This is a genomic window from Paenibacillus sp. Marseille-Q9583, assembly GCF_976954365.1.
Genome location: NZ_CDRJTB010000060.1, coordinates 1 through 45,257, shown reverse-complemented (window position 1 = coordinate 45,257; position 45,257 = coordinate 1). Strand labels below are relative to the sequence as shown.

Sequence of the window (45,257 nt, the reverse complement as noted above, 5' to 3'; positions counted from 1 at the left end):
GGAGTGACAGGAGCAACGGGAGCCGATGGAGTGACTGGAGCAACGGGAGCCGATGGAGTGACAGGTGCAACGGGAGCCGATGGAGTGACAGGAGCAACGGGAGCCGATGGAGTGACAGGTGCAACGGGAGCCGATGGAGTGACTGGTGCAACGGGAGCCGACGGGGTGACTGGAGCAACTGGAGCGACTGGAGCAACTGGAGCAGCTGGAGCGACTGGAGCAACAGGAGCGGCAGGTGTAACTGGAGCCGACGGAGTGACAGGGGCAACGGGAGCCGAAGGTGTGACTGGAGCGACTGGAGCGGCAGGTGTAACTGGAGCAACAGGAGCGGCAGGTGTGACTGGAGCAACCGGAGCCGATGGAGTGACTGGAGCAACCGGAGCCGATGGAGTGACAGGAGCGACTGGAGCGGCAGGTGTAACTGGAGCAACAGGAGCGGCAGGTGTGACTGGAGCAACCGGAGCCGAAGGAGTGACTGGGGCAACAGGAGCGGCAGGTGTAACTGGAGCAACAGGAGCGGCAGGTGTAACTGGAGCAACAGGAGCGGCAGGTGTGACTGGAGCAACCGGAGCCGACGGAGTGACTGGAGCAACAGGGGCAGCTGGAGTGACTGGAGCAACTGGAGCGGCAGGTGTGACTGGAGCAACAGGAGCCGATGGAGTGACAGGGGCAACAGGGGCAGTTGGAGTGACTGGAGTGACTGGAGTGACTGGAGCCGTCGGAGTGACAGGAGCAACAGGGGCAACAGGGGCAACTGGAGTAACTGGAGCAACCGGAGCGACTGGTGTAACGGGAGTAACAGGAATAACTGGTGTGACTGGAGCAACAGGGCCGAATATTCAAGCTGAGGGATTCTCTGCGTTCCTATCAGCTTTGTCAGTTTCTACTTCTTCGCAACTGACTGGATGGTCTGTGGCTTCTCCTTTCTATTCTGATCCTTCCTTTAACCCCGTTACAGGAAATTACACAGTTCCGACAACGGGTAGATATTCTATTGAAGCGACCATTAACTATTCCACAACTGCCTCAATCTCAATTAGTCTTGGTAGTGGGGTTAATCCAGCTTTCGTAGTTCAGAGAACTTCTCCTACTTCAACAAATCTGGTAAGTGGATTATTCCCTGTATTGGATGTGAATGTTGCGCTTATTCTAGATTTGAGATCTATTTTGGGAAGTGGGACTGTAACGCTGGTTGGAGAATTTGCACTAACAGCAGGTGATGTTATTGGCTTGTTCTATGTTTCTAATGGCTTGACGGTTCCTTTGAATCTGGGCGGTGCCAATACTTCGGGTATAGTTTGGTCTGTTCATGAATTGACGTAAATTTATATCTGAGTTGATGGCACAAAGAGGGGATACTCTGTAGCTGTAAGTAAGGCTTACTGAGTTCTCCTCTGTTTTGTTAACGGGACAAGTTTTGGGCAGAACGGAATAATACTCCTAAGAGTTACAATCTATTGAATATTGATAGATTTATAGATTTTTCCAATAGCATTCAATATGTATAGTAGTAGCTTTTGATAGATGTCCACACATTAAGAAGTCATAAGAATATTACTATTAAGAGCCGAAAATTTCACACTGAAAAATATTATAGGCTCATTGTTAGCCAATTTTGAGTAGATCGGAGGAATGAATATAGTAACGCTACTATTTAGAATTTTTTGCAGGTCAATCTTGTTGTAAGCAATCTATTTAAAAATAAAAGGAGTTGAGAACTTGAGTTATTTATCTACTGGACCTATAGAAAACAATCTGGTAGGCGGTGAAAGACCTACTCAGCTTGTTACTATTAAACTTGTCAATCAGAGTGATGTCAATGCGTCGTTGATTCAAGTCGAAGGATACTATATGAACGGTACAAGAACAATATATGTTAGTGAACTTCAAACTTTGGGACCTAATGAAGTACTAACGAAAGATTACTATGCAAATTTTGATTCATTCGAATTTATATTTACTTCCCCTATTCTAATAGACGATCCAATTCAAGTCTCAGTTTGGGGAAAAAGCAGCACAGGTCAATTAGTGACTGCTCATCGGCTTGTCTACTCTGAATTGTATGGTGAAAATATAGCTTATACAGGAGCAACAGGAGCGACAGGAAGCGCAGGAGCAACAGGAGCAACAGGAGCAACAGGAGCAACAGGAGCAACAGGAGCAACAGGAGCGACAGGAAGCGCAGGAACAACAGGAGCGACAGGAAGCGCAGGAGCAACAGGAGCGACAGGAAGCGCAGGAGCAACAGGAGCGACAGGAAGCGCAGGAGCAACAGGAGCGACAGGAAGCGCAGGAGCAACAGGAGCAACAGGAGCAGCAGGAGCGACAGGAAGCGCAGGAGCAACAGGAGCGACAGGAAGCGCAGGAGCAACAGGAGCGACAGGAAGCGCAGGAGCAACAGGTGCTACTGGTTCAGGTGCGATTATTCCATATTCTTCTGGTCTTCCAGTTGCAATGACTACTGTATTAGGGGGTCTTTTGAATACTTCAAGTGCAGTTGGTTTTGGTAGCAGTGCAAGCAATATCAGTATTACAGGCGGTACTATAGATCTCACCGGAGCAGCTGGAACCTTGCTGAACTTTGCGTTCTCAGTTCCTCGAACTGGAACGCTTACTTCTATGGCAGCCTATTTCAGTACGACAGCTTCCGTTAGTTTGGTGGGTTCTACGGTAACAATCACGGCTCAATTATACAGATCTACTACACCTAACAATACCTTCACAGCAGTACCTGGGGCTTTAGTTACATTAAGTCCTGCACTTACTGGATTAATTTCTCTTGGATCTATTAGCAGTGGTAATACCACAGGTTTGAGCATTCCAGTAACTGTGGGAGAGCGCTTGTTGTTGGTCTTTACTTCAACAGTAACGGCTGGCCTTGATGTTGCAGCAACCGTTGCAGGCTACGCTAGTGCAGGGGTTACAATCGCATAATTTGATGATGATTATGATGTATTTACCACAGAAAAAGGGATATCCCGATGGCCATATGGGCTGCAGGATATCCCTGATTTTGTCTAGAACACGATGTATTTATATCATCAGAATCTCTCGGATGTCTTGTTCTGTAAGGGTAGATAACCCTTCCTGACCTGGCTGGATCACTTCATCGATCAAGTTCCTTTTCTTCTGTTGAAGCTCATACATTTTGTCTTCCACAGTACCTTGGGTGACGAGCCGAATAACTTGAACTACTTTTCTCTGTCCGATTCGGTGAGCCCGATCTGCAGCTTGCTGTTCGACGGCAGGGTTCCACCATAAATCGTATAGAATGACAGTGTCTGCCCCTGTTAAGTTGAGTCCGGTTCCGCCAGCTTTTAAGGAGATCAGGAAAATATCCCGCTCTCCTTCATTAAATTGATTACATAAATCTACCCGCTGAGACACAGGCGTTTGACCATCTAGATAAAAATATGGAGTACCTTGATAGCCGAGTTCTCGTCCAATCAAACCGAGCATTTCTGTGAACTGGGAGAATATTAGCATTCGTTTACCCGAGCTGCGGCATTCCTCTATGATTTCAAACAGCTGCTCGAACTTGGCAGAGCTTCCTTCATACCCATCCACAAATAGAGCCGGGTGACAACATAGCTGGCGCAGACGGGTGAGACCAGCAAGGATTTTGATCCGATTATTATTACCGAAACTATCCTGGGTCAAATGCTTAAGCGCCTCTTTTTTCAAACGGGCGAGATAAGCGACATATAACTTCTTCTGCTCAGGGAATAGCTCACAGGCTTGGAGTGATTCGATTTTCTCAGGCAATTCTTTTAATACATCACTCTTTAAGCGCCGCAGCAAGAAGGGACGTGCCCGTTTAGCAACAGTTTCCCTCGGCAAATCGTGAAAAGCCTTCTTACCTGGAAACAGCCGAGGAAACACAGTGCCGAAGATGGACCATAGATCTTCTAGCGCGTTCTCAACAGGAGTTCCAGTAAGTGCAAAACGATGCCTTGCCTGAAGAGCCATTACAGCTTGGGCGGTCTGAGTAGTATGGTTCTTTATGGTTTGCGCTTCATCGAGAATCAGGGTATGAAAAGACTTCTTAGCATACAACTGAATATCTCTGCGAAGCAGTGGGTAAGAGGTGATGATTACATCCGCCTTCGCTGCATTTCTTAAAATTCGACCGCGTTCCGTTAAGCTTCCATCTGCAATAACAGCCTTAATCTCAGGCGTGAACTTTTTAAGCTCATTATGCCAGTTGTAGGTGAGAGAGGCAGGAGCGACAATAAGAGCGGGCAGACCACTCTGACGAATATCCGGAAGCTCAGAGAGCAGAAAAGCGATACTCTGCAGCGTTTTTCCAAGACCCATATCATCCGCTAAAATCCCCCCGAAACGATAGTGGGCCAACGTCTTCAGCCACTGAAATCCATACTGCTGATAATCCCGGAGCACAGGAGCTAGACTCTCTGGTATTGGGAAATCAAGGTTCTCAGGATTGTGCATATTCGCAAGTAACCTTTTAAAGGATCTGCTCAGCTTGACTGAGTCACCTTGAGAATCAGCAGAGGTTAAGTGTAACCCACGAACGACTGGTAAAGAGAATTGCACACCTTTAATCTCGCCTTCTCGGATGCCCATCTCGTTCATAAAGGTGATGATTTCTTGGAGCTCCTCGCTCTCCAGCGGTAGCAGTGCCCCTTCTGGCAATCGGTAGTATTTACGTTTATCCTGAAGTGATTTTAAGACCATCACAATCTCAGATTCGGGAATACCACCCATGTCGAATTTAAAATCAAGCCAGTCGGTTTTCTCATTCCAACTAATACTCACTTTTGGTGGCGTGGTTCCCGTGAATAGTCTTTCTTTGACAGCGGTGGTCGCATAGACCGTTAATAGTGGTTCAAGCAACGGAATCGTGTGGTATAAAAAATCGTACTCACCGTCCTCATCCGTCATAATATACCCGCCTTCGGTTTTGGTGAAGGATTCATGCTCCATCAGCTCCAGAATTCGGGCCTCTCCTTCACCGTCGCGTATAAGAATCAAGTCCGTACCGCGAACATGGGCTTTTTCATCCAAAGGATTGATGATAATGTCACCATACTGAAACTCTAGCCCGGCGAGCAGTCGATCTCGCACACGGTCCAGATAGAGCCTCGCTATAAGCTTGTGTTGCACAATTCGATCAGCGATAGAGTTGGCGATATGCACGTTTCCCAGTTTTTTCAGGCCAGGAATAACCTTGTCCATAAAAGGCTCCATTTGTTCGGGGGCAATATCGATGCCATCTCGACGAGAGGATTCCAGCATTTTTTTCATCTCAGATAGGCGCATGCATTCCTGAGCAGTTAGCTTCAACAGCTTACCTTCAGACAGCACGAGTCCGTAGTCTTCCAGAACTACGATTTGCTCCATTCCTTGAATATCCAGATGGTATCCTTCACCTTCGGCTTGCTCGAACGCAAAGCTAAGGGGTGGAGCTTCATTAGACATATGAATGCCTTCGTACCATACCTCTTCTTGTTGCAGATATACCGACTGAACCTCTGAAAGTGCGGGCTGAAGCGTCTCCCAGAAAAAAGGAGGGATAGCCAGCAAGCGATCTCCCCCCAGGTTCCCACCATATGGAGAGTAGTTAGTGATGTTATCGCGATACATTTTTTCATTTAAGACAATTTCAATTAGCTTCTGAAGAACGATGTTATCTTCCTTCCGAAAGCTGTGAATGGCAGGGTCATAGACGAAATGCTTCGAGAATTCGAAGGTTTCTCCACGGTGTACACGTTCCAGAAAACCTCTTATTTTATGAACGATATATATACGTTTTAAGCCGACTTTTATTTCTATACCCAGCATGGTAGAGCTATAGCTGTAATTGAATGGCCTGCAGATGAATTCTACATTTAGCAGAGTTCTATTATCCACAAAAGCTCCAGTACCGCTCGGACGCGATTTATGGTTACTGAACATGCCTAGCAGGTTGCTCACCAGATGCTGGTCTCTGGACCTTCCTCCCATGTCTTGCGCAGAATCCGTAACATTACGTGGGGTTAAGACTCCAGTATCTTCAATAGCAGATGAGTGAGAAGTTCCAGTATGATCTGGCCGTTCACCAGCAGTTTCAAGGGCATCAATGCTGATCAGTACGGCTGCGATATGTTTGCAGAAAGGCCCTCCATGCGAGTAAGCAGGACAAGCACACTCTGCCGTGACATCACCGTCGATATCGATGACAACAGTGACTTCGTAGCCAATGCCCCCTTGAACAAGCGCTTCATAACGAGATCGGGGCAGATTTGGGATGGATTCATTACGTTCTTCAATATCAATGATATCGACGCTTCCAGACTGGTAATAAGCCAATCCTTTTTCAAAAATAGACTTGCCGCATAGCAGCTTAATTACCCGTTCTATCACACTAAAGCCCATAACATAATTCCTTCCTCGTAACTTTTTCCTCGAAAAGTCCGATTATTATATAGTCCTTATGATAACAGAACGGGCGTGCGCATCAAATAGGGGCTGCTACTCCACTAATCCCGTGCATAATAAAACGGATCGTCAGGTTAATCTCTTCCTCATCGTTCCAGTCCTTCTCCGGCTGTAGCAGCAGGCGATTAAGCAAATACCCACCAATGGATGAAATAGTGAAACGTAGAATAGCGGGTGTAGGTAATTCAATGACTTCACCTTTTGCCTTAAAGTGTTCAACAATTTCGATGACGCGCTCCAGCACCTTGCTTAGAATATTTTCTGCGAACTGTTCTCTGAGCACCGGCTGGAAAGGAATCTCCTGTATCAGAATCTTTAGGATTTTAAAATTTCTACGGGCGAACTCTAGACGATTGATGATAAACGACCGTAGGAATTCTTCGAAACTGTCATAGGGTACATCGAGTACCCCGTTGAAATTCCGCAGTACATAAGGAGCGAGCATACGACTCATGGTGGGGCCAATGATGGAGAGCAGTAAATCTTTTTTGGTTTTGTAATATCGGAAAATCGTACCCTCTGCTACGCCTGCCTTTTGAGCAATTTCACTAGTCGCAGCAGCAGCGTAGCCTTTTTCGGAGAACACCTCAATCGCCGCATGCAAAATGGAAATCTGCTTCGGTGTCAGTTTATCCTCTTCACTTATGTTTAGCAGCTCTTCAATCCACTGCTCTTCTATATTTTGTTCCGCAGAATCATGTTCTTTCATTACAATTATCCTCCAAACTTGGTTCATTCCGTTCAACCGATGAAAGTTCTTAGTGAGTCTACATCTTCCGGTGTTTGCGCAGTGCCAATACATTCAGCACCATGAATAATAGTGAGAATCCGATCAGTACATAGACATCCAGAGCGATGGAATTCCATCCTTTGCCACGGATCATGATGTTCATAAGCGCTTCTGATCCATAATAAATTGGGGTTGCGTAGCCAATGCGCTGTAGCCATAACGGTAGGGTGTCGAGTGGGAACAGTCCGCTGAGGAAAACTTGTGGCACGATAATAAGCGGGATGAACTGAATCATCTGTAGCTCGTTGGCTGCAAAAGCAGATAGTAGCGTACCCAGCGTCAAAGCTGTCATTGACAGGAGTAAGGTGATCAGCATTACGTAACCAAAGCTTCCCGTCATCATAATGCCAAGAATCTGAATAGAGAACCATGAGATCAACAGCGCTTGGAATACGGTGAAAATGCCGAAACCACATACATACCCGAGTACAATCTCCCATCTTTTTAAAGGAGTAGAAAGTAGACGTTCAAGGGTGCCTGTAGTCCGCTCTCGCAGGAAAGATACACCGGCAATCAGGAATACGAAAAAGAAAATAAATACGCCAATCATAATCGGACCGAAGCGGTCAATCGTCTTCATATTCTCAGAACCGTATAAGTAGCTGATCTGGGGCTGTAATTGGAGCTGTTCCTCTGTACTTGGAAGGAGCTTCTGAGAAAGCTTTTGAAGCGTCATAATTACCGCCTTGTTGGCTGTAGGATTGCTACCCTCTAACAACACTTGAGGGATGACTCCTGAATTCCCAACGTTTCCGTCCAAAGTGATCAAAGCGTCAATCTTTCCTTCTACTAGAGCACTTTTCCCTAGCTCTTCGCTGGCATACTCTTTAATTGTAGCGTTTTCTTCTTTTAACGCAGCTGAGATATTTAGTGGTACACCGGATACTCCGATTTTTGGCTCATAGGCGTCCCCGTTGAATACCAAGCTCATTAAACTTAGAACGATAAGCGGTGCAACGAACATTAAGGCCATCGTTCTTTTATCATGAATAAATTGTCGCAAAATCCGTAAGGTGATCGCTCGGATTCTCATGAACGGACACCTCCATAATATAGAAAGGCTTCTTCAATAGAAGCTGAGCCAGTGGCTTCAAGCAGTCCGGCAGGTGTGTCGGCGGCAAGCAGTTTGCCATCACGGATCATTCCAAGGCGATCACATTTCTCAGCTTCATCCATGACATGCGTAGTGAGTACAATCGTGGTACCTTTTTCGTTCAGCGCTTTTAGTTCTTTCCAGATGGATAGTCGGAGTACAGGATCGATACCAACTGTTGGTTCATCAAGAAGAAGTAGCGGAGGCTCATGGAGCAGCGCAATCGCCAGGGATAGGCGGCGTTTCATTCCACCAGAGTATTGATCTACTCTTTTGCGCAGATGCTCCTGAAGATCTACTAGTTCCATAACAGCTTTGATGCGTTTGCCGCGCTCCGTACCTTTTAGTCCATACAGCGCAGCGAAGAATTCCAGATTTTCTTTTGCGCTGAGTTCTGTATATAGGGCATCAGATTGAGCCATGTATCCAATTTGCTGCAGCATGGATAACTTAGGCATAGTGACACCAAGCACTTTTACCTCACCTGAGGTCACCACATCGATACCTGTAAGCAGCTTTACTAGCGTTGTTTTTCCGGAGCCAGAAGGTCCTAGTATTCCGAAGGTTTCCGCACGCTCCACTTGAAGTGAAATATCTTCGAGCACCTGTTTGTCTCCAAAGGCTTTACTAACATGGCTCACTGAAATGACTGGAACTTCCGAACCCATATTCATCTCCTCGATTCTGAATAGTCTGGGATACAAAGTGGTGTTGCTGAGTGCTCTGCACAACAATAATGAGTGAGCGCTCACTCATTATTGTGCTCCGTAATCCAGTAAATGTAAAGTGCTAGATTCCTCTACTTGAAACTAACTTACAATTAGGTGTAAATCGCAAAGTAGCGGCATTTTTGCACAAGATGCGAATACCTGCTCACGAACCAACTTGATATGATGTTAATAAGGAATACAGCTGGGATGTTCGACAACTCAATGATGCAAATGCCATTGCTTCCGAAATTGATTAGGCGTTGTGCCGAAATGGGTTTTGAACAATTTGCAAAAATGAGAGCAATTTGTGATCCCCACTTCCTCGGCGATGTGCGAAATCGTGTATTTGCTTGAAGTCAGAAGATGAACGGCTTCCTGCATTCTTTTGACCGTTAAATAATCAGAAATACTACTGCCTGTACAATCCTTAAACAAGTGGGATAAATGATGGGGTGAAAGATGTAGATCCTTGCTCATTTGATCGAGCCGCAAAGGTTCCTTGTAATGCAACTGCAGCCATTCCATAATACGTTCTGCCTGATGTGGTTTACGAAGCAATTGTTCCATGGAGGTCGGCTTCTGCTGTGTATCCCAAAGTGGCTTTAAAGTACGTAGGAACGTGATGAGAAACAATGAGACCTCTTCCATGAAATCATTTTTGTGCAATGTTGGAAGCGCTTTATACAGATCCTTCAGAAGAGCTATCAGGGATTGAAGATCCTGCTGTTCATACCATCGAGGTGAGGCTAAATTGCCGCTGTGAATATGATTGAAAAAGCTTTGTAGAATGGGCCACTTCTCAAAAAAAGCTTTAAATATGCTTGGCTCATAATGCACAATCGAACGCACGAACGGAACCGCCTCATTGATTTCAATTTGAATATGATGCAGTTGATACGGCTGGAAAATACAAATCATCCCTGGCTTTATTTCATAGCTATTTTGATCAATAATCAGCGTCCCTTTACCTTCATGAATAATAAGAATTTCAACACCCTGATGAGCATGGAATGTACCTTGATAGTCGTCTGTATTTGTACTTGTTCTTTTATATACAAAATAGAGATGGAACGGTTGTAAGTCCTGCTGTTCATGGTACGTCACATTCGTGTTCCTCCTATTAGTAGGGATAAGGATAACCTATCGTTTACAAAAGTATAAGAGAACCCTTGCACAGCTAGCAACATCTAGATTAAAAAGTCTTACTCACAAATGGAGGACACCGAATTATGGCAGAACAAAAGACAGAATTACATAACGCAGGGTATAAAGCTTGGCTTGAATATCCATATATTCAATCGAGTGCAGTAAGAGAGTGCTATTCTCCTTGGTGCTATAACATCTTGACAGTCAAACAAGATCATCCAGTGATCAAAAGTGCTGTGCAAGAACTAACACGTGGCATACAAGGAATGCTCGATATGGAAGCTACCATTGCTGAATCTCAGGATAAAGATAAACAAGCTTGTATTGCAATCGGTACGTTTGATAGTAATCATCTGTTGATTACGCATACCTTTAGCGAGGCTACAAGGACAGCAATTGGATCAGAAGGATATGCCATTCGAACAAACACGGAGAAGGACTGTATTGCAATTGGTGCTTCCACACCCGTGGGATTACTATACGGCGTATTTGCATTCCTACGCTTACTTGGAACGGGTCAATCTATCGAAACGTTGGATGTGGTGGACAATCCTGTAAATCTTCTCCGCATGATGAATCAATGGGATAACATCGATGGAAGCATCGAACGTGGTTACGCGGGGAAGTCCATATTCTACTCGGATAACGAAATCACAAAGGACTTTGATCGATTGCAAGATTATGCGAGAATGCTCGCTTCGATAGGGATCAACGCAATTGCTATAAACAATGTCAATGTACATCGGTTTGAAACGATGTTTATTACGGAGCGCTATCTTCCTGACATCGCGAGGATTGCCGATATCTTTCGTAACTATGGGGTGAAGCTGTTCCTAAGTATTAACTATGCTAGCCCGATCGAAATCGGCGGATTGAATACAGCCGATCCGTTAGAATCTGATGTACGCCAATGGTGGAAGGCAAAGGTGATAGAAATCTATAAAGTGATTCCAGATTTCGGTGGGTTCCTCGTAAAAGCTGATTCTGAGAATCGCCCAGGCCCGTTCACTTATGATCGTGATCATGCTGATGGTTCGAATATGCTGGCTGAAGCATTATTGCCTTTCGGGGGAATCGTCATCTGGCGCTGCTTTGTTTACAATTGCAAACAGGATTGGCGGGATCGCTCCACCGATCGCGCGCGTGCGGCATATGATCACTTTAAACCGCTAGATGGTCGATTCATGGAGAATGTTATTTTACAGGTGAAGAATGGTCCTATGGATTTCCAAGTACGGGAAGGCGTATCTCCGCTGTTCGGTGCCATGGAGCATACGAATATGATGATTGAGTTCCAAATTACGCAGGAATATACAGGCCAACAGCGTCATGTCTGCTACCTCGTCCCTCAATGGAAGGAAGTTCTTGATTTTAATACGTACGCAACGGATTCGGAGTCATCGGTGAAACAGGTAGTTGATGGATCCATGTATGGTTATAAATATAGCGGCTTCGCTGCTGTTTCAAATATTGGTAATGATCATAACTGGACGGGGCATTTGTTAGCGCAGGCCAATCTATATGGTTACGGTCGTCTCGCTTGGAATCCGGAATTAAGTGCAGAGCAAATCGCGAAGGAATGGACAATGCTCACGTTCAGTGCAGAGGATGAGCAGTTAATAGATACGATTCGTGAGATCTTGCTAACCTCCTGGAATATCTATGAATCTTATACTTCGCCGCTTGGGGTAGGTTGGATGGTCAATCCTGATCATCATTACGGTCCAAATGTGGATGGATATGAATATTCGAAATGGGGAACGTATCATTTTGCAGACCTACAAGGTATTGGCGTAGACCGGACAATGAAGACGGGTACGGGATATATTGCTCAGTATCAAGGTGCGAATGTAGATTTGTATGAATCGGTAGCTACTTGTCCAGATGAGCTATTACTGTTCTTTCATCATGTACCGTATACGCATACTCTTAAATCTGGTAAAACGGTCATCCAGCATATTTATGATACGCATTTTGATGGCGTGGATCGCGCAGCGGGGCTGAGAGAGAAGTGGCAATCCCTTGAGGGGAAAATGGATGGCAGCAGGTTTGGACAGGTGGCAGACCGTCTGCACGAACAGGTACTACATGCCCGCGAGTGGAGAGATATCATCAATACTTATTTCTATCGAAAAAGCGGTATCCCAGACCAGCATCAACGCACAATATACTAAATATTAGCATTAGGAGGAGTGTGTCCAGCAGGGCCACTCCTTCTGTTGCTCCATCCCTTTGTTTCATAATCCTATGAGAAGAAAGGAAGATACACCTTGAATCAGAAAAGATTATTTAATGAGGGCTGGGAATTCGCCAAGAGTACTTTAGAAGTGACGAATGCTGAGTCCTTGGATTTCCATCCCGTCGATCTCCCACATGATTGGTTAATTTATAACACGTTAGACTTATATGAGAATAGTGTTGGCTGGTATCGATGCAGATGGATTTTACGACGGAAGGTACTTTCAAGCTTAACGATAAATGAAAAGAGACCGTCCCAAAAGCCATGAAAATGGCTGCTTGAGGCGGTCTTTTTATTTTTAAATAGACTATGTAAAATACGCGTTATTACGCTTTAATATAATCCGCAAAATTCTCCAGCAAGTATAGGGAATTAATATCTTCACGCAAATGATGCTGGACTAATTCATCTATTTTGTCTGTTTCATGGTTTGTCATACAATCCAGGATCATATGATGTTCGTTCAGAATTTTCTCCAGCTTTTCTTGCTTTAGCATATGCAAGCGACGATACCTTTCATAATGTACATTGGAGAACTTAATTAGCTTCCACAAAAATTCATGGCCTGCAAGTATAAACAATGTTCTATGAAAAGTGTCATCTAACATAAGAAAGTGCTCAAGTGCATGTTCCTGATATATGGCGTTTTTTTGCTCTTCTAAATTCTTCTTAAGCTCCATAATACCTTTAAGCGTAAGACTACCCGATAAACCTTTGATTATATCTTTTTCTAGAACACTTCTTAAATAGATGATTTGCTCGACAGATTCCAAATCGATGTATGAAACCAGGTTCCCTTTCTTCGGATACACATCAATATAGGACTCGAGGGATAGCTGCTTTAGTACATCGCGCAAAGGTGTCCTGGATATCTGAAACCGTTCGGACAACACCGTCTCACTCAAAATGGTTCCGGGATTTAGCGTTAGGTTAAGAATTTCGTGCTTTAATAGGTTCAAAATATCATTTTTGGTGGACATGAGGTTGCGTCTCCATTGCCGTTGAATTTGTAATTAGTATACATGAAGCGGAATGTGGATAGAAGAAAGTTTATTTCAATTATATCTTCACGACATCTTGTATACAAGTTTTCAATAAATATATTAATGTCATTGACAGTTGCTATAATTAATCTTAATATTTGAGTATATTATCTTGTATACAAGATCTCGACATATGAAATTATAGGAGGTTTTATCTAGATGAACATGACATGGAGATGGTATGGAGAAGGCAATGACAACATTACGCTTGATCATATCCGGCAAATTCCGGGGGTAATGGGTATTGTCTGGTCACTACATCATAAGGTAGCGGGCGAAGTGTGGGAAATGGATGACATTCAAAAGGTTGCGGATCAAATTACGAGCAAAGGGTTTAGCACTGCCGTAGTAGAAAGTGTGAACGTCCATGATGATATTAAGATTGGACTCCCGACGCGTGATAAATATATCGATATTTACATAGACACCATACGGAAGCTAGCCAAGGTCGGTACTAAAGTAATCTGTTACAATTTCATGCCGGTCTTTGACTGGACTCGGACGGAGCTGTACAAGGAATTGCCAGATGGCTCGAATGCGCTTTTTTATGAAAATGCGGCCATTAATGAGAAGCCGCGCGACATGGTGAATCGTATTCTCGAGGGGGCCGGCGAATTTACGATGCCTGGCTGGGAGCCGGAGCGTCTTGCGAAGCTCGATGAGCTATTCGCCGCTTATGCAGATGTAACGGAAGAGAAGCTGTTCGAGAACTTGGTCTATTTTCTGAAGCGCATTATTCCTGTCTGTGAAGAAGTCGATATCAAAATGGCTATTCATCCCGATGATCCTGCCTGGCCGATCTTTGGCTTGCCCCGCATTGTCCGCAGCCGCGATACGATTCGTCGTTTACTTGACGCAGTGGATAGTCCTTATAATGGATTAACCTTCTGCACTGGGTCGCTCGGTACGAATCCGAAGAATGATCTGCCGGCTATGATTCGGGAATTCTGTAATCGTATTCATTTTGCTCATATTCGAAATGTTAAGGTTTTTGAGAACGGAGATTTTATTGAGGTCTCTCATCGTGGACGGGATGGCAGTGTGGATGTGGCAGAGGTTGTTAAAGCGTATCATGAGAATGGATATACGGGGTATGTGCGTCCAGATCATGGTCGTCATTTGTGGGGGGAAGAGAAGACTTGCCGCCCGGGGTACGGGCTGTACGATAGAGCAATGGGGATCATGTATTTACTTGGTGTGTGGGATAGTCTCGACAATACGATGGGGGTGAAGTGAATGCTGCTTCTGACAAGAGAGAGTATTCAATCATGTGCAGAGGCGTGGAAGGACGCTGACGTGGAGCTTCCTCAGTTTGATTATGAGCAGGTGGCGGAGAATACGCGCGTTAGGCCGGAATGGGTTCATTTTGGAGCGGGGAACATTTTTCGGGGATTTGTTGCGAATGCTCACCAGAAGCTGTTGGAGCTTGGAAAAGCAGATACAGGCATTATTGCCGCTACCTCCTCTGACTACGAGCTGATTGACAAAATTTATAAACCACATGATCATTTAACACTTCTCGTACTAATGAATGCGGATGGCAAGTTTACGAAAAAGGTCATTAGCAGCATTACCGAAGCTATTATGGCAAACAAGAATCGAACGCAGGATTATTGCCGTTTAGTTGAAATATTTGAAAACCCGAGTCTGCAGATGGCCAGCTTCACCATTACAGAGAAAGGTTATACCTTAACGGATTCTAATGGAATGTACCTTGATATCGTGAAGAATGATATGGAGCAAGGGCCAGAGCAGCCTTCCCACAGCATGAGTGTTATCGCTTCTCTTGCTTGCCGTCGATATCTAAAAGGTCAGTATCCGATGACTTTTGTTAGTATGGATAACTGTTCGCACAATGGGGATATGCTGAAAAATAGCGTGACTACAATCGCTAAAGCATGGGCTGCAAAAGGGTTTGTGGAGGAAGGTTTTGTTGCGTACCTCGAAGATGAGAGTCGCATAACATTCCCCTTGTCGATGATCGATAAAATCACACCTCGTCCGTCCGAGGTTGTAGGTAATGCCTTACAGGAGCGCGGGATTGGCGGTATGGATATCATTATAACCTCGAGAAACGCTCATACTGCACCTTTCGTTAACGCAGAGGTTAGCGAATATCTGGTCATTGAGGATAAGTTTACGAATGGGCGACCATTATTAGAAGAAGCCGGTATTATATTCACAGATCGAGAGACCGTGAATAGGGTGGAAACGATGAAGGTTACAACCTGTCTGAACCCCTTGCACACGGCATTAGCGGTCACTGGCTGTCTACTAGGCTATACGCAGATTTCGGATGAGATGCAGGATCAGACCCTACGTACATTAGTCGAGCGGATTGGGTATAAGGAAGGATTGCCTGTAGTTGTAGATCCAATCATTCTACGTCCACAGCAGTTTTTGGATGAAGTGCTGCAAGAGCGCTTGGCGAATCCATTTATACCGGACACCCCGCAGCGAATTGCGACAGATACGTCGCAGAAGGTAGGCATTCGTTATGGGGGAACGATCAAATCCTATGTAGAACGCGAAGATCTTCTTCCAGCTGAATTGACGGCGATTCCACTAGCAATTGCTGCTTGGTGCCGCTATTTGATCGGAGTGGATGATGAAGGAAATTCATTTGAGCTAAGTCCCGATCCGTTAATGGAGTCACTTCAAGCGCATCTGCAGGGAGTAACTTTGGGAGATTCGACCTCAAATGTGCATAGAATTCTAGATAATGAGAAGATTTTTGGTGTACCGTTATATGAAATTGGTCTGGGTAGCAAGATTGAAAGTTACTTTTATGAGATGCTGAAAGGCCCAGGAGCTGTACGAAGAACGTTGGAAAAGCATTTAAATGAAGAGTTAGTGTAGATCACATTTACAAAAAGCCTCATGGAGTAAAAGCTACTGCACCCCGCAGAGCTATCCCCCATGAGGCTTTTTCGTGTCTAGTCCATTTGGTTTATCTGAATTTAGCAGTCTAGTACGCTAATATACCTACTTTTTCAAAAAAATAATTATAGTTAATATTTCCATAACATTCCTCTGCAACAGAGTTGACAATTGTAGACGAAAATGACATTAGCAGTTACCTATACGAAAAGGGTGAATCTAATTGAAAAACAGTAAATGGATTAGCGCAACGTTGGCTTCAGCACTTCTTGCAACAGTAGGCGTTGGGAGTGTATCTGCAGCCAGCATCGGCAGTAATGTAAAATCTGTAGCTGCCAATCAAACCACTGCTAAAACAGCAGTTAAAGAAGGTACAGCTACTTGGAATGTAAACGGTACGCCGATTGTGTTTAACACCATTAATAGCAGTGGTTACAAGCTGTACTCACTGAATCAGGTAGCTGGTGAAATTGGAGCTAAGTTAGTACTTGGAGTTGGCGGGTTTGAACTTAATGACAGCAAAGGATTACATAATGTGAAGCTCAAAACAGGCTCAAAGAGCTATGAAGTAGATGGTAATTCCGAGACATTCACAGTTGCTCCAGTATTTTATAACGGTAAAACCTATGTAGAGCTTTCTAAGTTAGTTTATGCATTAGGTGGAGAACTGGATGCTGATGCTAGCACGATTCTAAGCTTTGCTCGTCCTGAAGGACTGTTTGATACTTTGCACTGGACAGCAGCTGGAAGTCTGATTGCGAACAAAAGTGATGCTGAATCTGCTCAACTTATCAAGTTCAGCACAGAGCCAGGTAACTACGAAGTATTTTCATCTAATGACAGTGCAGTGGATTTTGCAGTATCACCGGATGGGCAGTGGGGAGCTTTCAATGATGAGACTGGTTTGTTGAATCTGATTAACCTGTCCAGCGGAGCTACTAAGCTACTTGGTACGGACAACAGTGTAAAAACGGATCTGGTTTGGTCGAATGATGGTAAAAGTATTTACTTCGTCCAAGGTGACAAGCAAGAGAAAATCGCAAAAATCGCTGTAGACACTGGTGAAGTTAAATCCGTATTGGCAGACAAAGTAGAAAATAAATCCGAACTGCGCATTTCCGCTGACCAAAAGAGCGCTGTTTATATCGTTAACTTGACGGGTGTTGCTAAAAACGATGCGGACAGCACAGAAGATTCTCTTACTGTAGACTTCAGCTCTGCTGGAGAGCAACTTTACAAGCTTGACCTGGCTACAAAAGATGCTAAGCCAGCTGCACTGACAACTACACCGGATAACAAGCTGTACCCTGAAATTTCTGCTGATGGTAGCGTCGTTTACCTGAGTGCAGATGCTGAGGGTAATGCAGCTAACACATTGAAGGTTGTAAAAGCAGACGGAACAAGCACTAACATTGCACTGGATGTTGAAGTAACTTGGTCTACAGGCGTTAACAATGGATTGGTTGTAGCCGGTTCAGCGGCAGACGGAAGCACAGTGGTCTATTCCATTGATAATAATGGAGCAAAGAGTGAGCTGTTCCGCTCCACTGAAGACGTATCTGAAGTAGCGGTTTCCAAAGATGGCAGCAAGCTGGCTATCGTAAGTGACGGCGGTGTATGGGTGGTTCAAGGCGGTAAAGCATTGCAACTGTCGAAATAATAAATATCCCTAATCAAATTTTAACGGCGTAGAGCCGAGAGGAGAAATAATACAATGAAGATTTTCAAAAAGCTAACAGTAACGGCTCTAACGGCTGTAATTGCGGTAACCGCATCTTTCGCAGGGGTTGCAGCAGCAGCCGATTCACTTAAAGGTAAAATCACAGTTAACGGTTCAACTGCACTTCTTCCATTGACGCTTCAAGCGGCAAAAGAATTCCAAAAGCTACACCCTAAAGTGAAAATCGCAGCATCCGGTAAAGGTTCAGTAACTGGACCTCAAGCTGTTAAAAAAGGCATCGCTGATATCGGCGCTTGCGACTGGGATGCTAGCATCGACGTACCAGGCTTCAAAGCTTTTGACGGTCAAGTAGCGAATAAAGTAGCGGTTATTCCTTTTGCTACAATCGTGAACAAGAATGTTGGCGTAGACAACCTTACAACAGAACAGCTTAAAGGTATTTACGCAGGTAAAATCACGAACTGGAAAGAAGTAGGCGGTGCAGATGCTGACATCGTGGTTATCACTCGCTCTTTCGGTTCCGGTACACGTGTTAACTATCAAGCTAAAGCTTTGGATGGCGGAGATATCGTTAAAAAAGCTAAGAACTACAAAGAAACTGGTTCTTCCGGTGACATGAAAACAGCTGTAGGAACAACGCCTAACTCTATCGGTTATATCGACCTTGTATATGTAAGTGGCGATGTTAAAGCTGTTAAACACAATGGTGTAGCAGCTACTACGGACAACGTAATCAATGGATCTTATAAGATCTGGGCTTATGGTTATTACATGACTAAAGGTCAACCTACTGGCGCTACCAAAGAATTCATCGAATACGTACAAAGCAAGAAGTTCCAACAAGGTTCCCTGAAAAAGCTTAAATTTATTCCGATCGCAGCAATGAAGGGCTAATAACATCTAAAGAACATATTGAACGGTAACAGCGGCCAGCTCCGATCTTGATACGGGGGTGGCCGCTTACAGGAGGGAAAGTATGGGGGCACCAGTCCAAGGCTTGGCAACTAGGGGAAAAGAGAGCGTAACGCAGGTTAGCGCTAATCCCAAACGTCATGGTAGACATTTGTTTAGCAACAAATTGTTTAAGTTTTATTTTTTATTCAGCATTCTTGCGCTTTGCTTCGTGCTTGGACTTGTAATTCTATTTATCGGCAAAACGGCTATGCTTCTGTTCGGCCATCTCTCGCCTGCGGACTTTTTCTTTTCCTTTAACTGGACGCCGGAAGAGGATTCCTTTGGAGCGGCTGCCTTCATTGTAAATACACTTTCACTAACTGCATTAACGCTGCTGATCGCAGTTCCTATTTCGGTAGGGATGGCAGTACTTTGTGCAGAGATTGCTCCAAAATGGATGAAGACTTTTATCCGTCCAGTGCTAGATTTATTGGTAGGTATTCCTTCAATAGTTTACGGATATATAGGCTTAACGGTATTGCTTCCTTTCTTGCGCAGAATTAGTGGGGAGAGCTTAGGCGATGGCTTGTTAGCTGCTGCACTTGTACTCGCATTAATGGTGCTGCCAACGATTTGCCGAATCAGTGATGATGCCATTGTCTCTGTGCCGCGCAAATATCGTGATGCTGCATATGCTCTTGGATCTACCCGTTTACAGGTCATCATGCGTGTAGTACTGCCTGCGGCTAGCCGGGGAATTATCTCTGCGGTTATTCTAGGTATGACTCGTGCTGTGGGTGAGACGATGGCTGTAGTTATGGTTATCGGGAATACACCGCAATTGGCGAAAACGTTATTCACGCCAGCATCGGTGCTGACTAGTAACATCGTTATGCAAATCTCCAATGTAGAGTTTGATTCTACATGGAACTATGCGCTACATATGATGGCATTTCTCCTGCTAGTAATATCATTTGTATTAATTCTGATCATCCGCGTGCTGGGTAGAAAAAGGAGGGATGCAGCGTGAACGGATTCGCAAGTACAAAGCATACAGCGCGGGCTCAAAGAAACAATAAAATTGCAACCATAGGGTTTTATACGCTTGGGGCTTTAGTCATGCTGCTGATCTTCTGGCTGCTCTTCACGATTCTTAGTAAAGGTTTACCGGCACTTCGGCCCGATTTCTTAATTAAACAGCCTGAAGAGATTGACGCAGGTGGTGGGATTGGCCCGGTGCTGTTTAACTCCTTTTACATTTTGTTCATCTCGCTGTTTATTTCCGTTCCAATTGGTTTGGGTGCGGGAATCTATATGGCTGAGTATGCACCAGACAATAAATTTACAGGCGCACTACGTATTTGCGTAGAATCTCTGTCATCGGTACCATCGATTGTGTTCGGTATGCTCGGACTGGCGATTTTTGCGGAATATTTCGATATCGGTCTGACGATTCTTGGCGGAGGCGTCAGCTTAGCACTGCTGAATCTACCTATGCTTGCGCGAGTAACAGAGGAAGCAGTACGTGCTGTCCCCGGGGAGATCCGCGAGGCTGGTTATGCACTTGGGATGACTAAATTCCACGTGATCCGCACGGTAGTCCTACCTGTTGCAATGTCTGCCATTGTTACTGGGATTTGTCTCGTTGCTGGACGCGCCTTCGGGGAGTCTGCGGTTATTATCCTTACCGCTGGTCTCAGTACCTCGGGCGAAATGTGGGATTTCAATCTGTTCTCACCGGGTGAAACACTGGCCGTACACCTTTGGTATGTACAATCCGAGGCGATCGTAGAAGATGCGCGTCAAATTGCTGATAAGTCGGCAGCCGTACTTGTATTTGTAGTTTTGTTTATCAATTTTGTATTTCGATTTCCGTTGTGGCTGGGAAATCGCCGGAAATAATGAACTGGGGTCTACAGGCGATACCTGTAGGCTTTTATTTACGAAAAGCTGTTCTAAGGGAATGTTACCGTTCGCTTAGAACAGCTTTTTGAGATTTAATCAGGAAGCTTTAAATGGAGAGACAACTAGCTAGGTTACTTTTAGATAGGCTGATCTTCTGTGATTGAATTTCTGTGATTGAATGATTACGCTCATCCTGGTGAAATTGGGGAGTTGCTCGTGCATCGGTGAGTTATCAATGCATATATGTGAGTGCTCACGATTCGTGAACTAGATTGCTTAAGGGTTGTTTGTTGAGTATTTGCATAGATAGAGGGAATACCTCCCTATAATTCGACGCGCTATGGTCTCTAAATGCTTTATAAGGAAATCCCCCCTATAATACCTATGATTTAATCATAATTAGAGATTTTGAGTAATATTAACGGTACAAATTCCCTATAAAGCCTGATTTTTAGCGATTCTAGGTAATTTTATAGGGAGAATTTCCCTATAGTTACAGTCTAGCAGGATATAACCCTTTTCGATCTGGTCCAAGGAGAGTTCCACACTAGAAAGTACCTGAACGTACCCGGCAACACAGCATCGCAAGTAACTCCAAGAAACGTCAACCGTATCCGCGCCAGAACAACTGCCAAAGTTACTCTACAAACCTAGTGCCCTAAAGGTACCAGCAACACAGCATCGCAAGTAACCCCGAGAAACGTCAACCGTATCAGCAACAGCCTAGCCGCCTAGTACAGACTGTTCAACCAACCTAACTGTCTGGTGTTTATTAAGTCTTGTCTGAAGAATCGAGGATTTCAGCTCCTGTTTTTTCTAGCGCTGTGTCGAATGTCTTTCTCCCTGAACGCAAAAACAGCCTCCCCGAAGGAAGGCTGTTACTCTGACGTCCCGGAAGGGATTCGAACCCCTGACCGTGCGCTTAGAAGGCGCATGCTCTATCCAGCTGAGCTACCGGGACATGATTGCTGGCTGAAAAGCAAGCAGGATTTATCATATCATGTACGCCGATGTTTTTCAAGCTGTTTTTTAAAAAGAGTACGGGGTATGCTATAATCTACAATTATTAAGTTTCGGAAGAAGCTTAAGGTCTTAATAACATTTATGACGTTTTAGAATTCAATTCACATAATTAGCTATAAGGAGGTGCCCTCATTAAAGATTCAGATTCCCCCGCCACAAAAGAGAATATCGTCCTGTTTCCCAAGACACTGGACTATTATCAAATCCAGCTTACGGTGATGCTGGAGAGTGAACGATACGGGGAAGCGATGGAGCTGCTGCGTTTTTTGTTGCAGTGTCAAGGACAGGAAGAGCGAAATTACGAGGAATGGCGGTCTCTGCTGGAATGGCTCGAAACAGCTTTCCCTTACGCCTCTCAGAATGGAGATGCGGAAGGAGCCGTTCACCCCGAAGACGAAGATTTAAGGGAAGAAGATATGGCCCGTCTCTTGGCCAAATCAAAAATGACTGAGGATGCGGGGTATCCTCAAAAGCTGCTGCAGCGGATAATGAATGAGCCGCTGTCAGAGGCGACAATCTTAGCACTAGAGCAGCTTTCATATCTGGAAGGCGGCGGAGTCGATGAGGCGCTGACGGCATGGCTGCAGGGGGATAATGTTCACCCGCTGCTGCAATTTCGGACCCTGCAGACCCTTCGGCGGCGTGGGATGCAGGGAACAGTGAATCTGATTCGTGGTCACGAAACAGCAATTGTAGAGATTGAAAGTGTACCGCTGCAGACAGAGGATTTTCCACCACAGGTGAGTCAGGTGCTCGAGCGGGTAGCCGAGCAGGCGGAGGTACATGAGCCTACGCTGTATTATTTTGCACAGGAGCTCTGGGGCCAGTTCGTCATGTCGATTTATGGATCGGAAGAGTATCGGAAAATACTGGATGGAGAAGACGCGCTACTAGATATTTGGGCGGGGGCGTTACACCAGTTTGTATCTGAGAGCTTAAACGGTACACGGCAGGAGGAGGAGACTCGCGGAATGTACGGCATTACAGACGGCATGCGCTTTCAATTTGAGGGGGCTTATCGTGCGCTCAAGGGTTTTGTAAAGACTTCTCTACTTGATAAATAAAGTAATGTTGTATATAATATAATGGTTATTCTGTGCGTGGATTGTAATCATTTTTTGAAGTAAACTTGTGAACCTATATTTTGGAGGGAAAAGTATAATATGAAAGCAACATGGGAAAAAATAGAGAAGAACCTTGGAGTTCTTGAAGTAGAAGTTGACGCAGAACGCGTTGCAGCAGCACTTGATAAAGCTTTTAACAAAGTCGTTAAGAAAGCTAACGTACCAGGCTTCCGTAAAGGTAAAGTGCCACGTCCGATCTTTGAATCCCGTTTTGGTGTAGAAAGCTTGTACCAAGATGCAATCGACATTCTTCTTCCTGAGGCTTACGGTGAAGCAGTTGAACAAACTGACATCTTCCCTGTAGACCGTCCTGAAGTTGATATTGAGCAATTTGCTAAAGGTCAATCCTTTATCTTCAAAGCGAAGATCACGGTTAAACCTGAAGTGAAACTCGGCGATTATAAAGGTCTGGAAGTTCCAGTACAAAAAGCTGAAGTGACTGAAGAAGAGCTGAGCGCTGAGCTTGCTCGTCTGCAAGAGCGTCATGCTGAACTCGTAGTAGTTGAAGAAGAAGCAGCAGCTAACGGCGACATCGCTGTGATCGATTTTGACGGATATGTTGATGACGTACCGTTCGAAGGCGGAAAAGCTGAGCGTCATTCTCTTGAACTTGGTAGCAACTCCTTCATTCCTGGATTTGAAGAGCAAGTAGTGGGAATGTCCACTGGAGATTTCAAAGATGTTGAAGTTACTTTCCCTGAAGAATACCATGCAGAGAACCTTGCGGGTAAGAAAGCAGTATTCAAAGTGAAACTGCACGAAATCAAACGCAAACAACTTCCTGCACTTGATGATGAGTTCGCTAAAGATGTAAGTGAATTCGAAACTTTGGAAGAGTACAAAGCAGATCTGAAAACTCAGCTCGAATCCCGTAAACAGGATGAACTGAAAGGCCTTCGTGAGAACGCAGTTGTTGATAAAGCAGCAGCAAACGCTGAAGTTGAGATTCCTGAAGCAATGATCAACAGCGAAGTTGAGAACATGGTTCGTGACTTCGACACTCGTCTTCGTCAACAAGGCATGAACATGGATATGTTCCTGAGCTTCTCGGGTCAAACTCGTGAAGACTTGCAGAACCAAATGAAAGGCGATGCTGAAAAACGCGTTCGCAACAACCTGGTACTGGAAGTTATCGCTAAACAAGAGAACATTGAAGTTTCCGAAGAAGAAGTTAACGAAGAGTTGGCTACTATGGCTGAAGCTTACAAACGTACTCCTGAAGAAATTCGCAGCATCTTGGCAGCTAACGGTTCACTGGGCAGCTTGAGCGAAGAACTTTCTTTGCGCAAAACCATTGATTTCCTTGTTAGCAATAGTGTAGAAGTTGAAGCAGTAGAAGAAGCACCAGCTGCTGAAGACGCTAAAGCTGAGTAAGATTTTTTAAACTACCTAGAACGGCCGAGCAATCGGCCTCCATACAGATATGATAAGGCACGTAAGTTTCGTTACGTGCCTTATTTTTATCCTCGGGCACAGATATATGTGATTACATAGGTATCCGTATGAGCGTATGGTATTAAGGAAATTGGCGTGATGACGTCACTATCACAAGCAGTGGACAGGTCTGCTGTAGTGAAAAAATGACATCGGGCCGTGAACGTGTTAAAATATTTTTGAAACGATAAGACTAATCTGTATAGAGAAAAGAGGTTGGTGGCATGAGTCTGGTACCAATGGTTGTGGAATCAACAAGTCGTGGGGAACGTTCATACGATATCTATTCCAGATTGCTCAAGGATCGCATTATTTTCTTAAGCAGTGCGATTGACGATGATGTCGCCAATCTGGTTATTGCTCAACTGCTGTTCCTTGCAGCAGATGATCCCGAGAAGGACATTCACTTGTACCTCAACTCACCCGGTGGTTCAGTAACAGCCGGCATGGGTATATACGATACGATGCAATATATCAAACCGGATGTTTCAACCATTTGTGTAGGGATGGCGGCAAGCATGGGATCGCTCCTTTTAACAGCTGGGGCTCCGGGCAAAAGATACGCGCTGACTAACAGCGAAGTTATGATTCATCAACCGCTCGGTGGTGTTCAAGGTCAAGCGTCCGACATTTGGATTCATACCGATTGGATCCTCAAGACGAAACAGAAGTTGAATCAAATTTATGTAGATCGCACAGGTCAGCCCCTTGAAAAAATCGAACGGGACACAGACCGCGATAACTTCATGAGCGCGGAAGAAGCCAAGGAATATGGGCTTATTGACCAGGTTCTTTCTTCACCGATGAAATCTTAAAGGGGTGGTTAGATGTTTAAATTTAATGATGAAAAAGGGCAATTGAAATGTTCTTTTTGCGGCAAATCACAAGAGCAGGTTCGTAAGCTTGTAGCAGGACCGGGCGTTTATATATGTGACGAATGTATCGAGCTTTGCACGGAAATCGTGGAAGAAGAGCTCGGTCATGAGGAAGAGCTTGATCTGAAGGATATTCCGAAACCAAAGGAAATCCGCGATATTTTGGATCAATATGTAATCGGTCAAGAGCAAGCGAAGAAATCGCTGTCTGTTGCAGTTTACAATCACTATAAGCGTGTGAACAGCCAAAGCAAAATCGAAGATGTTGAACTGACGAAGAGTAATATTCTTTTGCTTGGTCCAACCGGTTCGGGTAAAACTTTGCTCGCACAGACGATGGCGAAGATTATCAACGTTCCATTTGCGATTGCTGATGCTACTTCCCTAACGGAAGCTGGTTATGTCGGCGAGGATGTTGAGAACATTCTGCTTAAGCTGATTCAAGCGGCAGATTATGATGTGGAGAAAGCCGAACGCGGCATTATCTATATTGATGAGATTGATAAAGTGGCACGTAAATCCGAGAACCCGTCCATTACTCGTGACGTATCTGGTGAAGGTGTACAGCAGGCACTTTTGAAGATTCTGGAAGGAACAGTTGCTTCTGTACCTCCACAAGGTGGACGTAAGCATCCTCATCAGGAGTTTATTCAAATTGATACGACGAACATCTTGTTCATCGTAGGTGGTGCTTTTGACGGTCTGGAGCAAATGATTAAACGCCGTATCGGTAAAAAAGTCATTGGCTTCAACGCAGCGGTTGAAGGACAAAAGGATCTGGGGCCTGGCGAATATTTGTCGATGGTATTGCCTGAAGACTTGCTCAAATTCGGACTAATCCCTGAATTTGTAGGCCGTCTGCCAGTTATCTCGACTTTGGAGCCGCTTGATGAGAATACGCTGGTGCGTATCCTTTCCGAGCCTAAGAATGCACTCACAAAACAATATATCAAGCTGCTGGAAATGGATAACGTAGCGCTGAAGTTCGAACCGTTGGCACTCGAAGCAATTGCCAAGGAAGCGATCAAACGCAATACGGGAGCCCGTGGACTGCGCGCGATTATTGAGAGCATCATGCTTGATGTGATGTATGAAGTTCCTTCACGCGATGATATTAAGGATTGTGTGATCACGGAGCAGGTCGTTCAAGAGAAGGCTTTGCCTGAATTGAACCTTAAGAAAGACAAAAAGAAAGAGGAAAGCGCGTAAGTCGCTTACCTTAACAATACATGTCACTGTCTCCACCTTTCTTCCGCTTATCCCGCTTCACTAGCGGTTGCGAAGGGGTGGAGCTTTGGCGTTATGGGGGAGAAAAATCATGTTCTTGAGACACCAAACCCGTCCTGTCAATGTTGGCGGGCTCATTATTGGGGGAAACAACGAGGTTGCGATTCAAAGCATGTGTACAACCAAAACAGCTGATGTGGAGGCTACTGTAGCCGAAATTTTACGGCTTGAGGAAGCAGGCTGCCAACTGGTACGCGTTACTGTCAACAATGAAGAGGCAGCCGCCGCGATTAAGGAGATCAAGAAGCAGATTCATATCCCACTCGTAGCGGATATTCATTTTAACTATAAGCTGGCGCTGATGGCTATTGAGAACGGCATCGATAAAGTACGGATTAATCCGGGTAACATCGGTCGTCGGGAGAAGGTAGAAGCAGTAGTTAAAGCGTGTAAAGAAAAAGGAATTCCGATTCGGATTGGTGTAAACGCCGGATCTTTAGAGAATCATCTCTTGGAGAAATACGGATATCCGACTCCAGAAGCTATGGTAGAAAGTGCACTGTACCATATTGGGATTCTGGAAGAGCTGGATTTCCACGACATTATCGTTTCCTTAAAAGCATCCGATGTGCCAATGGCCATCGAAGCTTACCGTCAGGCTGCGGAAGTTATTCCTTATCCGCTGCACCTTGGGATTACAGAATCCGGCACCTTGTTTGCCGGTACTGTAAAAAGCTCCGCGGGTATCGGTGCACTGCTCTCTATGGGCATCGGCAGCACCCTGCGTATCTCGCTTAGCGCTGATCCAGTGGAAGAAATTAAGGTGGCACGCGAGCTGCTGAAGACCTTCGGTCTGATCTCTAATGCAGCTACACTCATTTCTTGTCCGACTTGCGGACGACTTGATATAGATCTCTTCTCCATCGCTAATGAGGTGGAAGAGTACATTTCGAAGCTTAAGGTGCCTATTAAAGTATCCGTGCTCGGCTGCGCCGTTAATGGTCCTGGTGAGGCGCGTGAAGCGGATATTGGTATTGCTGGTGCCCGTGGGGAAGGTTTGTTGTTCCGTTACGGTCAGATGATTCGTAAGGTGCCTGAAGCGGAACTCGTGAACGAGCTGAAGAAGGAAATCGATGCGATTGTTGTAGCGTATGAGGAAACTGGTGAAATTCCAGGGCGTGCTCACGCTAATCTTGCACCTCCGGTGCAATCAAAGTAATTTGGTCTTTTACGAATTAATGATTCAATTCATAATAAGTGGCGAAGAACGCCCTGTTACACCTCGGGATATCCGGTGGTGGGAACGGGGCGTTTTTTTGCGTGGAATAAATTAATCAGGGGGAACATCGAATGAACTATGAACAAGCACATGAAGCGTTTATTGAGCAGCATTTAACAAGCAGGACAGGTGAGAGGCGGGGTAGATTGGAGAGAGGGCATCGTCATGCCGAAGAATTGTTCTTGCAGAATATATGGTGGCCGCTTCGTGGGGACTTCAATGCTCTACATCCGGAGTATGAGGTGCTGGATTGGCGCGGACGATCTTATTTCGCGGATTATGCTTTTTTGTCGGGGCCTATCAAGCTCTTGTTCGAGATCAAAGGGTATGCAGCGCATGTGAGGGACATGGACAGGCTGAAGTATTGTAATGAGCTAAATCGTGAGACGTTTCTGTACGGAATAGGTTACCAAGTAATTTCATTTGCCTATGACGATGTGGAACAGCGTCCTGAGCTATGCATTACACTGCTGCGTGTGGTGCTAAGCCGTTACCAAATTGTAAGTGCACCGAGTGGTGGAGCAACTCTCATGGAGAAAGAAATTATCCGATATATAGTTGGAAAAGCGGGTGTAGTTCGACTTAAAGATATAGCAGATTATTTCGCGCTAGATCCTATAACGGTACGATTGATGCTTATGAGATTATGCGAGAAAGGCTGGCTGAAAGCCGTAAAAAGGGTAAATGGCGTTAGAAATGTAGGTTATGAGTTAGCTCGGGATGTCTTATTTTACTGGGATTGATTGATTAGCATAAGTTAAGGGGAGTGGTTAGGGATGAGTGTATTGTGAGAAAGAGCTGCACTTTAAAAGTAACTATGATTGTATGCCTGTTATAGGGGAAATCTCCCTATAAATAGACCGATTTTGCTCGAAAAGTGAGATTATACGGAAAACCTCCCTATAAATTCGCTAAAAGTAGCTGTTTGTACGTAAAACCAACGAATTATAGGGAGGAATTCCCTATGAGCCCCTCATTGGGATCGCCCTTCTCAAACTATAGGGAGGTTTTCCCTATAGTTCTTACTAATTGGGTCATAACTGAGCAAATGAATAGATATTTACCGAAATATTTCAACAAGGTTACTTTGCGTACCTAGTGAGTTCATTGTATTAAGATAATTTCCGTTACCGAGGAACCCAGACTAATCAAGTTACTTCCCCCATTCAAACAAGTTTGTTACTAAATCTCAGGACTCCACCGACTGTCCTACACCAACAATTCAACAAATCCTCAATTGTGCGTTTACTAATTACCGAAACGGCTATACTACCTAATAGTAGCCAAAGGTGGAAAGGTAGACTGAACGAAACAGGAGGATGACCTATGGAATTAAGTATAGTTGTGATGATCGTGCAGCTCTTTTTCGCGCTGGTTATCGGCGTATACTTTTGGAATCTGCTGCGGGGTCAGAAGACAAACAAGACGGCGGTAGACCGAGAGTCGCGTAAGGAACTGGATAAACTACGGAAAATGCGTATGATTTCACTAACCAAACCATTGTCGGAGAAAACTAGGCCGGCTTCTATTGGAGATATTGTTGGGCAAAAAGATGGGCTCCGCGCCCTGAAGGCCGCACTATGTAGCGCTAATCCGCAGCATGTGATTATTTATGGTCCGCCAGGAGTCGGTAAGACTGCAGCGGCGCGCGTGGTCATGGAAGAGGCGAAAAAAAATGCCCTTTCCCCTTTTAAAAGTGACGCCAAATTCACTGAAATTGATGCGACGACCGCTCGTTTTGATGAGCGTGGTATTGCCGACCCGTTAATCGGATCGGTGCATGATCCTATTTATCAGGGCGCCGGAGCCATGGGCGTGGCAGGTGTGCCGCAGCCAAAGCCAGGAGCGGTGACGAAGGCGCATGGCGGGATTCTTTTTTTGGATGAGATCGGTGAGCTTCACCCCATTCAGATGAATAAGCTGCTAAAGGTGCTGGAGGACCGGAAGGTTCTGCTAGAGAGCGCGTATTATAATTCGGAGGACAATAATACTCCGGCTTATATTCATGATATTTTTCAAAATGGCTTACCCGCTGATTTCCGGTTAGTAGGCGCGACTACGCGATCCCCGGATGAGATTTCTCCCGCGCTGCGTTCACGCTGTATGGAGATTTATTTCCGTCCGCTATTGCCGGATGAGATTGCGGTCATCGCGTGTGACGCGATACAGAAGATCGGACTGAAGCCAAGCCCTGAAGCAGTCACTGTTGTGCAGCAATATGCAACAAATGGCCGGGAGGCAGTCAATATGATTCAGCTCGCAGCTGGATTAGCGCTGACGGAGCAGAGAGATACGCTAAATGCTGCTGATGTTGAATGGGTGGCAGGCAGTAGCCAGCTTCCACTTCGAACAGAGCGCAAGATTCCTTCGGCGCCGCAGATTGGATTGGTTAACGGACTTGCAGTGTATGGACCGGGAATGGGCACCTTGCTCGAGATCGAAGTATCCGCAGCACCTGCGCAGAACGGTCAAGGTAGACTGAACGTAACCGGAGTAGTAGATGAGGAAGAGATCGGTGGAGGTTCTCGCACGATTCGGAGAAAGAGTATGGCTAAAGGCTCCGTTGAGAACGTATTGACCGTACTGCGTACCATGAATCTGGAGCCAGACCGTTATGATCTGCATGTGAACTTTCCAGGTGGAACACCCATTGACGGACCCTCAGCAGGGGTTGCGATGGCAGTTGCTATCGTCTCCGCCATTCGTGGTCTTCCCGTGGATAATACCGTAGCGATCACTGGTGAGATAGGCATACATGGGCGTGTGAAGCCTGTGGGTGGTGTAATTGCGAAGGTGGAGGCTGCTTTTCAGGCAGGAGCTACTACGGTGCTTATTCCAAAAGAAAACTGGCAGTCCCTATTCGCTGACCTCGCCCCACTACGCGTCATTCCAATGGAAACGGTGGAAGAAGTATTCCGTCATCTGTTTGGCGCCGATACAGCAGATGTAAGGCTTCCGGCAGTAGCTGGAGAGCTATTCTCAGCAGCACCTTCACTTCTGAAGGCTGATGCCGCTGGAGAGTCTGCAAAGGGTTGAACTTAAATTATCACCTAAAATGTAAGCTAGGGTGTTATGGTTTCGATAAGTAAATCGTGACTTGCCACTGTAAAATAAAGGGAGCCGCAGGCGTGTCTGCTGCTTCCTTTTTTAAAATATAGATTCACACTTTCTATAATCCTTACATTTCTTTGAGAAACGTTGCCGATTTTTAAGGATAATAAGGTTGTTTATTCTTAAATTGCAAGTACTTTGTTGGTGTTTTGGGGCTGCTTTTGTTAGAATGAATTCATATGAGATTAATTGAGAGCCATGGGAGGTGCGAAAGCGATGATGACAAATAAAACAAAAGGTCGTCGTTTTCCTTTATTACCGCTAAGAGGTCTTCTTGTGTACCCAAGCATGGTTCTTCACTTGGATGTGGGCCGTGAGAAGTCAGTTCGGGCACTAGAAAAAGCTATGGTTGAAGATAATTTAATTCTTCTGTGTTCACAGTCGGAAGTGAATATTGAAGAGCCTGGTCAGGACGATATTTTTCGGGTCGGTACTGTCGCGAATGTGCGGCAAATGCTGAAGCTGCCAAACGGTACGATTCGTGTACTGGTTGAGGGTGTAGAACGAGCCGAAATTATTAATTATATCGATAATGATGAGTATTATGAGGTTATGGCGCGCGAGCTACCAGAAGAGGAAGATGGCAATCAAGAGTGTGACGCGCTGATGCGTACAGTACTTAATCAGTTCGAACACTATATAACGTTATCCAAAAAAGTGACACCAGAGACACTGGCTGCTGTATCCGATATTGAGGAGCCTGGTCGTCTTGCGGATGTCATTACGAGCCATTTATCGCTGAAGATTAAGGATAAGCAAGAAATTCTAGAGACGATTGATGTCAGTAAACGGCTAGAGAAGCTTCTTGATATTCTTAATAATGAGCGTGAAGTGCTGGAGCTTGAACGCAAGATCAATCAACGTGTGAAGAAGCAGATGGAGAAGACGCAGAAGGAATATTATTTGCGTGAGCAAATGAAAGCGATCCAGAAAGAACTCGGCGAGAAGGAAGGTCGGGTGGGAGAAGCGGAAGAGCTGCGGAATCTAATGGAAGAGAAGAATTTGCCTGAACGCGTGAAAGAGAAGATGGAGAAGGAAATCGATCGTCTGGAAAAAATGCCGGTGAGCTCAGCGGAAGGTGGCGTAATTCGCAATTATGTGGATTGGCTGTTGGGTCTTCCTTGGAATGAACAGACAGAAGATGACCTTGACATCAAGAAGGCAGAACAGGTACTTGATGAGGACCACTACGGTTTGGAAAAACCAAAGGAACGGGTATTGGAATATTTAGCTGTTCAGCAGTTGGTGAAGAAGCTAAAAGGTCCGATCCTATGTCTTGTAGGGCCTCCAGGTGTGGGCAAAACCTCACTCGCTCGTTCCATCGCCCGTTCACTTAATCGTAAGTTCGTTCGCATTTCGCTTGGCGGTGTGCGTGATGAAGCGGAGATCCGTGGTCATCGCCGGACTTATGTAGGTGCGATGCCGGGCCGAATCATTCAAGGGATGAAGACGGCGGGAACGATTAATCCGGTTATCCTGCTAGATGAGATTGATAAAATGGCTGCAGATTTCCGTGGCGACCCGTCTTCAGCATTGCTTGAGGTATTGGACCCAGAACAGAACAATACGTTCAGTGACCATTTCGTAGAGTTACCATTTGATTTATCAAACGTTATGTTTGTTACAACAGCGAATGTAGTGCATAACATTCCGCGTCCGCTGCTTGATCGGATGGAAATGTTATTTATTCCGGGTTATACGGAACTGGAGAAATTGCAGATCGGTAGCCGTTATCTATTGCCGAAGCAGAAGAAGAACCATGGTCTTGCAGAAGATCAACTGATCATCGAAGACGACAGTTTATTGCGTATCGTGCGCGAATATACTCGTGAATCCGGTGTGCGTAATTTGGAGCAGCAGATTGCAGCGTTATGCCGCAAAGCTGCGAAACAGATTGTGTCCAAGGAAAAAGAGAGTGTAGTCATTCTGCCGGATGACATCAAGGATTACTTAGGTGCATCGAAATACCGTTACGGTATGGCGGAGCTTGAAGATCAGATTGGCACAGTAACTGGACTGGCCTGGACTGAGGTTGGTGGCGATACGCTGCTGATCGAAGTGACTGTTGTGCAGGGAACGGGCAAGCTGACACTTACTGGACAACTGGGCGATGTAATGAAGGAGTCGGCGCAGGCCGCTTTCAGTTATACACGTTCGAAGGCGGAGGAGCTGGGGCTCCAGCCCGATTTTTATGAGAAGATTGATATTCATATCCACATTCCTGAAGGTGCGATTCCGAAGGATGGCCCGTCTGCAGGGATTACGATTGCTACCGCATTGATCTCCGCACTTACGAAGCGTTATGTTTCGAAGGACGTGGCCATGACCGGTGAGATCACCCTGCGTGGACGTGTATTGCCGATCGGTGGACTGAAAGAAAAGTCTTTAGCTGCACACCGTGCTGGATATAAAAAGATCCTTCTTCCCAAAGACAATGAACGTGACCTGAAAGAAATTCCAGAGAGCGTACGCAATGATGTGGAGTTCATACCAGTATCTAACATGGATCAGGTCTTGCATCATGCGTTAGTTGAGCATCATAATGAAATTAGCAGTGAGCCACCGAGTAGTGTGCATTAGAAAGGAAGTCCTATGAAAGTTAATATTGCCGAATTTATAATCAGTGCCGTTGGACCTGATCAATACCCTGATGATGCTTTGCCAGAGGTTGCTCTGGCAGGGCGCTCCAATGTAGGGAAGTCATCCCTCATTAACCGAATGATTAACCGCAAGAATCTGGCTCGGACAAGCTCCACTCCAGGTAAGACCCAGCATATGAACTATTACCGTATCAATGAAGACACCATGTATTTTGTTGACTTTCCAGGTTACGGATATGCTAAAGTGTCGAAGACGCAACGTGCAACATGGGGCAAGATGGTGGAAAAATATCTATCTGAGCGCGATACGTTGAAGCTTGTTCTGCTCATCGTGGATCTGCGTCATCCGCCGACCAGCAATGATAAGATGATGTTCGACTGGTTGAAGCATTATGATCTTCCTATGTGTGTAGTAGCGACTAAGGCAGATAAGATTCCGAAGACTCGCTGGCAAAAGCATATCAAGATCATGAAGCAGGAGCTTGGCGTGCTGCCAGGGGATAATTTCATTCCATTCTCTTCAGAGATTGGCCTTGGTAAAGAAGAACTTTGGGGATTGATTGATGGGTATGTTCTCTCCTCTCCAGATTCTGAAGATGCTGAAATAGATGGAAATGAACCTCAACAAGAGGAACCTACTGAAGCATAAGACAAGAACTCATTTACAATCAAGCAACCATTCCATTTGGGAATGGTTGTATTTTTTTGTGGGTAAAACTAAATTTTCTATGTGAAGGGACCGATAGATAACATATGAAAGATATCCATTGCCACATCTTACCCTTTATGGATGACGGAGCTACTGATTGGGAATCCGCTCTCGCCATGGCGCAAGACGCCTATAGGGACGGGATTACATCCGTCATTGCCACACCACATCACGCCAACGGTCAATATATGAATAACTCCGCTAGTATAAGAGAAGCAGTGGATCTGATGAATGAGAAACTTCGTCAGCATGGCAATCCACTGCTTGTTCTTCCAGGTCAGGAAATCAGAGTGTACGGAGATTTACTGGATGATCTGGAGCGGGGGCAACTGCTAAGTCTTGCAGACTCGCGGTATATTTTGCTAGAAATGCCTTCTTCACGAGTCCCACGCAACATGGAAGAAATCTGTCACGAGTTGATCATTCAAGGGTTCGTTCCGGTCATCGCCCATCCGGAGCGTAATGCTGAAGTAGCTGCCGATCCTTCTAAGTTAGAAAGATTGATAGAACTGGGATCACTCGGTCAGGTAACCGCACAAAGTCTTGCAGGCGTCTTCGGGAATAAACTTCAGAAGCTATCCCTGGAGTTATGTCGTAGAAATGCAGTACATGTGTTGGCCTCTGATGCACATGACAGTGTTCACCGTCCTTTTGGATTAAATGCTGCTTATGTGGTTTTAGAGAAAGAATTAGGTCCTGGGATGCGCGACTATATGCGCGAGAACTCTCAGCAAATTGTGGCAAATGGAGAGGTTATTCGTGGTAATCACGTACAAAAAAGGGGGAATCGACACAAATTGTTTGGCATTTTTTCCCGAAAGGGCTGACTAATCTACCTAATAGTGGTAGAATGGGTTTTATTGGGTGAATCGTTGATATACGTAATAGTGCAGACATAAGGTGAAATAGTCTAGGACTATAGTAACAAAAGGAATTTAAATACATATAAAGAGGTGGATATTTAGTGACTTTGAAAAAGAAACTAGTAGTATCAACATTGGCAGTTAGCATGGCAGCGGTTGCAGTAGCAGGACTTCCGCTTAGCAGCAAAGGATTAGCAGCTCAGTTTGGAATCGTTGGAACAGCATCCGCTGCAACTAGCGTGGATTTTGCAAGCTTGAAGGAGCGCGCAACGAAGCTTTACAGCACGCTTACTGATGCTGATAAGCAGACGCTTCGTGATTTCCGTACTGAGCTTCAAAGTCTTTCACGTGAACAACTGGAAAAAGATTTCGCACCTGTTTTGGCTCAACTTAAGCTTAGCGATGCAGAAAAAACTACATTGTTTGATCTCTACTTAGAAGTAGTATCGTCTATCTATACTCCGGATTTATCGGCAGTTACTGATATTCTGAAGTCCCCTAAGTATGAGGCTTATCAAGCGCTACTGAAGGAAATCGGTAAACAAGCTGGTGTTACAGATCTTTCGGTTGAAGAAGTTTATAGCTTTATCTTTGGTTCAAACGGCGTTGAACAGAAGCTAATTAACTTGCTAAAAGGAAAATCAGAATCAGATCTGGCAGACCTTATTATTCATCCGAATAGTGAATTGGCAAATCAAGTGAAGACTATTGTTCTCGACAGCACCATTGGTACCGCCAACTATTCCTTGAGAGCGTCTCTTGCAAATCTTAAGATTACTAAAGATATGATTGCGGCAACCAAGAATAATGTTGAATCCAGACTTACCAATGAAAAAGCAGCCGCTTTAGTTCTGGCGAAAGCTTACTATAACGCGTATCTGAAACCAACTACACCTACTAAACCAACTGATCCTAGCACGCCTGGATCTTCCAACTCCGGTTCAGATTTTACAACGAAACCACTAACTGTAGATCAGAAATTGGCAGCTGCAGCTACTTATGATGTATCTAAACTGGTACAAGTAGTAGATGGTAAAGCAACTGTGAAATTGGTAGATACCGATACAATCAATGCATTGGCTAATCTTGCTGCTGCAGCTAAAGCTGCCGGCAAAGAAGGAACTGCCCTTACGCTGACATTGAATCTTGGTACAATCACTGCGCCTACTGTTGAAGTTCCATTGTCCAAAGCTATTGTTGAAGCAGCTAAGACTAATGGTATTGCGAATATCGCAGTAACCTTTAATGGCGTAACCGTAACAATTCCAGTGAGTCAGTTCAGCACAGCAATCGCATTGACTGTAACAACTGCTAAACCAGAAGTGGTAACTTCCGTTACAAAATTGAAATTGGCTTCGGATGTATACGAGTTCGGACTTAGTGTGGATGGTGTAGCAACAAGCACATTCAAACAACCAATCACCATCAAACTTCCGCTTAAGAATACTGATGGTCTTGATAAAGAATTACTGTCCGTAGCGAAGCTTGTATACGGTAGCCTGCAATTCCAAGGTGGTGTACTTTCCGGAGAGTTCATCGTAGAACCGCGTGATACCTTCTCTTCCTATGCCGTACTTGAGAATAAAGTAAACTTTACGGATATTGCTAGTGTACAAGCATGGGCTGGCAGACAAATTCAAGTCGTAGCTGCAAAAGGTGCGATTGAAGGCGTAGGCGAAGGTAAATTCGCACCGAAGAGCAATGTAACTCGTGCAGAGTTCGCTAAAATGCTGATTCGTGCGCTTAACCTAGAGAACAATTCAGCTATACAAAGCTTTAGCGATGTAAGTTCAACGGCTTGGTATGCACCGTATGTAGCAGTTGCAGCAGAAAAAGGAATCATTACTGGACGCAGTGCGGCTAAGTTCGATCCTAATGCAACCATCACACGTGCAGAGATGGCAACAATGATCTCTCGTGCAGTGAAATCTATCAATCCGGCTGCAACAACGAATGTAACGGCAATCAGCCAATTCTCCGATGCTGCTAAGATCAGCGCATCTTTGAGAGATGGCGTAGCATTCGCAGCAGATCATAACTTGGTTATCGGAAATGCTGGTAAGTTCAACCCGAACGATACAGCAACTCGTGCTGAAGCAGCAGTAATTATCTACCGTACCATTAACTTCAAGTAAGTAAATAAAAAAGTATAGTATACAGCCTCCTCTCATGTAGGTGAGAGGAGGCAATTTTTTGCCAATAGGGAAGTGCTGTAATATAGTAACGAAATATTTCAGAAATAGCTTGGAGGTAATTACACTTGTCATCACAAGAATTGGATCTTCGCGATTATTTTCAGATCGTCAGGAAGAGACTATGGCTGATTGTTAGCATAGTTGTTTTGGTGTGCGGTGTTGCTGGTGTGTACAGTCTGTATATTAAGAATCCGGTGTATGAAGCATCCACTAAGATTATTGTTAACCAGACTCCGACTCAATCGGCAGCAGCGCAGCTTGATTTGAACCAGATTAATACTAATATTCAATTGATTAATACGTATAAGGAAATTATTAAGACTCCGGCCATCCTTGATATTGTTACGAGAGATTATCCGCAGTTCAATATTACTGCAGAAGAGCTGTTGAAGAAGGTTAATGTGAGCTCCGTCAATAATACGCAGGTGATGACACTTGTCGTTCGAGATAATTCGTATCAGCGAGCCGCTGAAATCGTGAATGCCATTTCACTTGTATTCAAGGATGAGATTCCTAACCTATTTAACGTGGAGAACGTATCGATTCTGAATGAGGCCAAAGTGAATCCACTTAACGAACCAGGACCCGTAGAACCGAATGTCTTAATGAATATGGCTATAGCTTTCATTGTTTCCTTGATGATTGGTTTAGGGATTGCTTTCCTGCTGGAATATATGGATGATACGCTGAAGACTGAAGCCGATATTGAGAAATATCTTGGTCTACCAACGATTGCTATGATTACAAGATTGGGTTCAGAAGAAAACAAACAAGGCGCAACACAGGCACAGACGCAAACATCCAGAAAGGCGGGCGAACTCGAACATGTCACAGCTGCCAAATAAACAAAGACATCTGATTACCGTTACGAACCCTCGCTCCCCTGTATCTGAAGCGTTTCGCGCGCTACGCACGAATATTGATTTTTCCTCTGTAGATGAGACTATTCAAGTAATAATGGTAACTTCGTCCGGACCGGAGGAAGGTAAATCAACTGTTTCTGCTAATTTAGCTGCGGCTTACGCACAGGCAGATAAGAAGGTATTGTTGATTGACGGTGATTTGCGGAAACCGACAGCACATAAGACTTTTTCGCTTAGTAACCGATTTGGGCTATCTTCACTACTGTCGCAGCAGGCGGTTCTTGAGGATACTGTCCAAGATTCTGGTGTTTCCAATCTTTCCATTATGACCTCAGGACCGATTCCTCCGAACCCAGCAGAAATGATGGCTTCTAATCGGATGAGTACTCTTTTGCAAGACTTGCGCCAGCGTTATGATGTCATTCTTATTGATACTCCACCGTTATTGGCGGTTACAGATGCGCAGATCATGGCTTCCAAGAGTGATGGTGTCATTATGGTTGTCAGCTATGGCAAGGTGAAACGCGATATTGCTGTAAAAGCTAAAGCTAACCTTGATCGTGTAGGTGCGAAAATGCTTGGCGTGGTTCTCAATAATGTAAAACGTAAAGCCAGCGAAGGTTACTATTACTACTACTATGGAAATTGATTTGTTCTTTAACAATAATGTTGTTTTTGGAGGCACTGAAAATGACAGCGAAATCTAGAGTGATTCTTTTATTCTTCATTGATCTTGCGATCATTTGGTTCAGTATTGTGACATCTTATTTGTTTCGGTACCCTAACCATGCTCTTCAGGAATACGTTGTACAGATGCTGCAATTTGGTTTGATTGCAACATTTGCATTCGGTGGAAGCCTGATATACTTCGGTCTTTACCGAAGAATGTGGCAATATGCCAGTATCGGTGAGATTATATCGGTTTCTAAAGCTATTGTAGTAGGGTCTTTATTTTCATTTGCACTGGCTTATCTAATTTTGCCGGATAGAGTACCTCTTGCCATAGAAGTTCGGTCGATGGAGACTATTCTTTTATTAGTAGGTGGAGTTCGATTTTTGTGGAGAGTACTTCATAATGATCGAATCAATTACAAAGACACTAAGACCCATACACTAATTGTAGGTGCAGGCGATTGTGGAATATTAATTGCTCGGGAAATGATGGGACCTTCTTTTGCTCATACCAAGCTAGTAGGTTTCATTGATGATAGTATCAATAAATATCATATGTCTATACTGGGTGTGCCAGTGTTAGGCAATCGTTACGCGATTCCCGCTATTGTGAAAGAACGGGAAATTCATGAGATTATTATCGCCATGCCTTCCGTTTCACGAACTGAAATCTCTGAAATTATCAATCTTGCAAAGAAGACAGGTGCTAAGCTAAAGATTATACCAGCACTTAACGATCTGATCGCGGGAAAAATATCAGTGAAGAAACTGCGAGATGTTAGCGTTGAAGATTTGCTAGGCCGTGAGCCGATTATAGCGGATTTGAACAGTATCCTAGGGTATGTCCACCACAAGACTGTGTTAGTTACGGGGGCTGGTGGATCTATTGGTTCAGAGCTCTGTCGGCAGATTGCCCCATTTGGTCCCGATAAGCTAATGTTACTTGGACACGGAGAGAACAGCATTTATATGATTGAAATGGAGCTTCGTAAGAAGTTTCCTGATCTGAATATTGTTACCGTGATTGCGGATGTACAGGACCGCAATCGGATGATGGACATATTCAGCAGCCATAAGCCACATGTTGTCTTTCATGCGGCAGCACATAAACACGTCCCATTGATGGAGCGGAACCCTTCCGAAGCCATTAAGAATAACGTCTTCGGAACAAGGAATGTTGCGGATTGTGCAGATAAATATGGTGCGGAGAGATTTGTAATGATTTCTTCGGATAAAGCGGTTAACCCAACGAGTGTGATGGGTGCAACTAAGCGTATTGCTGAAATGTATGTACAAAGTCTACATACCACAAGTAGAACAAAGTTCTCAGCCGTGCGTTTTGGGAACGTGCTTGGCAGTCGTGGAAGTGTAATCCCGGCCTTTAAAGAGCAGATTGCTGCTGGTGGTCCGGTTACTGTTACTCATCCAGAAATGGTCCGTTATTTTATGACGATTCCAGAAGCTGTTCAGCTTGTAATCCAGTCGGGTTCTTTTGCCAAAGGTGGCGAAGTGTTCATTCTGGATATGGGAGAACCCGTAAAGATTCTAACGTTAGCGGAAGATTTGATTACTCTCTCAGGTTATGAACCTTATAGGGATATTGATATTCAGTTCTCCGGTATTCGTGAGGGCGAGAAGTTATATGAAGAACTGTTAACAGATGAAGAGAATTTAGGTTCTACAGATCATGGGAGAATCTTTATCGGTAGACCTAATGTGATAAGTCTGAATCAGCTAGAACTGGAATTCAAACGTTTGGAACGTGTTCTCGCTGAAGAACCTGAAGTTATTCGCGAAATAATCAATCAGATTGTGCCGATGCAGCCCGTTGCCCAAGTTGCTATCAGCTAATTTATTCATAAAGGGGATACTTAAATGTTCAACAAACGATGGAAAAAGATCCTTTTATGGACGCTGTCAATCATTGTAGTTCTGGGTGTAGGTGGTCTGTTCGCTGCTAATTATGCTGTGGATAAGCTGATGAATTCAATGGCAGATGGTTTTGATCTGGAGTCTGAGGATCAAGTTAATGGTGGTCAAGATCAAGGAACTACACCTGAAGATACAGTAGTGGATGATAAAGTCGATTCTGAAGCGTCTGCAACACCTGCTCCATCAACAGATGATATGGGAAGCAAAGATACTGTGGAATCTGGAAAAGATACAACAGCTTCTACTACTAGTGAACCTACGAAAACACCATCAACAGATTCGAAAGATGGCTCTTCAGATGGATATACGGCACAGGTTTCAACAGATAAAGCTAAAGAAATTCAAGAGAATGTAACGATGAAGGATAAGGCAGATGTAGCCGCTATTGTGCTCGGTCAACTAAGTGTATCCGATATTAATAGGTTAAAGGATTTGGCCAAAGGTGGCTTAACTATTGACGAGAAGCGGGAAGCACGCAGTATCATCCTCGGTAAGGTTTCCGAAGAACAATACAATGAGCTTTCACAGGTTGCTAAGAAATATGGCGTGAGTCAAGGGAAGACACGTGATCAAGTCCTTAAAGAGGAACAATCAAAAGCGAAAGAAAAGGGAAGTGAATAAGTATGTCTAAAGCAACGCTACCAGTCATAGCTCTATCGTTAATAGCTTCAATAGGGTTAGCACCCTTAACGGCATCCGCGCCTATTTCCGTATCAGCAGCGGCGGTACCTAGTGCAACAACTAAGACGGCAACAACTACGGTCAAAGTACAAAGTATGAACGTGAATATGATTTTTGATGGAGTGAGTATTTGGACCCCTGCAGGTCAATATGTATTCATGTACAACAATACAACTTATGTTCCATTACGGTTTATGTCGTATGCCTTGCAGAAGAGTGTAAGCTGGGATGCTAAGAACGTTAAGGTTACTGTAGCAGAGCCTAATAGTTCAGAGCTGGTAGTGATTAAAGAGTACCTAATGAATGCAACCAACGGGAATAGTGCTTCAGCAGTATCTAAGAATCTTGTACTCAATCAAGTTAAGGCAAGTTATGTATTTAACGGTGCTACCAAGGCATTACCTACTGGACAATCCAGCTTTATCTTGAATGGCTCCTTATATGTCCCTCTACGTTTTTTATCGGAATCTGTAGGTCATAACATTAGCTGGGATCAGAAGTCGAAAACCATTACTGCTGCTTCTAAGGCGTATCAAGAGCAAGGTGGCGCTAAGGGTCCATCTCCAGTAGCGACACCAGCACCAACCGGCACAACAGGTGGTGTAGCAGGAGGTGGTGCTGGGACTGGGACTGGGACTGGAAAGGTATCTTATGAATCTATCACCAGTGATGCAGAAGCTAAACTTGTTGCACTTGAAAATCAAAGTACATCAACATTAATGAGCATAGCATTTGAGTATATTGCAGCATCAGATGAAGCAAGTAAGAAGAGCATTAAAGCCAGAGGTGTACAGCAGCTAGCATCATTTACCGCTGATTTCAACAGTATAATCGCTGACACTGAACAAAAACTGAACAGTAACGGATATAGTACGGAGATTATTAGTCAGTATAAAAGTAAATTTGAAGCGACGCTTCAGTCAGGGAAAAATGCGGCTGAGGCAATGAAAAACTAAACAAGATCACACGATCATCTCTATGTCTTTGACATAGAGATTATGTACATAGATTACATAGATAGAAAATAGTAACTTAAAGGATCAGGTGAATTTATGAGACCTTATGTTTACGTGAAACAAACCATTGATTTTCTGCTGGCTTTAATCGGAATGTTAGTGTTATGGCCGGTTTTCTTGATCATTGCGATTGCGATTAAGACAAGCTCAAAAGGCCCTATCTTATTTAAACAAAAGCGATTAGGTAAAAATAAATCGGAATTCTACATCCTTAAATTTAGAACCATGCGAACGGACACTCCTAATGATATGCCAACTCATCTATTGAAGGATCCGGATTTCTTTATTACTAAAGTAGGTAAGTTCCTAAGAAAAACAAGCTTGGACGAACTACCTCAGATTATTAATATCCTCAAAGGTGAAATGAGTATCGTTGGACCCCGCCCTGCGTTGTGGAATCAGTATGATTTGATAGCTGAACGTGGTAAGTACGGGGCAAATGATATCAAACCTGGACTGACTGGGTGGGCACAGATTAATGGTCGAGATGAGCTAGAGATTGATATTAAGGCTAGGCTTGATGGGGAGTATGTTGCAGGTCTTTCTTTTATGTTTGATATAAAAGTGTTTTTTATGACGATCCTAAGTGTTCTGAAATCGGATGGTGTAAAAGAAGGAACAACCAAAAAGGAAGTGTCTTCTACTAAAGGGGTAACCTTATAAAATGGGCAAACGAAAGATATTAATTACTGGTAAAGGTAGTTACGTTGGTACAAATGTTATAAAGTGGCTGGAGCAATGGCCAGATCAATACGAGGTTGATGAGATATCTGTCAGAGGAACTGCTTGGAAGGAGCATGACTTCTCGCAGTACGATGTACTGCTACATGTGGCCGCTGTAGTTCATCAAAAGGAAAGGTCTGAAATGAGAGAGCTGTACTTTAAGGTGAATAAAGATTTACCTATCGAAATAGCTAAGAAAGCTAAAAAATCCGGTGTAGGTCAATTCATTTTTATGAGTACTATGGCTGTCTATGGAGAAGAAGGTCTAATTGGGAAACAGTTAGTTGTAGATAAAAATACTCAGCCTAATCCTAAAAGTTATTATGGTGAAACGAAGATAAAGGCAGAATATGAATTAAAAAAAATAACCAAAACAAATTTAAAGCTTGTTATACTGCGGCCGCCTATAATATATGGACCCGATTGTCCTGGCAATTATGCGAAGTTAGAATATTTAGCATCGAAGACTCCTATATTTCCAATAGTAGATAATCAAAGAAGTATGTTACATATTGATAAATTATGTGATTTTATTAAAGGATATATTGATCATGAAACAGATGGAGTTTTCTTCCCTCAGGATGAGAACTATGTAAATACAAGCCTATTAGTAAGAAATATTGCAGAAAAGAACGGCAAGAGGATTTTTATGTCTAAATTATTAGGCATGATTATTTTGATGATAGGACGGAGAATTAATTTATTCAAAAAGATATTTGGGAATTTAGTTTACGAGAGATTAGATTGATTGAATTTTTTAGTTTTTTAGAAGAAAGTGGTTAATAAGGTAGATGATTTAGAAGGATTATAGATGAATTTATTAATAAATGACAAATATCAATAATATTTCAAGCGGTTGCAATACTTGGATTTTTATCGCATCAATACTTTATTATTTGTCTAGAAACATGAGGAGGTCAATGATTACATGACTACAGCCGTGAGAATTATATGAAGAATGTAAAATATTCAGTATTGATGTCAGTTTATCATAAAGAAAATCCAACTTTTCTTAGGGAAAGTATATCAAGCATGCTACAACAAAGTATTGTGCCGGATGAAATCGTGCTAGTAAAAGACGGATTATTGACTGATGAACTTGAACGAGTAATAAACGAGTTTGAGAATAATGAAACATTAAAATTAGTTTCATTAAAGAAAAATGTTGGTTTAGGAATGGCGTTGAATATTGGTTTGAAAGAATGCAAAAATGAGCTTGTAGCTCGAATGGATACTGATGATGTATCTGAAATAAATAGGTGTGAAAAGCAATTGTATGAATTTGAAGAAAATTCAAACTTGAGTGTTCTTGGTTCAGCTGTTGCTGAATTTATTGGGAATTCAAGAAATGTTATAGCGTACAAAGAAGTGAAAAGTGATTTTCCGGAGATCATGAAACAAATGAAATATAGAAATCCAATGAATCATCCAACTGTAATGTTTAAAAAGGCAGATGTCTTAAAGGTTGGAGGTTATGAAGATTGGTTATTAAATGAAGACTATTATCTCTGGATAAGAATGATAGAGCATGGCTTTGTATTTCAAAATATTGATGAGCCTCTAGTGAAGATGAGGATAACTAATGATACCTATCTAAGGAGAGGTGGATGGAAATATTTCATAACGCAAAAACGTTTGTTTGATTATATGCTACAGAAAAAATATATCAATATTTTTGAATACATATACAATAATTCACTTAGAATAGTAGCTCGAATATTGATACCTAATAGATTCAGGAAATTTTTGTATTTAAAAATGCTTAGAAGTAAGGGAGTAAACACTTGATTGAAAATAAAGTACATTACGTTTGGGTGGGTAAAGGGCAGAAATCAGAAGGATAAAAATAAAAAGAGAAAGTGTTTTAGCCCATTGCTTCACTTATTCTACTATTAGTTGCATATAATGGAAAAAAATCAAACACCCACATTAACTGTTGTGAAAATGATCTAGGAGAGAGCAATGTGAAGAATAATAAAGGTATGGTAAGCGTAATAGTTCCTATATATAATAGCCAAGAATATTTGAATGATTTGGTTAATAGTTTGAGTGCGCAATCTTATTCAAATTTTGAAGTTATATTTGTTAATGATGGTTCTACTGATGAT

At 43.9% G+C, this 45,257-nt stretch carries 36 protein-coding genes and 1 tRNA gene; 30 read left to right on the top strand and 7 right to left on the bottom strand.

Annotated elements, in window-relative coordinates:
* A partial coding sequence (locus ACWNM1_RS23025) for a beta strand repeat-containing protein (RefSeq protein WP_449602781.1) occupies positions 1–1,323 on the top strand: 1,323 nt, incomplete at its 5' end.
* A gap of 396 nt (positions 1,324–1,719) precedes the next feature.
* Positions 1,720–2,934 (top strand): exosporium glycoprotein BclB-related protein, encoded by a 1,215-nt coding sequence (locus ACWNM1_RS23020; RefSeq protein ID WP_449602780.1) that lies wholly within the window; start codon positions 1,720–1,722, stop codon positions 2,932–2,934.
* Between the two features lie 99 nt (positions 2,935–3,033).
* On the opposite strand, the gene ACWNM1_RS23015 is transcribed toward ACWNM1_RS23020, so the two are convergent.
* From ACWNM1_RS23015 to ACWNM1_RS22995, 5 genes are all read right to left on the bottom strand, one after another.
* Complete coding sequence (locus tag ACWNM1_RS23015) at positions 3,034–6,378, bottom strand: DEAD/DEAH box helicase (protein WP_449602779.1); 3,345 nt, start codon at positions 6,376–6,378, stop codon at positions 3,034–3,036.
* A gap of 82 nt (positions 6,379–6,460) precedes the next feature.
* The gene (locus tag ACWNM1_RS23010; RefSeq protein ID WP_449602778.1) at positions 6,461–7,150 is read right to left on the bottom strand and encodes a TetR/AcrR family transcriptional regulator; all 690 of its coding nucleotides are present in this window, start codon (positions 7,148–7,150) and stop codon (positions 6,461–6,463) included.
* A gap of 58 nt (positions 7,151–7,208) precedes the next feature.
* Positions 7,209–8,264, bottom strand: a complete 1,056-nt coding sequence (locus ACWNM1_RS23005; RefSeq protein ID WP_449602777.1) for an ABC transporter permease — start codon at positions 8,262–8,264, stop codon at positions 7,209–7,211.
* Positions 8,261–8,992, bottom strand: coding sequence for an ABC transporter ATP-binding protein (locus tag ACWNM1_RS23000; RefSeq protein WP_449602776.1), 732 nt, complete (start codon positions 8,990–8,992; stop codon positions 8,261–8,263). Before ACWNM1_RS23000 ends, ACWNM1_RS23005 begins: the two co-directional genes overlap by 4 nt.
* A 261-nt stretch (positions 8,993–9,253) precedes the next feature.
* Complete coding sequence (locus ACWNM1_RS22995) at positions 9,254–10,138, bottom strand: helix-turn-helix domain-containing protein (RefSeq protein ID WP_449602775.1); 885 nt, start codon at positions 10,136–10,138, stop codon at positions 9,254–9,256.
* Between the two features lie 125 nt (positions 10,139–10,263).
* On the opposite strand from ACWNM1_RS22995, the gene ACWNM1_RS22990 reads away from it, so the two are divergent.
* The gene (locus tag ACWNM1_RS22990) at positions 10,264–12,354 is read left to right on the top strand and encodes an alpha-glucuronidase family glycosyl hydrolase (RefSeq protein WP_449602774.1); all 2,091 of its coding nucleotides are present in this window, start codon (positions 10,264–10,266) and stop codon (positions 12,352–12,354) included.
* 96 nt (positions 12,355–12,450) lie between these two features.
* On the top strand, positions 12,451–12,687 hold the full coding sequence (locus tag ACWNM1_RS22985; RefSeq protein WP_449602783.1) for a hypothetical protein: 237 nt from the start codon (positions 12,451–12,453) through the stop codon (positions 12,685–12,687).
* A 58-nt stretch (positions 12,688–12,745) separates the two neighbouring features.
* On the opposite strand, the gene ACWNM1_RS22980 is transcribed toward ACWNM1_RS22985, so the two are convergent.
* A complete protein-coding gene (locus ACWNM1_RS22980; RefSeq protein ID WP_449602773.1) occupies positions 12,746–13,399 on the bottom strand; it encodes a GntR family transcriptional regulator in 654 nt (217 codons plus the stop codon).
* 222 nt (positions 13,400–13,621) lie between these two features.
* Here ACWNM1_RS22980 and uxuA point away from each other — a divergent pair, with 222 nt between their 5' ends.
* From uxuA to pstA, 6 genes are all read left to right on the top strand, one after another.
* Positions 13,622–14,698, top strand: coding sequence for a mannonate dehydratase (uxuA, locus tag ACWNM1_RS22975; protein WP_449602772.1), 1,077 nt, complete (start codon positions 13,622–13,624; stop codon positions 14,696–14,698).
* Positions 14,699–16,321, top strand: coding sequence for a mannitol dehydrogenase family protein (locus ACWNM1_RS22970; protein WP_449602771.1), 1,623 nt, complete (start codon positions 14,699–14,701; stop codon positions 16,319–16,321).
* A 244-nt stretch (positions 16,322–16,565) separates the two neighbouring features.
* On the top strand, positions 16,566–18,002 hold the full coding sequence (locus ACWNM1_RS22965) for a stalk domain-containing protein (protein ID WP_449602770.1): 1,437 nt from the start codon (positions 16,566–16,568) through the stop codon (positions 18,000–18,002).
* 54 nt (positions 18,003–18,056) lie between these two features.
* Positions 18,057–18,917 (top strand): phosphate ABC transporter substrate-binding protein, encoded by an 861-nt coding sequence (locus ACWNM1_RS22960; RefSeq protein ID WP_234538107.1) that lies wholly within the window; start codon positions 18,057–18,059, stop codon positions 18,915–18,917.
* Between the two features lie 82 nt (positions 18,918–18,999).
* Complete coding sequence (pstC, locus tag ACWNM1_RS22955; protein WP_042191272.1) at positions 19,000–19,947, top strand: phosphate ABC transporter permease subunit PstC; 948 nt, start codon at positions 19,000–19,002, stop codon at positions 19,945–19,947.
* On the top strand, positions 19,944–20,819 hold the full coding sequence (gene pstA / locus ACWNM1_RS22950) for a phosphate ABC transporter permease PstA (RefSeq protein WP_339798279.1): 876 nt from the start codon (positions 19,944–19,946) through the stop codon (positions 20,817–20,819). Before pstC ends, pstA begins: the two co-directional genes overlap by 4 nt.
* Positions 20,820–21,709: 890 nt before the next feature.
* Here the strand turns inward: pstA and ACWNM1_RS22945 are convergent.
* Positions 21,710–21,783, bottom strand: a tRNA-Arg gene (locus ACWNM1_RS22945).
* Between the two features lie 310 nt (positions 21,784–22,093).
* Here ACWNM1_RS22945 and ACWNM1_RS22940 point away from each other — a divergent pair.
* From ACWNM1_RS22940 to ACWNM1_RS22845, 20 genes are all read left to right on the top strand, one after another.
* Positions 22,094–22,909: a hypothetical protein gene (locus ACWNM1_RS22940; protein ID WP_373455859.1), complete on the top strand. Its 816-nt coding sequence runs from the start codon at positions 22,094–22,096 to the stop codon at positions 22,907–22,909.
* Between the two features lie 99 nt (positions 22,910–23,008).
* Entirely contained in the window at positions 23,009–24,343 is a 1,335-nt protein-coding gene (tig, locus tag ACWNM1_RS22935; protein ID WP_449602769.1) for a trigger factor, read from the top strand.
* A gap of 284 nt (positions 24,344–24,627) precedes the next feature.
* Positions 24,628–25,218: an ATP-dependent Clp endopeptidase proteolytic subunit ClpP gene (gene clpP, locus ACWNM1_RS22930; protein ID WP_036685049.1), complete on the top strand. Its 591-nt coding sequence runs from the start codon at positions 24,628–24,630 to the stop codon at positions 25,216–25,218.
* 12 nt (positions 25,219–25,230) lie between these two features.
* A complete protein-coding gene (gene clpX, locus ACWNM1_RS22925; protein WP_094873530.1) occupies positions 25,231–26,487 on the top strand; it encodes an ATP-dependent protease ATP-binding subunit ClpX in 1,257 nt (418 codons plus the stop codon).
* A gap of 109 nt (positions 26,488–26,596) precedes the next feature.
* A complete protein-coding gene (gene ispG / locus ACWNM1_RS22920) occupies positions 26,597–27,724 on the top strand; it encodes a flavodoxin-dependent (E)-4-hydroxy-3-methylbut-2-enyl-diphosphate synthase (protein ID WP_449602768.1) in 1,128 nt (375 codons plus the stop codon).
* 131 nt (positions 27,725–27,855) lie between these two features.
* Complete coding sequence (locus tag ACWNM1_RS22915; protein ID WP_449602767.1) at positions 27,856–28,527, top strand: hypothetical protein; 672 nt, start codon at positions 27,856–27,858, stop codon at positions 28,525–28,527.
* A 583-nt stretch (positions 28,528–29,110) separates the two neighbouring features.
* Positions 29,111–30,820 (top strand): ATP-dependent protease LonB, encoded by a 1,710-nt coding sequence (lonB, locus tag ACWNM1_RS22910; RefSeq protein ID WP_449602766.1) that lies wholly within the window; start codon positions 29,111–29,113, stop codon positions 30,818–30,820.
* A gap of 291 nt (positions 30,821–31,111) precedes the next feature.
* Entirely contained in the window at positions 31,112–33,475 is a 2,364-nt protein-coding gene (gene lon / locus ACWNM1_RS22905; protein ID WP_449602765.1) for an endopeptidase La, read from the top strand.
* 12 nt (positions 33,476–33,487) lie between these two features.
* Entirely contained in the window at positions 33,488–34,144 is a 657-nt protein-coding gene (yihA, locus tag ACWNM1_RS22900) for a ribosome biogenesis GTP-binding protein YihA/YsxC (RefSeq protein ID WP_449602764.1), read from the top strand.
* 104 nt (positions 34,145–34,248) lie between these two features.
* The gene (locus tag ACWNM1_RS22895; RefSeq protein ID WP_340972545.1) at positions 34,249–35,031 is read left to right on the top strand and encodes a tyrosine-protein phosphatase; all 783 of its coding nucleotides are present in this window, start codon (positions 34,249–34,251) and stop codon (positions 35,029–35,031) included.
* A gap of 137 nt (positions 35,032–35,168) precedes the next feature.
* Complete coding sequence (locus ACWNM1_RS22890; protein ID WP_449602763.1) at positions 35,169–37,202, top strand: S-layer homology domain-containing protein; 2,034 nt, start codon at positions 35,169–35,171, stop codon at positions 37,200–37,202.
* 125 nt (positions 37,203–37,327) lie between these two features.
* Positions 37,328–38,107 (top strand): YveK family protein, encoded by a 780-nt coding sequence (locus ACWNM1_RS22885; RefSeq protein WP_449602762.1) that lies wholly within the window; start codon positions 37,328–37,330, stop codon positions 38,105–38,107.
* Positions 38,088–38,774 (top strand): CpsD/CapB family tyrosine-protein kinase, encoded by a 687-nt coding sequence (locus ACWNM1_RS22880; protein WP_042191248.1) that lies wholly within the window; start codon positions 38,088–38,090, stop codon positions 38,772–38,774. The genes ACWNM1_RS22885 and ACWNM1_RS22880 overlap by 20 nt, the downstream gene beginning before the upstream one ends.
* 41 nt (positions 38,775–38,815) lie before the next feature.
* Positions 38,816–40,648: a polysaccharide biosynthesis protein gene (locus ACWNM1_RS22875; protein ID WP_449602761.1), complete on the top strand. Its 1,833-nt coding sequence runs from the start codon at positions 38,816–38,818 to the stop codon at positions 40,646–40,648.
* Between the two features lie 24 nt (positions 40,649–40,672).
* Positions 40,673–41,350 carry a hypothetical protein gene (locus tag ACWNM1_RS22870; protein WP_449602760.1) on the top strand — a complete coding sequence of 226 codons (678 nt, stop codon included), beginning with the start codon at positions 40,673–40,675 and terminating at the stop codon, positions 41,348–41,350.
* A 2-nt stretch (positions 41,351–41,352) separates the two neighbouring features.
* Entirely contained in the window at positions 41,353–42,366 is a 1,014-nt protein-coding gene (locus ACWNM1_RS22865; RefSeq protein ID WP_449602759.1) for a copper amine oxidase N-terminal domain-containing protein, read from the top strand.
* A 96-nt stretch (positions 42,367–42,462) separates the two neighbouring features.
* On the top strand, positions 42,463–43,089 hold the full coding sequence (locus ACWNM1_RS22860; RefSeq protein WP_449602758.1) for a sugar transferase: 627 nt from the start codon (positions 42,463–42,465) through the stop codon (positions 43,087–43,089).
* A gap of 1 nt (position 43,090) precedes the next feature.
* Positions 43,091–43,897, top strand: a complete 807-nt coding sequence (locus ACWNM1_RS22855) for an NAD-dependent epimerase/dehydratase family protein (protein ID WP_449602757.1) — start codon at positions 43,091–43,093, stop codon at positions 43,895–43,897.
* Between the two features lie 203 nt (positions 43,898–44,100).
* Positions 44,101–44,937: a glycosyltransferase gene (locus ACWNM1_RS22850; RefSeq protein ID WP_449602756.1), complete on the top strand. Its 837-nt coding sequence runs from the start codon at positions 44,101–44,103 to the stop codon at positions 44,935–44,937.
* Between the two features lie 194 nt (positions 44,938–45,131).
* A partial coding sequence (locus tag ACWNM1_RS22845) for a glycosyltransferase family 2 protein (RefSeq protein WP_449602782.1) occupies positions 45,132–45,257 on the top strand: 126 nt, incomplete at its 3' end.

What these genes read in the sequence shown, in the direction of transcription:
- ACWNM1_RS23015 (WP_449602779.1), bottom strand. Translation starts at nt 6,378, where the DNA reads ATGGGCTTTAGTGTGATAGAACGGGTAATTAAGCTGCTATGCGGCAAG.
- ACWNM1_RS23010 (WP_449602778.1), bottom strand. Translation starts at nt 7,150, where the DNA reads ATGAAAGAACATGATTCTGCGGAACAAAATATAGAAGAGCAGTGGATT.
- ACWNM1_RS23005 (WP_449602777.1), bottom strand. Translation starts at nt 8,264, where the DNA reads ATGAGAATCCGAGCGATCACCTTACGGATTTTGCGACAATTTATTCAT.
- ACWNM1_RS23000 (WP_449602776.1), bottom strand. Translation starts at nt 8,992, where the DNA reads ATGGGTTCGGAAGTTCCAGTCATTTCAGTGAGCCATGTTAGTAAAGCC.
- ACWNM1_RS22990 (WP_449602774.1), top strand. Translation starts at nt 10,264, where the DNA reads ATGGCAGAACAAAAGACAGAATTACATAACGCAGGGTATAAAGCTTGG.
- ACWNM1_RS22980 (WP_449602773.1), bottom strand. Translation starts at nt 13,399, where the DNA reads ATGTCCACCAAAAATGATATTTTGAACCTATTAAAGCACGAAATTCTT.
- uxuA (WP_449602772.1), top strand. Translation starts at nt 13,622, where the DNA reads ATGAACATGACATGGAGATGGTATGGAGAAGGCAATGACAACATTACG.
- ACWNM1_RS22970 (WP_449602771.1), top strand. Translation starts at nt 14,699, where the DNA reads ATGCTGCTTCTGACAAGAGAGAGTATTCAATCATGTGCAGAGGCGTGG.
- ACWNM1_RS22960 (WP_234538107.1), top strand. Translation starts at nt 18,057, where the DNA reads ATGAAGATTTTCAAAAAGCTAACAGTAACGGCTCTAACGGCTGTAATT.
- pstC (WP_042191272.1), top strand. Translation starts at nt 19,000, where the DNA reads ATGGGGGCACCAGTCCAAGGCTTGGCAACTAGGGGAAAAGAGAGCGTA.
- ACWNM1_RS22940 (WP_373455859.1), top strand. Translation starts at nt 22,094, where the DNA reads ATGGAGCTGCTGCGTTTTTTGTTGCAGTGTCAAGGACAGGAAGAGCGA.
- tig (WP_449602769.1), top strand. Translation starts at nt 23,009, where the DNA reads ATGAAAGCAACATGGGAAAAAATAGAGAAGAACCTTGGAGTTCTTGAA.
- clpP (WP_036685049.1), top strand. Translation starts at nt 24,628, where the DNA reads ATGAGTCTGGTACCAATGGTTGTGGAATCAACAAGTCGTGGGGAACGT.
- clpX (WP_094873530.1), top strand. Translation starts at nt 25,231, where the DNA reads ATGTTTAAATTTAATGATGAAAAAGGGCAATTGAAATGTTCTTTTTGC.
- ispG (WP_449602768.1), top strand. Translation starts at nt 26,597, where the DNA reads ATGTTCTTGAGACACCAAACCCGTCCTGTCAATGTTGGCGGGCTCATT.
- ACWNM1_RS22915 (WP_449602767.1), top strand. Translation starts at nt 27,856, where the DNA reads ATGAACTATGAACAAGCACATGAAGCGTTTATTGAGCAGCATTTAACA.
- lonB (WP_449602766.1), top strand. Translation starts at nt 29,111, where the DNA reads ATGGAATTAAGTATAGTTGTGATGATCGTGCAGCTCTTTTTCGCGCTG.
- lon (WP_449602765.1), top strand. Translation starts at nt 31,112, where the DNA reads ATGATGACAAATAAAACAAAAGGTCGTCGTTTTCCTTTATTACCGCTA.
- yihA (WP_449602764.1), top strand. Translation starts at nt 33,488, where the DNA reads ATGAAAGTTAATATTGCCGAATTTATAATCAGTGCCGTTGGACCTGAT.
- ACWNM1_RS22895 (WP_340972545.1), top strand. Translation starts at nt 34,249, where the DNA reads ATGAAAGATATCCATTGCCACATCTTACCCTTTATGGATGACGGAGCT.
- ACWNM1_RS22880 (WP_042191248.1), top strand. Translation starts at nt 38,088, where the DNA reads ATGTCACAGCTGCCAAATAAACAAAGACATCTGATTACCGTTACGAAC.
- ACWNM1_RS22875 (WP_449602761.1), top strand. Translation starts at nt 38,816, where the DNA reads ATGACAGCGAAATCTAGAGTGATTCTTTTATTCTTCATTGATCTTGCG.
- ACWNM1_RS22870 (WP_449602760.1), top strand. Translation starts at nt 40,673, where the DNA reads ATGTTCAACAAACGATGGAAAAAGATCCTTTTATGGACGCTGTCAATC.
- ACWNM1_RS22865 (WP_449602759.1), top strand. Translation starts at nt 41,353, where the DNA reads ATGTCTAAAGCAACGCTACCAGTCATAGCTCTATCGTTAATAGCTTCA.
- ACWNM1_RS22860 (WP_449602758.1), top strand. Translation starts at nt 42,463, where the DNA reads ATGAGACCTTATGTTTACGTGAAACAAACCATTGATTTTCTGCTGGCT.
- ACWNM1_RS22855 (WP_449602757.1), top strand. Translation starts at nt 43,091, where the DNA reads ATGGGCAAACGAAAGATATTAATTACTGGTAAAGGTAGTTACGTTGGT.
- ACWNM1_RS22850 (WP_449602756.1), top strand. Translation starts at nt 44,101, where the DNA reads ATGAAGAATGTAAAATATTCAGTATTGATGTCAGTTTATCATAAAGAA.